The sequence below is a fragment of the Terrimicrobium sacchariphilum genome, assembly GCF_001613545.1.
GTDB classification, from domain to species: Bacteria; Verrucomicrobiota; Verrucomicrobiia; order Chthoniobacterales; family Terrimicrobiaceae; genus Terrimicrobium; species Terrimicrobium sacchariphilum.
This window is the reverse complement of sequence record NZ_BDCO01000003.1, coordinates 1-57,671: the sequence shown is the minus strand read 5'-3', so window position 1 is coordinate 57,671 and position 57,671 is coordinate 1. Positions and strand designations below refer to the sequence as shown.

The 57,671-nt window shown below is 61.4% G+C and carries 45 protein-coding genes and 1 tRNA gene (1 of these 46 running past the window's edge); 24 read left to right on the top strand and 22 right to left on the bottom strand.

Features of this window, described 5'->3' with window-relative positions; translation table 11 throughout:
• The 4 genes in view from TSACC_RS17895 to TSACC_RS17880 are tightly spaced (each overlapping or abutting the next) and all read left to right on the top strand, a layout consistent with a single transcriptional unit that may run on beyond the window.
• Positions 1–77: the final stretch of a glycosyltransferase family 2 protein gene (locus TSACC_RS17895; protein ID WP_075080848.1), read on the top strand. It extends 700 nt beyond the left edge of the window; the window shows 77 of its 777 coding nt (coding positions 701–777); the start codon falls outside the window, past its left edge; it ends in the stop codon at positions 75–77.
• Complete coding sequence (locus tag TSACC_RS17890; RefSeq protein ID WP_075080847.1) at positions 53–811, top strand: polysaccharide deacetylase family protein; 759 nt, start codon at positions 53–55, stop codon at positions 809–811. Before TSACC_RS17895 ends, TSACC_RS17890 begins: the two co-directional genes overlap by 25 nt.
• Positions 811–1,716 carry a lysophospholipid acyltransferase family protein gene (locus TSACC_RS17885; protein ID WP_075080846.1) on the top strand — a complete coding sequence of 302 codons (906 nt, stop codon included), beginning with the start codon at positions 811–813 and terminating at the stop codon, positions 1,714–1,716. The genes TSACC_RS17890 and TSACC_RS17885 overlap by 1 nt, the downstream gene beginning before the upstream one ends.
• Positions 1,713–2,363, top strand: a complete 651-nt coding sequence (locus TSACC_RS17880; RefSeq protein WP_084400645.1) for a LolA family protein — start codon at positions 1,713–1,715, stop codon at positions 2,361–2,363. Before TSACC_RS17885 ends, TSACC_RS17880 begins: the two co-directional genes overlap by 4 nt.
• Before the next feature lie 2 nt (positions 2,364–2,365).
• Here the strand turns inward: TSACC_RS17880 and TSACC_RS17875 are convergent, their stop codons facing one another.
• A complete protein-coding gene (locus tag TSACC_RS17875; RefSeq protein ID WP_075080844.1) occupies positions 2,366–2,965 on the bottom strand; it encodes a thioredoxin family protein in 600 nt (199 codons plus the stop codon).
• A gap of 197 nt (positions 2,966–3,162) precedes the next feature.
• On the opposite strand from TSACC_RS17875, the gene TSACC_RS17870 reads away from it, so the two are divergent.
• Both TSACC_RS17870 and ppk2 read left to right on the top strand, forming a co-directional pair.
• Entirely contained in the window at positions 3,163–4,623 is a 1,461-nt protein-coding gene (locus TSACC_RS17870; RefSeq protein ID WP_075080843.1) for an MFS transporter, read from the top strand.
• 22 nt (positions 4,624–4,645) lie between these two features.
• A complete protein-coding gene (gene ppk2 / locus TSACC_RS17865) occupies positions 4,646–5,614 on the top strand; it encodes a polyphosphate kinase 2 (protein WP_075080842.1) in 969 nt (322 codons plus the stop codon).
• A gap of 15 nt (positions 5,615–5,629) precedes the next feature.
• Here ppk2 and TSACC_RS17860 read toward each other — a convergent pair whose 3' ends face one another.
• Positions 5,630–6,487 (bottom strand): TolB family protein, encoded by an 858-nt coding sequence (locus tag TSACC_RS17860; protein ID WP_075080841.1) that lies wholly within the window; start codon positions 6,485–6,487, stop codon positions 5,630–5,632.
• Between the two features lie 118 nt (positions 6,488–6,605).
• Between TSACC_RS17860 and TSACC_RS17855 the strand changes: the two genes are divergently transcribed.
• The 5 genes from TSACC_RS17855 to ndk all read left to right on the top strand — a co-directional run bounded on the left by TSACC_RS17855 (position 6,606) and on the right by ndk (position 11,074).
• Positions 6,606–7,967 carry a glycine--tRNA ligase gene (locus TSACC_RS17855; RefSeq protein ID WP_202816001.1) on the top strand — a complete coding sequence of 454 codons (1,362 nt, stop codon included), beginning with the start codon at positions 6,606–6,608 and terminating at the stop codon, positions 7,965–7,967.
• A gap of 28 nt (positions 7,968–7,995) precedes the next feature.
• Positions 7,996–8,337, top strand: a complete 342-nt coding sequence (locus TSACC_RS17850) for a hypothetical protein (protein WP_075080840.1) — start codon at positions 7,996–7,998, stop codon at positions 8,335–8,337.
• Positions 8,338–8,350: 13 nt separating this feature from the next.
• Positions 8,351–9,019 carry a hypothetical protein gene (locus TSACC_RS17845; RefSeq protein WP_075080839.1) on the top strand — a complete coding sequence of 223 codons (669 nt, stop codon included), beginning with the start codon at positions 8,351–8,353 and terminating at the stop codon, positions 9,017–9,019.
• The gene (locus tag TSACC_RS17840) at positions 9,016–10,569 is read left to right on the top strand and encodes an ammonium transporter (protein ID WP_202816000.1); all 1,554 of its coding nucleotides are present in this window, start codon (positions 9,016–9,018) and stop codon (positions 10,567–10,569) included. The genes TSACC_RS17845 and TSACC_RS17840 overlap by 4 nt, the downstream gene beginning before the upstream one ends.
• A gap of 61 nt (positions 10,570–10,630) precedes the next feature.
• A complete protein-coding gene (gene ndk / locus TSACC_RS17835; RefSeq protein WP_075080838.1) occupies positions 10,631–11,074 on the top strand; it encodes a nucleoside-diphosphate kinase in 444 nt (147 codons plus the stop codon).
• 69 nt (positions 11,075–11,143) lie between these two features.
• Here the strand turns inward: ndk and TSACC_RS17830 are convergent, their stop codons facing one another.
• The 5 genes from TSACC_RS17830 to TSACC_RS17810 form a co-directional block, all read right to left on the bottom strand.
• Complete coding sequence (locus TSACC_RS17830; protein ID WP_075080837.1) at positions 11,144–11,560, bottom strand: ExbD/TolR family protein; 417 nt, start codon at positions 11,558–11,560, stop codon at positions 11,144–11,146.
• Positions 11,561–11,675: 115 nt separating this feature from the next.
• Positions 11,676–12,095, bottom strand: a complete 420-nt coding sequence (locus tag TSACC_RS17825; RefSeq protein ID WP_075080836.1) for an ExbD/TolR family protein — start codon at positions 12,093–12,095, stop codon at positions 11,676–11,678.
• Positions 12,096–12,113: 18 nt separating this feature from the next.
• Positions 12,114–12,593, bottom strand: a complete 480-nt coding sequence (locus tag TSACC_RS17820) for an ExbD/TolR family protein (protein ID WP_075080835.1) — start codon at positions 12,591–12,593, stop codon at positions 12,114–12,116.
• A gap of 9 nt (positions 12,594–12,602) precedes the next feature.
• Entirely contained in the window at positions 12,603–13,505 is a 903-nt protein-coding gene (locus TSACC_RS17815) for a MotA/TolQ/ExbB proton channel family protein (protein ID WP_084400643.1), read from the bottom strand.
• A 30-nt stretch (positions 13,506–13,535) separates the two neighbouring features.
• On the bottom strand, positions 13,536–14,249 hold the full coding sequence (locus TSACC_RS17810; RefSeq protein ID WP_075080833.1) for a tetratricopeptide repeat protein: 714 nt from the start codon (positions 14,247–14,249) through the stop codon (positions 13,536–13,538).
• 91 nt (positions 14,250–14,340) lie between these two features.
• Between TSACC_RS17810 and TSACC_RS17805 the strand changes: the two genes are divergently transcribed.
• A complete protein-coding gene (locus TSACC_RS17805) occupies positions 14,341–15,837 on the top strand; it encodes a peptidylprolyl isomerase (protein WP_075080832.1) in 1,497 nt (498 codons plus the stop codon).
• Between the two features lie 5 nt (positions 15,838–15,842).
• Positions 15,843–16,220, top strand: coding sequence for a tetratricopeptide repeat protein (locus TSACC_RS17800; RefSeq protein WP_075080831.1), 378 nt, complete (start codon positions 15,843–15,845; stop codon positions 16,218–16,220).
• A 2-nt stretch (positions 16,221–16,222) separates the two neighbouring features.
• Here the strand turns inward: TSACC_RS17800 and hemW are convergent, their stop codons facing one another.
• Positions 16,223–17,311 (bottom strand): radical SAM family heme chaperone HemW, encoded by a 1,089-nt coding sequence (hemW, locus tag TSACC_RS17795; protein WP_075080830.1) that lies wholly within the window; start codon positions 17,309–17,311, stop codon positions 16,223–16,225.
• A 74-nt stretch (positions 17,312–17,385) separates the two neighbouring features.
• On the opposite strand from hemW, the gene TSACC_RS17790 reads away from it, so the two are divergent.
• Together TSACC_RS17790 and TSACC_RS17785 are read left to right on the top strand one after the other, a co-directional pair.
• Entirely contained in the window at positions 17,386–18,405 is a 1,020-nt protein-coding gene (locus TSACC_RS17790) for a DUF362 domain-containing protein (RefSeq protein ID WP_237764017.1), read from the top strand.
• Positions 18,405–19,145 (top strand): phytoene/squalene synthase family protein, encoded by a 741-nt coding sequence (locus TSACC_RS17785; RefSeq protein WP_075080828.1) that lies wholly within the window; start codon positions 18,405–18,407, stop codon positions 19,143–19,145. Before TSACC_RS17790 ends, TSACC_RS17785 begins: the two co-directional genes overlap by 1 nt.
• Positions 19,146–19,153: 8 nt before the next feature.
• On the opposite strand, the gene TSACC_RS17780 is transcribed toward TSACC_RS17785, so the two are convergent.
• The 3 genes from TSACC_RS17780 to TSACC_RS17770 form a co-directional block, all read right to left on the bottom strand.
• Positions 19,154–22,585, bottom strand: coding sequence for a thioesterase domain-containing protein (locus TSACC_RS17780; RefSeq protein ID WP_075080827.1), 3,432 nt, complete (start codon positions 22,583–22,585; stop codon positions 19,154–19,156).
• A gap of 25 nt (positions 22,586–22,610) precedes the next feature.
• Complete coding sequence (ilvD, locus tag TSACC_RS17775; protein ID WP_075080826.1) at positions 22,611–24,314, bottom strand: dihydroxy-acid dehydratase; 1,704 nt, start codon at positions 24,312–24,314, stop codon at positions 22,611–22,613.
• A 64-nt stretch (positions 24,315–24,378) separates the two neighbouring features.
• Positions 24,379–25,761, bottom strand: coding sequence for a tetratricopeptide repeat protein (locus TSACC_RS17770; protein ID WP_075080825.1), 1,383 nt, complete (start codon positions 25,759–25,761; stop codon positions 24,379–24,381).
• Between the two features lie 32 nt (positions 25,762–25,793).
• On the opposite strand from TSACC_RS17770, the gene TSACC_RS17765 reads away from it, so the two are divergent.
• The 3 genes from TSACC_RS17765 to TSACC_RS17755 all read left to right on the top strand — a co-directional run bounded on the left by TSACC_RS17765 (position 25,794) and on the right by TSACC_RS17755 (position 27,412).
• Positions 25,794–26,306: a peroxiredoxin gene (locus TSACC_RS17765; protein ID WP_075080824.1), complete on the top strand. Its 513-nt coding sequence runs from the start codon at positions 25,794–25,796 to the stop codon at positions 26,304–26,306.
• A 109-nt stretch (positions 26,307–26,415) separates the two neighbouring features.
• Positions 26,416–26,487 (top strand) — tRNA-Lys (locus TSACC_RS17760).
• 172 nt (positions 26,488–26,659) lie between these two features.
• Positions 26,660–27,412 (top strand): class I SAM-dependent methyltransferase, encoded by a 753-nt coding sequence (locus TSACC_RS17755; RefSeq protein WP_084400639.1) that lies wholly within the window; start codon positions 26,660–26,662, stop codon positions 27,410–27,412.
• Between the two features lie 546 nt (positions 27,413–27,958).
• On the opposite strand, the gene TSACC_RS17750 is transcribed toward TSACC_RS17755, so the two are convergent.
• A complete protein-coding gene (locus tag TSACC_RS17750; protein ID WP_075080822.1) occupies positions 27,959–30,508 on the bottom strand; it encodes an ATP-binding protein in 2,550 nt (849 codons plus the stop codon).
• A 77-nt stretch (positions 30,509–30,585) separates the two neighbouring features.
• Positions 30,586–31,050 carry a hypothetical protein gene (locus tag TSACC_RS17745; RefSeq protein WP_075080821.1) on the bottom strand — a complete coding sequence of 155 codons (465 nt, stop codon included), beginning with the start codon at positions 31,048–31,050 and terminating at the stop codon, positions 30,586–30,588.
• A gap of 86 nt (positions 31,051–31,136) precedes the next feature.
• Here TSACC_RS17745 and TSACC_RS17740 point away from each other — a divergent pair, with 86 nt between their 5' ends.
• The 6 genes from TSACC_RS17740 (at position 31,137) to TSACC_RS21950 (ending at position 37,028) form a co-directional block, all read left to right on the top strand.
• On the top strand, positions 31,137–31,691 hold the full coding sequence (locus TSACC_RS17740; protein WP_075080820.1) for a hypothetical protein: 555 nt from the start codon (positions 31,137–31,139) through the stop codon (positions 31,689–31,691).
• Between the two features lie 96 nt (positions 31,692–31,787).
• Positions 31,788–32,600, top strand: coding sequence for an SDR family oxidoreductase (locus TSACC_RS17735; RefSeq protein WP_075080819.1), 813 nt, complete (start codon positions 31,788–31,790; stop codon positions 32,598–32,600).
• Positions 32,597–33,853: a lactate racemase domain-containing protein gene (locus TSACC_RS17730; RefSeq protein ID WP_075080818.1), complete on the top strand. Its 1,257-nt coding sequence runs from the start codon at positions 32,597–32,599 to the stop codon at positions 33,851–33,853. Before TSACC_RS17735 ends, TSACC_RS17730 begins: the two co-directional genes overlap by 4 nt.
• Positions 33,854–34,254: 401 nt before the next feature.
• Positions 34,255–35,094, top strand: coding sequence for a PEP-CTERM sorting domain-containing protein (locus TSACC_RS22305; protein ID WP_075080817.1), 840 nt, complete (start codon positions 34,255–34,257; stop codon positions 35,092–35,094).
• A gap of 30 nt (positions 35,095–35,124) precedes the next feature.
• Positions 35,125–36,390, top strand: a complete 1,266-nt coding sequence (locus TSACC_RS17720; RefSeq protein WP_075080816.1) for a hypothetical protein — start codon at positions 35,125–35,127, stop codon at positions 36,388–36,390.
• 83 nt (positions 36,391–36,473) lie between these two features.
• Positions 36,474–37,028, top strand: a complete 555-nt coding sequence (locus TSACC_RS21950) for a hypothetical protein (protein ID WP_153811516.1) — start codon at positions 36,474–36,476, stop codon at positions 37,026–37,028.
• A gap of 90 nt (positions 37,029–37,118) precedes the next feature.
• Here the strand turns inward: TSACC_RS21950 and TSACC_RS17705 are convergent, their stop codons facing one another.
• From TSACC_RS17705 to TSACC_RS22165, 9 genes are all read right to left on the bottom strand, one after another.
• Positions 37,119–38,072, bottom strand: coding sequence for a tetratricopeptide repeat protein (locus TSACC_RS17705; RefSeq protein ID WP_075080813.1), 954 nt, complete (start codon positions 38,070–38,072; stop codon positions 37,119–37,121).
• Entirely contained in the window at positions 38,029–49,452 is an 11,424-nt protein-coding gene (locus TSACC_RS17700; protein ID WP_075080812.1) for a filamentous hemagglutinin family protein, read from the bottom strand. The genes TSACC_RS17705 and TSACC_RS17700 overlap by 44 nt, the downstream gene beginning before the upstream one ends.
• 15 nt (positions 49,453–49,467) lie before the next feature.
• Positions 49,468–50,343: a peptidylprolyl isomerase gene (locus TSACC_RS17695; RefSeq protein WP_075080811.1), complete on the bottom strand. Its 876-nt coding sequence runs from the start codon at positions 50,341–50,343 to the stop codon at positions 49,468–49,470.
• On the bottom strand, positions 50,324–50,998 hold the full coding sequence (locus TSACC_RS17690) for a phage major capsid protein (RefSeq protein ID WP_153811431.1): 675 nt from the start codon (positions 50,996–50,998) through the stop codon (positions 50,324–50,326). Before TSACC_RS17690 ends, TSACC_RS17695 begins: the two co-directional genes overlap by 20 nt.
• Positions 50,998–53,709, bottom strand: coding sequence for a putative porin (locus tag TSACC_RS17685; protein ID WP_237763980.1), 2,712 nt, complete (start codon positions 53,707–53,709; stop codon positions 50,998–51,000). Before TSACC_RS17685 ends, TSACC_RS17690 begins: the two co-directional genes overlap by 1 nt.
• Positions 53,710–53,714: 5 nt before the next feature.
• On the bottom strand, positions 53,715–54,413 hold the full coding sequence (locus tag TSACC_RS17675; protein ID WP_075079889.1) for a TonB family protein: 699 nt from the start codon (positions 54,411–54,413) through the stop codon (positions 53,715–53,717).
• Positions 54,414–54,419: 6 nt separating this feature from the next.
• Positions 54,420–54,821: an ExbD/TolR family protein gene (locus tag TSACC_RS17670; protein WP_075079890.1), complete on the bottom strand. Its 402-nt coding sequence runs from the start codon at positions 54,819–54,821 to the stop codon at positions 54,420–54,422.
• A gap of 4 nt (positions 54,822–54,825) precedes the next feature.
• Positions 54,826–56,649 carry a DUF2341 domain-containing protein gene (locus TSACC_RS17665; RefSeq protein ID WP_084400472.1) on the bottom strand — a complete coding sequence of 608 codons (1,824 nt, stop codon included), beginning with the start codon at positions 56,647–56,649 and terminating at the stop codon, positions 54,826–54,828.
• A gap of 8 nt (positions 56,650–56,657) precedes the next feature.
• A partial coding sequence (locus TSACC_RS22165) for a ShlB/FhaC/HecB family hemolysin secretion/activation protein (protein ID WP_169809696.1) occupies positions 56,658–57,671 on the bottom strand: 1,014 nt, incomplete at its 5' end.

Here is a 57,671-nt window from a genome sequence, read left to right as displayed (position 1 = left end):
TTTGCATTTTGCTGTTTCCGCGACTGTGGCGAGTCTGGCAGCTTCGGAGGAAATGGCTCTCTCCACGCGACATCTAATCCTGGCCGCACGTGCCGCCGCGCTCGCACTCTGGCCGCTGACCCCGTGGCGCGCCCGATGGTCGGTGGAAATGACGCACAATTTCTTCTGGCTCTATCCCACGCTCCGCCAGAACTGCGCGTGGCAGGGCCCGGTGGCAACACGCTTCGAAACCGAGAAGCGTGAGGTGTGGCTGACGATCGACGATGGTCCTGATCCGCGAGACACACCGGGAATGCTCGACGCGCTGGCCAGATACGAGGCAAAGGCGACGTTTTTCGTGATTGGTCGGCAAGTGGACAGCCAGCGGGCACTCGTGCGTCGAATCCTCCGGGAAGGACACAGCTTGGGCAATCACACGTACAGTCATTCGTCGGGTTGGTGGTGGGCGGCACCCAAGCCGGTCGTCCGGCATGAAATCGCCTGGGGAAACAAGGCCATCGAAACCGCGACGGGATCCAAGCCGAAGTGGTTCCGATCCCCCGTGGGAATGAACAACATGTCGGTCCACCCGGCCGCTGCAGCCGAAAGCCAGCGCGTGATCGGCTGGTCGGCCAGCGGAAAGGATGGGTGCCCTGCTGCACCCACGGTCGTGATCCAGCGCATCATGGCATCGGTCCGACCGGGCGCAATCATCCTGCTTCATGAAGGAGGCGCCAGCCGCTACCGCGTCTCCACGCTCGAGCGGCTGCTGGAACGACTGAAGAATGCAGGGTATACCTGCGTGCTGCCGGAACCGGAGTCGCTGCGTTGATGTCGGGACGTTCGCACACCGAGAGATGGGCCTACCAGAGGCTGTACCAGGACTCGATCTTCTCCCTTTGCACCCGGCTGTACCCGTACACCCGCAGGCCGGTCTTTCAAGCGGTCAGCCGCACCGTGGCTTGGACCTATGCCATGACCCAGCCCGCTGTGCGCGAAGTGGTGCGCCGCAACCTCCAGCTCCTGCGCAAGGAGCCGGTATCCGAAGCCGAAGCGGTGCGGGTATTCGTCAACTTCGGCGCGACCATCGCCGACTACGTCGCCGTCGGGGCGATGCCGGTGAAGAAAGCCCAGTCGCTACAGGAGAACGACGGCGGGCTGGAGCACCTGCGCGCCGCGATGTCCGGCGGACGGGGAGTGATCCTCGCGACGGCCCATTTCAGTTTCTTCGAGTACGGCGCAGTGGCTCTCGGCAAGGCCGGCATCCCACTCACGATCGGCACACTGCCGGAACCGACTGCCTCACTGACAGAGTGGCGGGCGAAGTGGCGGCAGCGCTGGAACACAGAAACCGTACCGGTGGGAGCAGACCCGTTCTCTTCGATCCAGATCGTGCGCAGCCTGGATGCGGGGCGTTGCGTGGCGCTGCTGGCCGATCGCCCCATCGCCGAGCACGGCCTGCCGATCTCCCTGCCCAATGGCCGCACCCTTTTCTCCACTGCGCCCGCGATCCTCGCGGCCATGACGCGATGCCCGGTCGTGCCGGTGATCGTCCTGCGTCTGCGGGGCGGGAAATATCGACTGATCGCGAAGCCGCCGATCCACGTGGAAGCCGCGTCGAGGGAACTTCGAAAACAAGCGATCGAGGATTGCACCCGGCAAATTGCCGCGGAATTGTTCGAGGAGATCATCCAGCACCCCACGCAGTGGTATCAATTTGTCCCCGTCTCCGCATGAAACGACTCCTCCTCCTCGCTTTGACACTTCCCGTAGCGTGGGCTGCCGCCCAGCCAATGAGTGATGACGAGACGGCGCATCTGCTCGACCAGATCGCCGCCAAGCGGGCCGATGGAGCGATCCAGAGTGATTTCCGCGAGGAGAAGAAACTGGCGATGATGGAAAAGCCGGTGGTCGAAACGGGCACGATCGCCTTTCTCGCTCCAAACAAGTTTCGCCGGGAAGTGCCGGGAAAATCACTGACGGCATGTGACGGAGAAACACTGTGGATGTACTACCCCGCCTACAAGGAGGCCGAGAAATACACACTGTCCTCCAACAAAGCCCTGAGAGAATCCCTTTCAGCCATGACGTCCGGCCTCGGGCTGCGCGACATCGCAAAGAACTACTCGGTAAAAGCCGAGCGCAATGCTGATGGCTACACGATGGACCTGACACCTCGAAGCCGGGCGATGCGCGGCACGATCCAGTCGATCACGCTGGTGATCGGGGCGGATCTGAAAGCTCGCCGCATGGTGCTGGTTTCAGGTCCGGGCGAGTCGAGCACGATCACATTTTCCAACGAGCGAAAGGCGGCGCTTACGCCGGACGACTTCTCCTTCAAGCCGCCGTCCGGCGTGACAGTAAGCGAACCGCTGGGGCGCTAGGCCTAGTACTTGACCGAGCAGCCGTAGGACTTGGTCGAGGGATTCGACACGGGCTTGCCCGCGGAAGCCTCTTCAAAGGCAGCCTTTACGTAATTTGTGGCGTCCTTGATCGTGGCAGGATCGGGACTTGCAGCGCTGTCGATGGCGCCTTTGTAGACCAGCTCGCCCTCTGGATTGATAAGGAACATTTCCGGCGTAGTGACGGCTCCGTAGAGCTTGCCGACCTCACCCGAGGCGTCGATCAGATAGTCCGTGGCATTGGAGCCATTCTCCTTTACCGCAGCGGCTACCTCGCCCTTGGGAAAGAAGCCCTGCTTGCCCTCGGCAGAGGAACAAATCGAAAGCCAGACAGCTCCTTTGCCGGTGAGATCCTTCTGAAGGGCCTGCATATTCCCTGAGCCGTAGTGCTTCTTCACGAAGGGACAGCCAAAGTTCACCCACTCGAGGACAACGTACTTGCCCTTGTAATCGGAGAGCTTCACCTCCTTGCCGGAAGCGTCCTTAAGAGAGAAATCAGGAGCGGGTTTGCCAATTTCCGGCGCGGCGAACGCGGCGGCAGTGGAGAGAGCCAGAATCGCGAGGATGCGGGGTACGTGTTTCATAGCGGCCTGAAACGTATGCAGGGATGGCCGGGATGCAACCGAACGACATGCAATTTTGCGTAAAAACCCCGTTTGATTGCCAGAAAACGCAAGTGCGAAAAGGTGTCGAAACTGTCATATTTGCCCCCTTGACGATGCCGCAAGACACCAGCCAGCCTGCCCCTCAAGGCGGTCGGAATCCGGCCCCTCCACCGCGTATGAGCAAACGACCCAAGACCATCCAGGAGTACATCGACGAGACCCCCCGCTGGGAGGATGGCACGGAGGTCTCCGAAGCGCCCATGACGCGAATGCAATGGCGGATCTGGGGGCTGGCCACTGCGGGCAAGTTTTTCGAGGGTCTCGTGGTCTTCATGACAGGCGTGGCGCTGCCGCTGATGGTTCGCGAGTTTCAGCTCACGGCGGCTGACAAGGGAATGATCAGCGCGGCCTCTCTGGCGGGCATCCTCATCGGCGCGACCGCGCTGGGCGGGCTGGCGGATCACTTTGGCCGGAAGATGCTCTTCATCTCGGAAATGGTGCTTTTCACCATCTTTCTCGTCCTGGTGGCTGTAAGCCCTAGTTTCCCGTTCCTCGTGCTGAGCCTGTTCGGAATGGGACTGGCGCTGGGGTGCGATTATCCCACCGCGCATCTGGTGATCTCGGAAAGCATCCCGAGCCATTGCCGGGGAAAGCTGGTGCTGGGAGCCTTTGGATTCCAGGCGGTCGGCGCGCTGGCAGGCACGGTACTCGGTTTTTTCATTCTCTCGATCTCAAAGTCCATGGCCGACTGGCGACTGATGTACGCCTGCGCGATCATCCCGGCCATCACCGTGATCATCGGGCGGTTTTTCATCACCCAGAGCCCGCACTGGCTGATGAGCAAAGGACGGCACAAAGAGGCAGAGCGGGAAATGCGCCGCCTGCTCGAGCGCAAACCGCAGTACCCAAAAGACATCGTGCTGGAACCCGATGCCGCGCTGACCATCGAGGCCGCAAACACGCCGGAGTTTACGAAGCTCTTTACCAAGCCCAAGTACCGCCGCGCCACGATCCTGGCCTCCGTGCCGTGGTTCCTGCAGGATCTTTCCACCTACGGCATCGGCATCTTCACGCCGACGATCCTGGCGTACACCTTTGGGCATGACTCCGGCGTCCCGCGCAACCTTGCCGACGTCATTCACGATGACATCCAGGCGGCAAAGGGAGCAGCCATCATCGATGTGCTGCTCATCCTGGGCATCGTGGCGGCAATCTTCCTCGCAGACCGGGTGGGCCGGATCAAGCTCCAGATTGGCGGCTTTATCGGGTGTGCAATCGGACTCCTGCTGGCAGCTATCTCGACGTACTTCGACGGAACGACACACGTGCTGCTGATCTTTGCGGGATTCATGCTGTTCAACTTCATGACCAACATGGGACCGAACGCGATGACGTACCTGCTGGCAGGGGAAGTATTTCCCACGAAGGTACGCGGAGTTGGCGCTGGGTTTGCGGCATCGTTTGCCAAGGTCGGTGCGGTGGCGACGGCATTTCTCTTCCCCATCCTGCTCAAGGACATCGGTACGGCCACGCTGCTCTACATCCTGATCGGCACCTGTCTACTCGGGGCATGGGTGACGCATCGCTTCGCCATCGAGACCAAGGGGGTCAATCTCGAACACATCAAGCTCGACTAGGAAATCCCATCCCTTCCACGCCATGAACTCCGACGAAAAGCACAACCAGCAATCCACGCAAGACCTCATCGCCCGAGCACATCGCGAGATGATAGACAGCTTCGACGAGGAGCTGGAACTCGAGATGGAGGATCGGCGCACGGAATACCATCCGCCGCAGACGCTGGAGGAGATGGAGGATGAGAAGATCCAGCGGCACTTTTATTTTCGCGAACTCTTCCGGCTGCAATCCGAGCTGGTAAAGATGCAGGAGTGGGTGGTGGCGTCGGGCGAAAAGATCGTGGTGATCTTCGAGGGGCGCGACGCGGCAGGCAAGGGCGGCGTGATCAAGCGCATCACGCAGCGCCTGAATCCCCGGGTGTGCCGGGTCGCCGCGCTGCCAGCACCGAACAGCCGCGAACGCACCCAATGGTATTTTCAGCGGTACGTCGCGCACCTGCCGGCGGCGGGCGAAATGGTGCTCTTTGACCGCAGCTGGTACAACCGCGCGGGAGTCGAGCGGGTGATGGGCTTTTGCTCCGATGAGGATTACGAGGAGTTTTTCCGCACGGTGCCAGAGTTTGAAAAGATGCTGATCCGATCGGGCATCCGCCTGATCAAGTATTGGTTCTCCATCACGGATACAGAGCAGGAGTTTCGCTTTCAGTGCCGCGTGAGTGATCCGCTCAAGCACTGGAAGCTCAGCCCGATGGATCTCGAATCGCGCCGCCGCTGGGAGGACTACACCAAAGCCAAGGAAGTGATGCTGGAACGCACGCACATCCCGGAGGCTCGCTGGTGGGTGGTACCCGCGACGGACAAGAAGCTGGCTCGCCTGAACTGCATCAGCCACATGCTGAGCCTGATCCCGTACCAGCAGGTCGAATACACCCCGATCGAGTTGCCGCCACGTGTACACCACTCCGATTATCACCGGCTGCCGGTACCGGAGGACATGATCATCCCCCAGCCCTACCTGCCCAAGGACGATCCCGGCACGAACCTTTCCTGATCCTGAGCCGTCCCGCTACCGCGCAGGCACGACGGAGGGCTGCCCGCCAATGGGAAGGACCAGGGAAAACGCGCCGTCGGGCAGGGTGATGCGATAAATCGCAGGCTGAGGTTTTTTCTCAGTCGCGCCGTTGCAGATGATGCTGTTGGCGGATTCCCAGCAGCCGGACCAGGCGAGAAGGCTGCGCGAGCCGATGCGCTGGCGCGCACCGGTCTGGAGGTCCATCGTCCAGAGGGCGGACGGCGGGCCGTCCCAGTCCTTGATCTTTACATCCTCATCGCCATCGACCTCGACGAGCAGAGATTTTCCGTCCGGCGAAACCGCGAGCGAGCTGCCGCTGCTCATGCTGGCACCGGGACCGAAGAGGCTGACCGGCCAGGTCTTGAGCGCCTTACCTGCGAGAGAGATCTGATAGATCGTATCCATGTCGTGGGCGTAAAGGGACTGGCCGTCGGGCGCCCAGGAGGGAGACCACACTTCTTTCCCGACCGGCAGCCGGAAGAACCCGGAGCCATCCGCGCCGATGATGCCGATATCCCAGCGGTCGTTGTTGAAAATATGAAAGGCGAGTTTTTTGCCATCCGGGGACCACGAAGGGCCGTAGGAGTTGTCGCCCGGGATATTGGGCACGGGGGATTTGCCCGAGGCCAGATCGTAAATGGCAATGTGGCGGGCGCCGTCTTCATCCTGAGTATTGTAGGCGATTGCTTGGCCATCCGGGGAGAAGGCGGGGTAGACGCCCTGGACGAGCTTTTTCGGATTGCCGCCCTCGGCGTGGAGGTAAATCCATCCCAGGGATTCGTAGGCGATCTGGGCGGGAGAAATCGTGACGACCGCTAGGAATGCGGCCAGGGAGAGAAGCACGGTGCGCATGGCAGAGCGGATGTTGGGCAGAATCCGGGCAACACGGCAACCGGGAAAGGCGGAGGAAAAGACGGAAAAAAGCTCCCCTTGGGATGGTGATCCGTGGTTAATTCGCCAGTTCCTACCTATGTCCAAAGATCCCGCATCCCAGCGAATGGAGAAAATCGTGAGCCTCTGCAAAAGGAGGGGCTTCATCTTCCAGTCCTCCGAGATTTACGGCGGCCTGAACGGCTTTTGGGACTTCGGACCCCTCGGCGTCGAGCTCAAGCGCAACCTGAAAGATTTCTGGTGGCGGCGCAATGTGCGCGAACGTGACGACATGGTCGGCATGGATGGCTCGATCATCATGAACCGCGCGGTGTGGAAGGCCAGCGGCCACGAGGAGACTTTTTCCGACCCGATGGTGGACTGCAAATCGTGCAAGGCCCGCCACCGCGCCGACCAACTGCCGGAGAAAGACGGCACGAAGTACTGCCCGAACTGCGGCAGCCGCGACCTGACGGAGCCCCGCGCCTTCAACCTCATGTTCAAGAGCTACGCGGGCCCGCTCGAGAGCGATGACAACCTCGTGTATCTCCGCCCCGAGACGGCGCAGGCGATGTTCGTGCAGTTTCGCAACGTGCTCGACACCTCGCGCCAGAAGCTGCCCTTTGGCATCGCGCAGATCGGCAAGGCGTTTCGCAATGAGATCAACCCGCGCAACTACATCTTCCGCTCGCGGGAGTTTGAGCAGATGGAGATCGAGTATTTCTGCCGCGCCGAGGACGGCCTTGCGCTGACGGATTACTGGCTCGAGCAGCGCTTGAAATTCTACGAAGACATCGGCATCCCGCGCGACAAGATCCACGTCGTCGACATCCCGGACGGCGAGCGCGCCTTCTACTCCAAGAAGACATACGACCTGGAATACGAATTCCCCTTCGGCGTGAGCGAGCTGGAAGGCATCGCGTACCGCACGGATTACGATCTCTCGCGTCACATCGAGGCGAGCGGCAAGCCGCTCGAGTACCACGACCAGGAGAAGAACGAGAAGTTCGTCCCGCACGTGGTCGAGCCGAGCGCAGGCGTGGACCGCACCACGCTGGCGCTGCTTTGCGAAGCCTTCGACGAGGAAACCGTCACCGATGAAAACGGCAAGAGCGAGGTGCGCACCGTGCTGCGCTTCCATCCGCGCATGGCCCCGATCAAGGTCGGCATCTTCCCGCTGCTCAAGAACAAGCCCGAGCTGGTGGCGAAAGCCAAGGAAGTCGTCGCGAAGCTGCGCCCGCACATGGCGGTCTCCTACGATGAGGCGGGAGCCATCGGTCGCCGCTATCGCCGTCAGGACGAGGCGGGCACGCCGTTCTGCGTGACTGTCGATTTTGATACCGTAGGCGAAAACGGACCGGAAAAAGCGGACACCGTGACGCTGCGTCATCGCGACTCCATGCAACAGGAACGCGTCTCTATTGATGAGCTTCTGCCGCGTCTCGCGGCTGCCATCCTCTAGATTCGGGAAGCTAACAAAACCGCGTGGCATGGAAGCTGCTTCCGGCCACGCGATGAGTCAGGGATTACTCTCGGTCAAGGAGACGATTCATATCCGCCTCGGGCCGAACAAGGAGATCGCATCGGCCTGTGCGCCTGTGTTCGAGCAAGAACACCAGGAAGAGGCGCGCATGGTCATATACGAAGCCGACTATCTGAAGGACTACCTCGACGAGTTTTCGTCGTTATTGATGACGGGCTCGCCGGAGTTTGTCTCGATCACCGAGGCGGGAAGGCAAAGCTCCTATCGATACGCCAAGAATGGGGAAACCGTGATTCTCCTCACCCGGGCGCACCAGGGCGTCGGCCAGATCCTGAATGACCTGAACTAGGCAGGAGAGTCGCATGGCTGTAACACCCGACACTCTCCGCAAGAATCTCGCAGATCTGTATTCCCAACCCGGAGTCTCCGGATCGTGCCTGCAAACAGGTGCGCTGGTGATGAATCACGATCTCCCCTACTCCGATGAGCGGGTGGCAAATTTCGCAGCGCGGGTAAATCACCTCGTCTCCGGCTACGAGAGCGTGGACCGGGCGCTATGGCAGATCTGCGCCGGATTTGAAAATTATCGGCTGCTCATTCTCTCGCGGGGGAACACGCGTCTCTCGGTGCTTCTGACGCCCGCTGCGGATATCGACCTCGTCAGCGCCCGGGCCACGCGACTGCTGATGGAGCTGGAAATGCTGCCAGCGCCGACCAACTCCGCAACTCCGCCTCCCGTACTCGCAACGAAGGCGGAGGCCCAGTCAATACCCCAGCAGGAGGAAGGGTCGCCCATGATAAAACGGGCGGAGTTTGAAAAGATCGTCACCGGGCTGCTCAGCCGGGTCACAGGGCAGGCCCAGGCGGCCAAGCTGATCCAGCGCGCCATGAGCAAGGAGACAACGCCGATCAATGGCGAGCTCAAGCGCGATGATGCGCGACGCATCGGACTGGCGATCCTTGATTACGTCCCCAATCGGGGAAAACGCGACGCGCTCAGCTCGGAATTTCTCAATACCTTCAACTCATGAAACACCCGCACGCCATCCTCGCCGCCCTCGCCCTCGGCGTCGCCGGGCTGACCGCCCAGGACGCGACGCCAGTTCCGCAGCCCGCCATGGAAAACTTCATGCAGCGGAGTGAGAAGAGCCAGGCCACGCTGATCGAGAACTCCAATGAGATCCTCCGTCGTATCGGCGGGATCGAGAAAACGCTGGGCAAGGCGGGGACAGTTGCGGCCACCCCGGACGTCAGCGCGCTGGAGGCGAGATTAAGGGAGCTGGAGACGAAGCTCGCAACGGCTCCCGCAGCGCCAGAAACCCAAGCATCAGCAGAGGATAAGTCCGCGCAGACAAGTGTGAACGCCGTGTGGATCGTGCTCACGGCGGCGCTGGTCTTTTTCATGCAGGCGGGATTTTGCATGCTGGAGCTGGGATTCACCCGGGCCAAGAACGCAATCAACATCTGCATGAAGAACTTCCTGGATTTCTGCGTGGGCACGCTGTGTTTCCTCTTCCTCGGGTTTGGGCTGATGTTTGGGCACTCGGTGGCAGGACTGTTTGGCACGGGTCCGTTCTGGATCTCGGACGTGCCCGCGAATAACATGCTGTGGTCGTTCTGGTTCTTTCAGCTCGTCTTCTGCGGCACGGCGGCGACGATCATCTCGGGTGCGATGGCGGAGCGGACAAAGTTCGTCGGCTATCTGATTTTTACAGCGCTCATCACAGGCGTACTCTACCCGGTAATAGGGCACTGGGCCTGGGGCAGCTTCGGCGGGGCGTTTGGCTATGGCGGAGGCAAGGGCTGGCTGGAGCAACTCGGCTACCTGGATTTTGCAGGATCGAGCGTCGTACACTCGATCGGAGGAGCGGCGGCGCTGGCGGGGGTACTGGTGGTCGGACCTCGAATCGGTCGCTTCAAGTCCGATGGCACGGCCAATCTCATCAGCGGTCACAACATGCCGCTCGCAACCCTGGGCGTCTTCATCCTCTGGCTGGGATGGTATGGGTTCAATCCGGGTTCAACGCTGGTCGGCGATGTAAATATCGGCCGCATCGCGGTCAACACCACGATCGCCCCGGCGGCGGGGGCGATCGCAGGTATGTTTGCCATGTGGCTGCACCAGGGCCGGCCCGATCTCGGCATGACGATCAATGGAGCGCTGGGTGGACTGGTCGGAATCACAGCAAACTGCAACCTGGTCGCCCCGGCCTCGGCTTTGGTAATCGGGCTGGTCGCCGGCGTAATAGCGACCTTTGGGTCGCTCCTGCTGGAACGACTCAAGATCGACGATGCCGTCGGTGCGGTACCGGTGCATCTCTTCTGCGGCTGGTGGGGTATCCTGTCGGTGGCGATTTTCAATGAAGCGGGATTTTCCCCGCATCAACTCGGCGTGCAGGCGCTGGGCGTGGCCAGCATCACGGCGGCAGCCTTCGGGGCGTCGTTCATCGGGTTTCTCCTCATCGACAAGATCGTGGGATTACGAGCCAGCGAGGATGAGCAGGATCTCGGACTCGACTTCACCGAGCACTCGGGAGCGGCCTATCCGGACTTCATCACGGGAGAGCAGGGTTTGCCGTGACGACCAGGCCTCAAAAGATTCTCCTTCCCGAGGGCGGGCGGACGGCTAGACTTCCGCGCCGATGCAAACATCTCTCATTCTTCTCAAACCCGATTGTGTGACTGGCCGCAAGGTCGGCGAAGTGATCAAGCGTTTCGAGGAGGCAGGTTTTCAGATCCGCGGATGCAAACTCTTCCGCCTGAGCAGCGAGATCCTCAACGAACATTACGCGCACCTGGCCTCGAAGCCCTTCTTCCCCGAGATCGTCGCCTTCATGCAGTCGTCTCCCGTGGTCGGCCTCGCCGTCGCCGGTGACAACGCAGTCGATCGCGTGCGTACGCTCCTCGGACCCACGGACTCCAAGAAGGCCGACAAGGGTACGATCCGCGGCGACTTTGGCGTCGACGTGATGGTCAACGTGGCCCATGCCTCCGACAGCGCGGAGAACGCGGAAATCGAGTTGAAGCGCTTCTTCAAGGACGAAGAACTCTTCGATTACGCGATGAGCTACACCACGAAGCCGTAAGGTTTTCGGAATTCCTTTTCGTGCGCTCCCGTCTCGGCGGGAGCGCCGATTCCACCTCCCCTCTCCGTTCTAGCTGAAGGAGAGTTTTTTTATACCCGCTGCGGTCGCGGCATTGAGGACATCCATGATGCGTTCGTGGCGACTCTGTGGGTCGGGACGCACGATGACGGGGTCCTTGTCGCCGAATTTTGCGACAGCCTCGGCGAGCTTGGCTTGCAGTTCCGGCAGGTCCCGGCTGGAAAACGCGTCGTAAACCTTGTTGTTCATCTGCACCTTGCCGTCGGGAAAGATGTCGATGATGAGCGGGACTTTCTCCTGCGGTCGGTCGGAGGTCGCACCGCTGGGCAGCGTGACAGTGAGTTCCTTGTTGATGACCTGAGATCCGGCAGCAGCCATGAAAAACAACAAGAGGACGAACACGACGTCCACCATGGGCGCGATCTGAAAGCCGACGTCTCCTTCTTCCGAGGAAATGTTTCCAGCCATATTTTGAGGGGTTGACCGGAGACTAGCGAAGAAGACCGGAGAAGTCGAGAAAGCAAAACGCCCCCGCCCGGTGAGGACGGAGGCGTTTGAAAAGCAATTCCCTGACGTTGCGCGCCTAGCTGAACGTGAGGTTTTTCACACCCGAGGCGGCCGCCGCATTAAGCACGTCGATGATCCGATCGTGACGGGTCTGCGGATCGGGACGAATGATGACGGGGTCCTTGTCACCGAACTTGTTGATTGTGTCGGCGAGCTTGGCCCGGAGCTCGGGAAGTTCGCGGCTGCCCGGAGTGTCGTAGACCTTGTTGTTCATCTGCACCTTGCCGTCCGGGAAGATGTCGATGATGAGAGGAGTCTTGGGAACATCGATACCCGGGGCAGACTTGCCACTCGGGAGGTTGATGGTCAACTCGCGGGGTTTGATCTGAGAACCGGCCGAAGCCATGAAGAAGAGAAGGAGCACGAACACCACGTCCACCATCGGTGCGATTTGGAATCCGACATCTCCGTCTTCTGATACACCACCACCTGCCATAGTTTTATTACCTCGTGATTATCCTTGGGGTTTTCCGGCGTCCTTGTCGACGACCGAGAAAGTGACATTGCCCACTCCTGCACGACCAACAGCTTCCAGGAGAGAGCGGATCGCCTCGTACTTGACCTGCTTGTCGGCACGGACGAGCACGCGGTACTGCGGGTTGCGATTCACTTCATTGGAGAGCATCGCCGCGATTTCATTCATCGAGGGGTTCTTTTCGTTTACCTCGAAGGTGGTCGCGTTGTTGATGGGGCTGAAGAGGATGTTGACGATCATCTGGCCGCCCTTGATCGGTTTGGGCTCCTTGGCCTCCTTGGCGACCGGGAGGTCGACGTCGGTGTTCGACTGCAGCACCTCGGTGGAGGTGATGGACATAAAGAACACCAGGAGAACGAGGAGAATATCGATCATCGGGGCGATCTGGAACTCCGGATCGGCCTCGGGATCGGCTTTGCGGACTTTCTTTTTGCCGCGCCTATGAGCCTCTTCTGACATCGGATGCTATCAGGCCCACTCGAGAGTGGCGCCGCAATGCGGGCAGGGATTCTGGCCGGGCTGGATGGCACCGTTGCAGACGGGGCAATTCGTGGTGAGGGCGACCGAAACCTTGCGGGAGCGGCCAGCGCCGGTGACGGGAGCGCCGGCACCTGCCTCGAAGTTCTCACCGATGCGGACTCCGCCGAGTTCGTCGAACGGGATATCCTCGATGAGCTGGTTCAGCTTGTCGTCGGCGGTAACGAGGACGATGGTCGCGCGGTTGCGGAAGTAGTAGTAGAAAATAAAGGCCGGGATAGCGATGAAGAGACCGCTGGCGGTAGCCATGAGCACTTCACCGATACGGGTGGCGAGGAGGCGCGGGTCCGACACACCCGAGGAACCGAGTACGGCGAACGCGCCCATCATTCCGATAACCGTACCGAGCAGTCCGATCATCGGTGCGATAACTCCGATAACGGAGAGATAGCTGTTTTTGGTCTTCAGGACTTGGGCCTCGCGGAGTCCGTGCTCGATGAGAGCCGTCTCAACAGCATCCTTGCCACGACCGAGGCGCTCGAGAGCACCGCCGAGAACGAGGGCAATGTAGGCCTTGTTGGCGCGGCAGATTTCCCAGGCTTCCTGGTAGTTGCCAGCGCTGATCGTAGCGCGGAGCGACTCGAGGAGAGCGGCGGGAGCGAGCTGCTCATCGCGAAGGACGAGGAATAGCTGGATGATGAACGTCACCATCGTGATCGAGGTGCCAAGGATGGCGAGCCAGATCATGACGATGAGCGGGCCACCCGAGAGAATGACCTGGATGATGTTGTGGGACTCGGCTGGTGCGCCCTCGGCCGCGTGGGCTCCGCTCACGGTGGCGAGAGCAATGAGCGCGGGCAGAATGATACGCAACAGGGAACGGGAACTTTTCATAGATGGAATCACGAACGGAAGAGACGGCGGTTAGGGAACTATCACTTGCTTTTCTTTGACGAGAATATCTGCGCGCTCGCGTGCCTTGGCAACAACGGCCTGGTCCTCATAGAACAAGGTCACCGTGCTCAGGTAATCGCGAAGAGCCTCGGGAAGGTCTCCCTCGGACTCACGGATCACTCCCATCAAAAAGAAAGCCTTCCCATACATGGCCCCTTTGCCCTCGGGGGCAAGCGCGACGCCCTGGGCCTCGGCGACAATCGGCTCAAGCTTGGCCTTGGCAGAGGCAAAATCCTTTTTCTCGACTGCGAGGTGCGCGAGGCCGATGTCGGACTGGGAGGTTGAGCCAGGATAGGCTTTTTGAAACTCGGCAAATGCGGTCTCAGCGGCTGGCACCTGGTTGAGAGACAGATAAATATCCCCAAGGAGGGCCGAGGCGCGTTCCGCCCAGGGAGTAGGCAATCCGCGGAAGGTATCGACTGTCGACTTGATCAGGGGCAGAGCCTGGGCGGCATTGCCTGAATCCCAGGCAGCGATGCCTTCGGTGAAGGACTTGGGAGCCTCCTTGGTGACGGAGGCAGCCTGATCGAGGGCAATGGAGGTTTCGACCGGGCCGACCTTGATTTTGATCTTACCGGCGGCGACGCCTAAAATCTGGCCTTCGCTGCGGACTCCATTCTTCTGTACAACGGCATCCTGAGCGAATGCGAAAGACCCGCAGGCCGCGAGGGCCAGTAAAGACACTATCCATGTACGGGGGGACGCACTTGCTTTCATCCGATAACTGCTTTAATCACAACTCTCCCGCAAATCAACAGTTTCGCAGCCCTTTTTCATGTTAACGACTCTCCGCACCCACCAGCGCAAGCTCTTCCTGATCATCACCGTCGTCGTAATCGTGGCCTTCGCATGGCTTTACGACCCGGGCAATATGAAGCAGTTCCAGTCCAGCGGGCTGGTGCAGATTTACGGAAAGACCTACACGCAGACCGATATTGATCGAGAAGTGAAAAATTTCACCCTCGCGCGAGCACTCGGCCAGTTTGAGCTGCTGTCGGAGCTGGGGGGACTTTCCCAGAACGAACAGCGCGCAGTGGAGGATTTCATTTTCAACCTGCTCGTGCTGCAGCATCAGGCAGGCCTCCTGGGCGTGGAACCCACGCCGGAGCAGATCGCAGAGCGCATACAGTCTCTGCCGGTCTTCCAGACGGACGGAAAGTTTGATTACCAGAAATACGCCAGATTTGTGCAGGAGCAGCTCGGGCCGCGCGGTTTCACCGAGATCCAGCTCGAGACGGTGGTGCGCGACAGCCTGCGCCTGGAGAAGATCAAGAGCTTCATCTCCGCCCCCGCCACAGTGGGTGCCGCAGAGGTCGACGAAGCCCTGCGGATCTTCCAGAAGGTGGATGTGCAGGTGATACGCTTCCCGGCCATTGCCAATGAGGCGAGCGCGGCAATCGCGCAGGAGGAAATCACCGAGTTCTTCAATCGCAACAAGATGACCAGCCCGGAGACGCGGGTGGTGAAGTTCGTAGAATTCTCCCTCCCTGCCGACGCGGCGAACCAGACCGACAGCGGGAAGAAGGTCGAGGCCATGCAACACCTCGCCGACACCGCCGCCGCCTTTGCAGAAAAGGCCATAGGCGGTTTTGACACGGCAGCGCAACAGGCGGGACTGACGGTGCAAACCTCGGCGGCATTTGACAAAATGGGACGCGCGAAGGAAGGGGTGGCGATTACGGAGTTGCCCGAGATCGCACCCCAGGCGTTCCTTTTGAGCGAGAAAACACCGGTGAGCGACGTGGTGCAGGCCGGTGACAAATTCTTCGTGCTGAAGCTGGAGACGATCACGCCGGAGCGTGCATTGACGGTTGACGAAGTGCGCCCGATCGCGGAGGCACGGTTGAAACTGATCAAGGCCGAGCGTCTCGCGGCGGAAAACGGCCAGAAAGCCGTGGCTCAGTTGCGCGAGGCCATTGCCGCAGGCAAACCCCTCCCGGAAGCTGCCCTGGCTCTCGGCCTCAAGGTCGACACGCTGACCGGCCTCGAGCCGCAAAAGCTTCTCGAGCAGAACATCCCATACGAGGCGGTGAAGCTGACACTCCTGCTCCAGCCGGCGCAGCTGACGAACTACATCCCGACGGCGGATGGCGGAGTGGCCCTGTATCTCCAATCCCGCGCACCGACCGATGCCGCTGCCGCAGATCAAGCCAGTCAGCGAGTCTCTGTGGAAAACGATCTGCTCGAGGGCAAGCGCAAGCTGCTCTTCCTGAGCTGGCTGGATGACGCCCGCGAGGCAGCCAAGATCACACCTCTCGGCCGCACCCGCTAACACTCATGACCCCAGACCCTGCGGCGGTCGAGTTGTTTGAGGATGCGACGGGCGATATCGCCCTGGGGGACCTCGACGCCGCAATCGAGAAATACCGGAACTGCGTCGAGATGGATGCCACGTACTTCGACGCGTGGCACGCTCTCGGCATGGCTCTGATGAAGTCCGGCCGGTATCCCGAGGCGATCGAGGCCGGACTGAAGGCGGTCGATTTGAATCCCAACGATCAGCTCGCCTGGTCGAGCCTGTCGCTCTTTTACGTCCGCAACCACCAGATCAAGGAAGCGGAGTCGGCGGGCGTGAAGGCGCGCATTCTCTCGTGGGGCGGGAAGATTCGCAAAGACGATGTCCCACTACCGCAGCAGCAGCAGCAGGAACAGTAAACCTACTCGATCAGCTGGCCAGCGAGTTCATCGGCCACCATGCGTCCCTTGCGTGTGAGCAGCCAGCGATCGCCGCAACGTGTGAGATAGCCGAGCGCAGCGAGTTCGCTGGTTTTTTCCTCGGGGACGAGGCTCACATCGACACCTCGACTTGTGCGGAGCGAAAAGGCGACCACCTCGGCCTGCCGGGTGGCGGCATCGACCGGCTCGACAAAATCGGCCCGGGTGACCCCGGCATTCACGCGAGCGACATAATCCGAAGTATCACTGACATTTTTCCAGCGCTCCCCTCCGAAGGTGGAAAAGGCGCTGGGGCCGAGGCCGATGTAGTCCGCGCCAAGCCAGTAGGCAAGATTGTGCCGGCACTCACGCCCTGCTCGGGCGTAGTTGGAAATCTCGTACTGTGCATAACCCGCACCCTCCAGCGTCTCCATCGTAAGCTCGAAAAGGGCGGCATCGACCTCAGGGTCCTGGGAGAACTCCCCACGGCCCAGACGGAGAAAATATTCCGTATCCTCCTCATAGGTAAGGCAATAAGATGAAATATGCTGTGGCTGAAGTGCAATGGTCTGGCGCAAGGTATCAACCCACTGGTCCACGGTCTGGCCGGGGATGCCAAAGATAAAGTCGAGGTTGATATTTCGGAAGCCTGCCTCACGCAGAATGGCGTAGCTACGGAGAGCCTGATCTTTTGAGTGCACGCGGCCGAGGGTTTCCAGCAGGCCGGGATCCCAGCTCTGTACTCCCATGCTGACGCGGTTGACGCCCAGTTCCCGGAGGCGTGAGGCTTTCTCCAGCGAGACGGTGGCGGGATTCATCTCGATGGTGAACTCCTCCAGTCGAGAGAAATCCATGCGCTCACGCAGGCCGGAAATGAGGTAGTCGAGTTGCGAGGTGGAAAGGGCGGTCGGAGTGCCGCCGCCGAAGAAAATCGTGCGTGGCTGGAGCCGGTCGCCCCAGAGTTCCGCCTCGCGGAGCATGGCATCGAGGTACGCGCGAGTTTTATTCCGATCGCTTGCCTCCTTGTAAAAACTGCAATACGGGCACACCTTCGGACAGAATGGAATGTGCGCGTAGAGATGTTCGACCATGGCTGAGGGGCCACGGTAGCAGAAAATGGGCAGTCGCGTGGATGTTTTGTGCAGGGATTGTCGGCGGAATGGCGATGGCCCAGTCGGATCTGCCTCCCCCGCCCCCGAAATCGAAGGTTTACTACGCGATCGACGGCTCCGCACTTTCAGAAGGAAACCGGGCCAATCCACGCACGGTCCAGCGCATGGTGGACTCTCTCATCTGCAATCTCGCCCAGAAGCCGACGGTAGCGCAGGCCTGGGCAAAGTACGTCACGCCATCCGATGTGGTGGGTATCAAGGTTTCCGCCAGCGGACAGGCGACAAGCGGCACACATCCGGAGGTGGTCGACGCCATCGCTCGTGGACTCATCGAATCCGGCGTACCGGCCCGCAACATCATCGTGTGGGATCGCAATATCGATGACCTGCTGGCGGCGGGATTTCGCAAGGACAATCCACTCTACATCCTCCAGGGCATCGATCCGCAGAACGGCTACGACCAGGACGCACAGGTGAGCGCGCCGGTACTGGGCAAGCTGATCTGGGGAGACAGCCAGTTTGGCAAACGAGACGGCTCGCGCATCTCCGACCGTCTCTCCAACGGCGACCAGCTCAGCAGCCGGAGCTTCTTTGCCAAGGTACTGAGCAAGTCGGTAACGAAAGTGATCAATGTGCCGGCGATGACTGACAGTTTCATGACGGGAATCAATGGCGGGATCGTCAATATGACAGTCTTCAACCTCGATAACTGGCGACGGTTTGGTCAGGCCTCGATGGACGGCGGATCGTATCTCGCGGAGGTTTACGCCGATGAACTGGTAAAGGACAAGGTGGCGCTCACAATGATGGATGCGCTCGTGATCCAGTATGCGGGCGGACCGATGCCGAATCCGAACTTTGCCGTGAACAACTTCACCATCTTTGCCAGCACGGATGTCATCGCAATCGACGCCACGGCAGTGCGACTGATTGACGAACTGCGCAAGGGCAGCAAGCTGCCTTCCATCAAGCCGGCATGCGCCTGGATCGAATCGGGAGCGCAACTGGGGCTGGGTCAGTTCTCCGAGACTCGCACGGAGTTGCTCCGGGTGGGAGTGGAAGCCCTGCGGTGATGCCTGAGATCGACTGGCGCCTGCTCCGCGAGGTCTCGCGATCGTTTTATCTTACCCTGCGCCTGCTGCCTCCCCGCGTACGCCCCACGATCGCACTGGCCTATCTGCTCGCCCGGCTCTCGGACACCAAGGCAGATGGAGCGACCTCCGATTCCGAGAGAGAACTGCTCGCGAGAGAGGACGAGCTTCGCGCGGCATTGAAGGCCAGCGAGGACCGTGAGGAAATCGCCTCGGTCTGGGCGACCATCCAGGAAGGGCAGGACTTTGACGGCTCCCGCTTCCCCCCCGGCGCGCCCCCGCTCAGCGCCGCGGAACTCGATCGCTACACCTATCTCGTGGCGGGCTGCGTGGGAGAATTCTGGACCCGCGTTTGCACGAAACATCTGCCGCACTTTGCCAGTCTGCCGCACGAGGAAATGCTGGAGGCGGGGGTGCAATTTGGCAAAGGGCTGCAATACGTGAACGTGCTGCGCGACCGCGCGGCGGATTCGTCTCTCGGGCGGGTTTATCTCCGCCCAGAATCCATCAGTCATGCGCTGGCGGTGGCACGGGGGCACTTGCTCGGCGCGGAGAAATACGTGAAGGCGCTACGGATTCGCCGCCTGCGCATGGCATGCGCGCTGCCGCTGCTGCTCGGGCGCGAGACGCTCGAATTGATCGAGAAGAATCCCGGCGCCCCGCGCGTGAAAGTCGCCCGCAGCCGGGTCTGGCTCCTGCTGGCGAGGAGCGTGATTTACTAAAAGCCGGCCTATTCCTCAGCGGAAGGCACGGCCCACTCACGCAGAATGACAGCGAGGCGCTTTACGCCAGGTTCATCGAGGAGCGAGGCGACCGGATTGGTCACACGCTCGACAAATCCCTCGGGAATGGCATTAAGCCAGGCATTCTCCACATCGCGACCCTGGTCGGAGCCGAGAATGACGCCTGCGGGGCCGTCAAGGGGTGCCGGGCGATAGGCTCGGGTAGCGCGGAGATGGGCCTCGCCTGCGGGCGTGGCGGGAATTTCGCGCTGCGCAGCCTGACCGGAGAACAGGCGGGTGAACGAACGCAGCCAGACCTTGCCGCCCTGCAATTCCGGCGGCGTGCCGGCTAGGGCAAGGTAATGCACGGGACGGTTCGTCTCGCGAAGCTGGCGAGCCATTTCGTAGGCGAGCAGAGCGCCGTAACCATAGCCGAAGAGGTGATAGGGACCGACAGGGTCGAGATCAATGAGAGCGCGTACAAGCGCGGCGGCTTCGTCCTCGACAGCCTCATGGCAGGACTCAGGCTGGTGAAAGCCGCGGGCTGCTGTGGCATAAATAGTCCAGTCTCCGCGCAGAGTCGCAGCCAGCGAATCATACACAGCGGGATCGCCGCCTGCGTCGTGGACGAGGATGAGGTTCGGCGTGGAAGGTTCACGGCTGAGCAGGACGAGAGGCTCCCAATCGCGGCGCACGGGCTGCGGGGCCGGCTGCGGCGCGGACTCGGCGGCAACGGAAGACTCAGCCGGACGCGCCTCGGGAACCCGGGGGGCTGCGGAGGCTTTCGGAGCGGGCGCAGGCTCGGGTTTGGCCTGTTGCTTCGGCTTGGCGATTCTCGCGGGGGTCGGAAGGGCGGCAACCTTCAATTCGCCCACGGGAGTGACGGGAAACAGGTCGACCTCCTGAACAAAGTCGATTTTGCGAGCGGAGGACAGGACGCCATTGATCTGCTCCAGCGCATTCGCGGGAAGTGCATCGGACTTGCGCAAAACCCATGCGCCACGACGCGAGTCGACTTCGGCAACAACGGTATCGAGCACGCCGAGAGTCTGGCGGATTTTCGCCTCGGCACAGCTCTCCGTGAGGAAATAAAACGCGCCGTGCTCGTCGCGCCAGGCAGGCATTTTCCACTCCTGGTCACCATCAATGAGCTTGATCAGAGCCTCCCCCTCGATATGCGGCGGAAGGTCGCGGCCGAGAGCGTCGACAAACGTGACAGACAGGCCAGGGGTCGGAAAACCCGTGGCGGGCAGGGTCGCTGCGGAGCCGCCTTTCACGAACGAGCGGATGCCGAGACCGGCATTCGACACCGGGCTCCAGAAGATGTGGGTGGCGATTTCCTCCCCGGCAAAGGTCAGCCATTCCGCGAAGAGATCAGCAGGCACGGCATCGGCCTCAATGGCGACGGCACGAAGCGATTCTGGAAGTGTAACGGAGCCACGGCGAAGCTCGGCGAGGAGATTGCGCCACTGGAAGAGACTGAGGCGGAGGTGGGTGGGATTCCACGCAAAGCTGGAAGCGACCGAGGCCGTCGGCGGCAGGAGGATCGTCGCCCCAGACGCAAGAGCGGAAAGCAGCACCTCGAGGAATGCGCCTGTGCCCGCGGAAAAATTCAGCGGAATGCTTGAACCGGGGCGCAGCCGCCAGCGGGCGATGGATTCCTTGAGGACGGAGCCGACGAAATCGGGCTGGATCGAGGCGACCCTTGGGGCGGGATCGCTCTCGGTGCCGAGCAGGAGGTACGCTGTCTTGGGCTCGTGGCTGATCTTTTCGAAAACCGGGGCGGCGGCAATCGTCTCCCAGTGCTGGTCGATGACCAGAACGCGGCGGGAGCCTCCCTCAAAAAATGATGCGGTCCGGGAATCGCAAATGACGAGTTCGGCATCGCAGGAGGCGGCCTTGTCGGCGAGCCATTCGCGGGCGGCCTCGGGATCAAGCGCGACGCAGGTGTCGCCCGCGAGGGCGATGCCCAGCAGGGCCACGGGCAGCCAGGGAGTGGGCACGAGACACACGGCGATCACCCAGCCCTCAGCGAGATTTTCCTGCTTGAGATAGGACGCAAGCGACCGGGCATGAGAAAGGAGGTCGCCGTAGGAAAGAGCGGCCTCGCCCTCGCCCTGCACGGCAAGCTCGGTGGAGAGCTTCGCCGCGGTGTCGCAGATACGCTCCTCGAAGCTCTTGCCCGCAGAGGGCAGCGGCACACAGGTCACGGCAGGAAGGGTATCGGTATCGAGCGCGCCAGTCAGGGCGCCAAGCTCGATCTCGGGATCTGCCAATACCCCCGCAATGGCCGACAGGAGCCGCGCGAGCACGCGGTCGGCCTGCTCGGAAGTCCAGCGATCGGCGGTGTAGAAAACCTCGAGCGAAATGCGGGAGCCATCGTGCAGGTCGATGGAGACCGGCGTCAGCGGACGGCCCATGATCTTGGCATCGAAATTCATCCAGCGCGGCTGAGCGGCTTGAATGCGGTCGCTGACGGACGCGGGCAGCGAGCGGAAGGCGATCGGGTATTCCGCAAGGCGGCGACCGAGGACAGGGAGGATGCCCGGAAGCGAAACCCCGGCGTGCGCGGCGCGGTCCTGTTCGTCAAGTTCGAAGGCGGTGATCCAGTCCGAAAAGGTCTGGCTTCCTTTCAGCGAAACCGGGGTGGGCAGAAGATGCGAGACGCCGGGAGGATTCGAGAGCCAGGTGAAGTCGGGAGCGGAGCCGAGGCGGCCGATGACGATGGCGGCGACGCCCTGAATAAGCGTGCCGAGGCTGACGCCGAGTTTCGATGCGGCGTTGTGGAGTCCGCGGGAGTCGTCGCGCTGGTAAAGGTGGGAAACGGAGGCCGGGGTGCGCAGGGCGTCCGAAGCAGGATGGAGAGCCAGCGTGAACGGTGCCGCCTTGGCGTGTTCCTTCCACCAATCCGTCGAGGCATCGCCGGAGGACGTGGCGGGAATCTCGGTTTCATGCGCCGGAGCATGTCCATCAATGGCGGCGAGATATTCCGAGAGGAGCCGGTAGATTTCCTCCTCGCTCAGGAGGCACTGCGGGAAGGTCAGGAGCAGGTGCGTCCCGCCGCCCGGGAGCTCGATAGTGACACCGCGGAAAAGCGGCGCACCCTCGAGGGCAAAAGACATTTCGGCTTCCGAGGCCAGCAACGCGCCCCACTGGACCGGGATGCCCTCACGGTCATCCTTTGTCCAATCGAGATGCTGCCAGCGCATTTCTCTCGCTGCGGCCTCGCGAAGCACGCAGCCCTCGGGCGTCTGGTAGATGCCCGCGCGCAGGAGCGCCTTGGCCGCCAGCAGGCTGTTCCAGGTGTCCCGGATTTTCCCAGCTTCGATTTTTTCACCGAAGCTGACGGAAAGCTGGGCATTTTGCACAGCGGGGTCCGCCGCTTCCTTGTGGAGGAAAACGGCGGTGGAAAGACCGGCGGAGGCAGAGGAGTCGCGCATGGAGAGAGATCGGGAGTGGGTACTACTAGAGACCGGCGTCGGTGACAGCGCCGAGCGAGGCGGTGGTCACGCTGGCAGCGTACTTGGCGAGCACGCCACGGCGGTACCGGGGCTTCGGACGCTTCCACTTGGCGAGGCGGTCGGAGATTTCCTTCTTGGAGAGGCCGAGCGTGAGAGTGCGGGTGACGGCGTCGATGGTGATCGCGTCGCCGTTTTTGACGATGGCCAGCGGGCCGCCATCGAACGCCTCGGGCGTGATGTGGCCGACGACAAAGCCATGCGTACCGCCGGAGAAGCGTCCGTCCGTGATGAGGGCGACATCCTTTCCGAGGCCGCGGCCCATGACGGCACTGGTAGGCGAGAGCATCTCGCGCATGCCGGGACCGCCGCGCGGCCCTTCGTAGCGGATGACGATGACGTCGCCCTTCTTGATCTTGCCGTCGAGGATGGCCGACATCGCGGTCTCCTCGCTATCAAAAACGCGGGCTTTGCCGCTGAAGCGCTCGCCCTCCTTGCCGCTGATCTTGGCCACGGAACCGTCGGGCGCGAGGTTACCACGCAGGATGACGAGATGGCTCTCGGGCTTGAGGGGCTTCTTGAGCGGGGCGATGATCTGCTGGCCCTTCGGGTAGGGTTTGAAGGCGGCGAGGTTTTGTTTGAGCGTCTTGCCGGTGACGGTGAGGCAGTCGCCGTGGAGGAGGCCCGCGTGGAGCAGGTCCTTCATCATCGGGACGATGCCGCCGATCTCGACGAGCTGGCTCATGAGGAAACGGCCGCTCGGCTTGAGATCAGCCAATACCGGCACGCGCTTGCCGATGCGGGTGAAGTCGTCGATCGTGAGCTTCACGTTGGCCGCGTGGGCGATGGCGAGGAGATGCAGCACGGCATTGGTCGAACCACCAAGGGCGATGACCACGGTGATGGCGTTCTCCAGGGATTCCTTCGAGAAGATATCCGATGGGCGGATGCCGCGCTTCAGGAGATTCAAAACCGCAGCGCCTGCCTCGCGGCAGTCCTTCACCTTGTGGGCGGAAACGGCAGCCTGGGCCGAGCTGTTGGGTAGGCTGAGGCCCATGGCCTCGATGGCGGATGCCATCGTATTGGCTGTGTACATGCCGCCGCAGGAGCCGGGGCCGGGAATCGCGCAGGACTCGACCTCGTGCATTTCCTTCGGAGTGATCTTGCCCGCAGCCTCCGCGCCGACCGCCTCAAAGACGGAGACGACGTCGAGGTTTTTGCCATTCAGGCAGCCCGGCAGAATGGTTCCTCCGTACACAAACACGGCGGGGCGGTCCAGGCGGGCGATGGCAATACAGCAGCCCGGCATGTTCTTGTCACAGCCGCCGATGGCGACGAAGCCGTCGAAACCCTGGCAGCCCACGACCGTCTCAATGGAGTCGGCGATGACCTCGCGCGACACGAGCGAGTATTTCATCCCCTCGGTGCCCATGGAGATGCCATCGGAGATGGTGATGGTGTTGAAAATGGTGGCCTTCCCGCCCGCGCCGTCGACGCCGATGGCTGCCTCGCGGGCAAGCTGGTCGATGTGCATGTTGCACGGAGTGACCATGCTCCAGGTCGACGCGACGCCGATCTGGGATTTGCTGAAATCGCTGTCCTTGTACCCGACGGGGTAGAGCATGGCGCGACTGGGCGCGCGGCTCTCGCCATCGAGCACGAGTGAGGAGTGGGGGCGAAGGTTGGGCTTCGTGCGGGTCTTGGAGCTCATTTGTGGAAGGTTGGGAGTCTAGTGGGTCGCGTCTCTCTAGGCAAGGGCGGCAGGGCGGGCGGAATCAGCGGCGGATTTTGGATTCCACCGTTTTCAGGGCATCGCGCACGGACTCGGTCAACTCCGGGCCGAGACCGGGAATCTCGAGGGCCTTGTGGTAGGCTGCGGCGGCCTGTGGGGCGTCGCCGATGAGGACGTAGGCCTGGCCGAGATAGACGTAGTAATTCGGCGGTATGGCGAGGCCCTGCCGTTGCGAGACAGCAATGAGTTTCTGCAAAGTCTCGGCCTCGGTATGGGAGTCGCGGAGTTCGCGGCAAACGCGGGCGTAGAGGAAGAGCGTATAGGTGTCATTGGGTGCGCGCTCCATCAACTGGCGAGCCAGCGGCTCGGCCTTGTCGGGGCGGCCGGTCTCGAGAAGGGCGAGGGTCTTGAGCAGCAGCGCGTAGGAGGAACGCGGATCGGCGGAAAGAGCACGGTCGGCGAACCCCAGGGAATCCGCCCAGCGCTTGTGCCCGGCCTCGATGGCGGCGGCGTAGGAGAGGACCGTGGCGTCGTTGCCGGCGAGTTTGAGGGCGCGGGTGATGCAATCGCGTGCGCTGCGGGTGTCGCGGAGAGCCTCGTAGCGATCGGCCAGCGCAGCGAGATAGACAGCGGTTTCGCGGTCGCTGCCGAGCTGGAATTTCATGGGGTCGAACTCATGCGGAGTCGCCCCGGCGCCACGGAGAAAGACGTAGCCTTGGTTCGTCACGGCGGCGAGATGCCAGTCGGGCGAGTCGAGGAGGTGATTGAGGAGCGGGCGAAATTCGATGTTCGGCCCGGTGAGAATGACGGTCTGCCAGTCAGATTTCCGCAATTGTTCGCGCCAGGCGGCAGTATCGTTGGCCAGTTTGAAGGCGGCGGCCTCGGTAAGGTCTTTCGCGGCCGCCGGATCGCGCAGGACAACAAACGGAAGGCCGGAACGGGAAACGAAGAGCGGGCCACCCTTCCATTCGTCGAGAAGGTTGAACGGGCCGTTCAGCTCCCGGGATTGCACGAAGCTCCGATCGAGGGTCGCCATCTGAACGATCGCGAGGGCGCAGGCCCCGAGATACGCGAGGGCGGCCAGACCGCCAGCCAGCCATTGCCACAGACGCGGGCGGAGTTGCCAGGCGAGGAGCAGGAGGGCGGTCAGGATGCCACCGATGGCGAAGCCCTTGAAAAAACCCATCACCGCCACGAGAAAGCCCAGGCCGCTCGCACCGCCGAGCCTCCAAAGGAGGCCGGAGACACCATCCAAGGACGTATGAAGCTCCGGGATAAAGAGTTGCGGATACATCCCACGGGCGGCGGAAGCCCAGCTTTCCAAGGCCGGTCCCACCAGCAACGCCGGGACGAGCCAGAGAAGCCCGCAAATGGCCGCACCCAAAACAACAATCGCAGCGTAACGGAGGAGTCGACTTCTGAGCATTTCGATGGATGGTACCCTACAACGAAATTTCCATGAAACGAGCAATACTCACCCTTCTTGCCATGACATTCTTCGGACTCTTCGGTAACGCCGCCCCTCTCGAGGTCGGTTCACCCGCCCCCACCCCTGCCGCCATCGACCAGGACGGCAAACCGCTCGACCTCGCGGCGATCTACGCCAAGGGGGTCACCCTGGTGTATTTCTACCCAAAAGCCGACACACCGGGCTGCACAAAGCAGGCCTGCTCGCTACGCGACTCCTACGCCAGCCTCGGCGGCGCGAGCATCCAGGTCGTGGGCGTGAGCAAGGACACGGTCGAGGCGCAGAAAAAATTCCAAGAGAAATACAACCTCCCCTTCCCTCTCATCGCCGACCATGACGGCAAGGTGGCCGAGGCGTTCCATGTCGATCTGATCCCTGTCGTGGGCATCACGCAGCGCCAGTCTTTCCTCGTGAAAGACGGAAAAATCGCCTGGGTGAACCCGAAGGCGAAGACCGAGGGAGCAGCCGATGAAGTGCGCCAGGCGGCCGCGGCGTTGAAGTAATTCGCACAGAGAGCGCTTGCCATTCCTCGAAAAACGAGGAATATACGCCGTTCGCTTTCCCGATACCCGCTTGAGCTTCGCTCCCGGCGCGGTATAAAGAAAGAGACCCGGGTTGGTAGCTCAATGGTAGAGCAGCGCCCTTTTAAGGCGTTGGTTGTGGGTTCGAGTCCCACCCAACCCATGTTTTTCTTGGTTCCCTACTACCCTTGCTCGTTCCCAACCAACTGGGCCGACATTCTTCGGTTGCAACGAAAATCAAAACCGGAATACATATCTCAAAGGACTTTGCGGAGGCGCGACAATGTTACGATTTTCGGACAGACACTCAGGGTCCAAATCATTTTTCCATTGCAATGACTATTCTCCGAAAGCTGCCAAAGAAACAGGAAGAACGTATCCTTCAGTTCCTCGCAGGCCTAAGCATAAAATTCGCAAACTCTACCCATAAGTGGCTTATGCGATGCCAATGGGAACGATCACCGCAGCCCGAGCACTTCGACCATCACATTGATCTCTTTCATCAATGGCTTACCCATCGAAATAACCTATGGATAGAACGAGGTTGCTTCGGCTCCTTGTCGCTAAAGGGAGGAAAAGTCCTTGAGCTTGCGTGCGGAGATGGATTTAACGCTCGAAACTTCTACAGCCTTCGTTCTCAGTCCGTGATTGCGTGCGATTTCGACCCAGCCGCCATAGAGACGGCAAAAAACAAAAACTCTGCTCCGAACGTGACATTTGTCCTCGCCGACATCCGAACACAAATGCCAACGGGATCCTTTGAGAATATTGTCTGGGACGCAGCCATCGAGCACTTCACTCCGGATGAAATCAATGCGTTGATGAAGGCCATCAAAGCGCGATTGGCTCCAGGCGGGATACTTTCCGGGTATACCATCGTGGAAAAGAGCGACGGGAAGCAACTTAGTCACCATGAATATGAGTTCAAGGACAAGGAAGATCTCCTCTCATTTTTAAAACCGCACTTCGAGCATGTAACCGTGTTCGAAACAATCTTTCCATCGCGGCATAATCTCTATTTTTGGGCATCGGATTCACAGGAAGCCATTCCTTTTGACGACAGTTGGGCCGCCATGACTCGCAAATAAGCCAGCTATTCCAGGGAGTGTCTTCAGGCACCACCGGCCGCCCCCTTTGCCTGGATTGGCGAACCGTTTTTATCAGAAGCACATTGCTCTCTGCTTCCTCGACCTTCGCGTCGTCAGGCCAAAAGGCAAGAGCGCGCAGCTAGTCTCAACTTTCCATTTCGGAACAGCTACGCCCTTTATTCAGAATATCTTTGTCGACCAGCGCACTTCCAGAGCTACCAAAACAGCTTGGTCGGGACGTTGCAATGTGAGGAAAACGCAACAGAACAGTACTAAAATAGGGGGACTCCCGATCAAGGTGCGGGTTGGAAATAAGCTACCTTTTCAAATCCCCCAAGGGCAACCAGGGCTTGGTCCTGTCTGGGCTTTCCGGAAAACCAATATCGAAACCAAGGTCTGCAACAGCCGGTATCTCTCTCTCGGATTGGCTCCTCACTTCCGATAGTTTGTGATTCAGTTGTTCGTTCGTGTGAACAGGTGTTAAGTCTGCCATCCCCCGTCAATGCCGGGAAATGAAGCGAACTCGCTCCTTGAACAAGACTGCTTCTACACCCGACCCACCAAACTCGCGACGACAGCCAGGAGTTCGCCGGTTTCCACCGGTTTGGCAACGTGCATCTGAAAGCCCGCGAGAACGGCGCTGGTGCGATCCTCGCTGCGAGCGTAAGCGGTGAGAGCGATGGCCGGGACAGCCCCTCCCTGCTCGGCCGGGAGTTGGCGGATGCGCTTGATCAGCGAAATGCCATCCTCGCGTGGCATGCCGATATCACTGAGCAGCACGGAAGGCGGGTTTTTCCGGAGCATTTCAAAGGCCTCGGCAGCACAGTCCGCCATCTGGACCTCGGCTCCCTGGGCCGTGAGGAGATGGCAGGACAGCGCGCGGGCGTCGGGCTCGTCGTCGACCACGAGCACGCGCACGCCATCGAGGCGCGGAAGGGACTCAAGGGGCCGTGGTTTTTCCGGCAGGCTCTTCGGGTGGCGGCGCTCCGCCGGGGGGTGAGCATGAATCGGGAGAAGCGGCAGGGAAACTGTGAAGGTGGCGCCCTGATGAGGTCCGGGACTCTCGGCATGCACGCTCCCTCCATGCAACTCGACGAGTTGACGGACGATGGCCAGCCCAAGGCCCAGGCCGCCATGGCCCCGGGTCGAGGAGGAGTCGGCCTGCACGAAGCGGTCAAAGACATAGGGCAGGAACTCCGGGGCAAGGCCCTCGCCATTATCGGCCACGCTCACCTCGATGTGCGAGTCGACCCGCTGCAGGATGATCTGCACGCGGCCGCCGCGTGGGGTGAACTTGATGGCGTTGGAGAGGAGATTCCAGAAAACCTGCTGGAGACGATTCGGGTCGCCGCTGACCGGGCCGGCCGAACCATCAAGGATGGGCTGAAGGCGCACGCCTTTTGCCGTAGCGGCGGGACGAACGGTCTCGACGGAGGACTCGATGATCTTGCTCAACTCGACATGCTGAACGTCGAGGCGAACCTTGCCGGAGATGATGCGATTCATATCCAGCAGGTCGTCGATGATCTGAGCCTGCATGCGGGCGTTGCGCTCGATGATTTTCGCTGCTTCCTGAAGCTGGGGCGGCAGCCCGGCATCGTCGCGCAGGATCTGCGCCCATCCGAGGATGGCGCTCAGGGGTGTGCGCAACTCGTGGGAGAGCGTAGCGAGGAACTCATCCTTCATCCGGCTGGCTCGCTCGGCTTCCGTGCGCGCCGTCCGTTCGGCATGGATGATGCGCTCGCGCTGATCCTCGAGGGTCAGCTTGTCCTCGATATCGGTGCAGGTGCCGACCCACTCGCGGATCAAGCCGGCGACATCCAGCACCGGCACGCCAATAATGAGCATGCGGCGAAATACGCCATCGCGGCGGCGAATACGCACGGTGGCCTGAAATTTCAGCCCGGGCGGATCGGATTGTTTCCAGGAGTCGCCCATATGGCCGCGATCATCCGGATGCACCGCATCCATCCAGCCCCGGCCGGAGTATTGGGCACGCGTTTGCCCGGTGAAGGTCTCCCATCCCGCGACCTCGCTGAGGATGTTGCCATGCTTGTCCGCCTGCCAGACGATGAGAGCCGTGGCACCGACGAGGGAGCGGAAGCGGAGTTCGCTCTCGGTGAGGGCGAGATTGGAGTAGACCCGTTCGATATAGTTCCATGACCGCTCGACCACCTCCTCCAGCAGGGTGATCTCGTTGGTCTTCCAAACACGGGGCTGCATGTGATGCACAGCCATGAGGGCTGCCAGTTTACCCTTCTTGATGAGAGGGCAGCAGATCAACGCCCGGACATCGACCACCTTCAGCGCCTCGGCTCCATCGTTCGGCGCGAGATGGGTGTCGACATCATTGATCACGATGGTCTTGCCCGCACGGAGATCCGAATAAATCTCGCGGCCAAAGCCCGAGAGCCGGAAATCCCCGACGATGGAGCCGCAACCGTCGGTGAAATTATCCATGATGGTGAAGCCATCCTCATCGAGATGCACCACCGCGTAGGCGCAGCGGTTCACTCCCAAAAAGAGACCGAGTCGCTCCGAGATGATGCTCATGACCTCTGCCGGGCTGGTCAGCTCGCGTGTTTCCTCGGAGATACCGTTGAGAAACTCCAGCCGGCGGGCGATCTCCTCGTAAAGCTGCTGCTGATGCCGGAGTTCCTGCTCAATCTCCTTGGACGATGTAATATCGACCGTGATGCCGTCGAACCGGGTCGGCCTGCCTGTCTCATCGTAGAACCCTCGCCCGATGGCGCGAATCCAGCGAATCTTTCCCTCCGGAGAGACCGTACGATAGGCGATGTCGTAGCGTTGGCGTTCGTTCAGCGTACTCTCAATGGCTAGGCGGGTATGCTCGCGATCGTCAGGATGGATGATGTCGAAGAACTGATCGATGGAAACCTCGGCATCTGGCGGCAGCCAGAAATGCTCCTTGCACTTGGCATTCCACTCCAGAGCCCCAAAGGGGAGCGGGCAATAGAACGTCCCCAGCTCCGAAGCCTCCAAGGCCAGATCCAGGCGTTCTCGGGTTGTCTGTAGTTCGACATCGGGAGACGGTATGGTGGTCATATCGTTCGAGGCGTAACGCCAGCGCTTCATGGAAACCCCGAGAGCCGCAGAGCGCCATCAGGTCGGTTCCTGAGGGAGCATTCAGGCTGAGTATGGGTATTGCCGCCCTACCCGAAAAACAGTTCCGTCTGGACGGGACGATCGGAGGGAACAGGAACGGGGGCGGTAATGAAGGTGGGCTGGATTTCTCCAGTGGGGAGGATTTCGCCAAGGTGCGGGAAGCGGGGGTGGCGGAAGTAGGCGAGCTCCTCGGGCGTGGCGAGGCGGGTGATGACGCGAGCGGGACGGTAGGGTTTACCCTTGCCGGGAATCTCAGGTGAAACGACGAAAAGGAGGTTTGCACCTGCGGGGGCGCGGCTCCAGCGGAGTTCGCGGGTGTCGTCGGAGCGCTCGGCGATCTCATCGACAGGATATTGGGCCAGAGTGTTGCCTTCGCGACGTATCCACCAATCGATCTTTTCCTCCTGGGCGAAGCTGGTCCAGACTCCGGTCACCTCGCCTTCCGGGGTCTCGAGGATGATCTCGTCGCCCGGCTTAGTGATGATGCCTTTGGACTTGAAGCGCGCGCACATAAGGTCAGGCTGGGTGAAGAAAGGACGTCGTGCCCCACTCATCCCCCATCCCAACGGTCCACCCAAGCAAAAAACACGGGCGAATCGTGTTAATTGCAGGGAGTCTGGCGCTCCTGTGTCTCGCGGGGCTTTCCGGGCAGGCGGCAGATCGCACGCTCGGGCCGACGAGCGTTTCGCTGAACGAGTTTCAGCTTATGCTGGGGGATTTTGCACGGCAGTATCTCCAGGACATTGACGAACAGCCGATCGAGGCCGGGACGGTGCTGGCGGCGGCGATGAAGAGTGAGACGCTGGAAAATTACCCATACATACGCCAGCAGACGCTCGCCATCCTGCGAGAACTGACCAGCCTGCCGGGGGCAAAAACCAAGGCAGCTGCCGAGGTAGGAGCGGTGCGAGCGGCGGACAAACCAATCAGCAGCCTGCTCCCGGACAATGAATGGGTGGCGGAGGAGAAAGATCGGCGGAAGGAGAATTTTGCCGCCCGCCGTCGGTCGGCCGAAAAAACCATCTCCAACTGCCTCAATATCCTTCAGCAAATCTCACAAACCCAGCGGGGGCAACAGTTTGCCCTCCTCGGCAGCGACCCGCTCCTGGAGGCGATGCGCAAGGCAGCCGAGAAGAACAAAAAGGAAGAATAGCCCCACACACAATGTTGCCGCCCCGCAAACTCACACACGTGTAGGAAATTCGCATTGCGAGCGCCTGCCACCGGAGGTAAGTAGGAACCTCCTCTCATGTCGAAAGAGCTCTTTGATCTCACTGGAAGCGTCGCCGTTGTCATTGGCGGCACGGGTGTGCTCGGCGGTTCGCTGGCCGATGCACTGGGCGCAGCAGGCGCAAAAATCGCGGTGGCAGGCCGCAGCCGGGAGCGCGGTGAAGCGCGAGCGGAGGCAATTCGCGCCGTCGGCGGAACGGCGGGCTTTTTTGAAGCTGACGCCTCCTCGCGCGCCAGCATCGCGGCCATGCGCGAGGCGGTGACAAAGGAATGGGGCGTGCCGGACATCCTGATCAATGCCGCGGGCGGCAACGACCCGAAGGTGACGGTGACGGGGGATCACAAGTTTGAAGACATCGCGCTGGAGGCGTGGAATGCCAGCTTTGACCTGAACCTCGTAGGCGGCCTGCTCGTGCCGTGCCAGGAGTTTGGCCCGGCCTTTTGCGCGGCGGGTCGGGGCAGCATCATCAACATCGCGAGCGTGTCGGCGCATTTGCCGCTCTCGCGGGTGGTGGCCTACTCGGCCGCGAAGGCGGCGGTGCTGAACATGACGCAATTCCTCGCCCGCGAGTGGGCGCCGTACGGAGTGCGCGTCAATACGATCACGCCGGGATTTTTCCCCGCCGAGCAGAACCGCAAGCTGCTCTTCAACGAAGACGGCACACCGACGGCTCGCGCAGCCTCGATCCTCGGGCACACGGCGATGGGCCGATTTGGCCAGTCGCAGGAACTCGCAGGCGCGGCGGTCTTCCTCGCCAGCCAGGCAGCCAGCAGCTTCGTCACCGGCACAGACATCCGCGTGGATGGCGGATTCCTCTCTCAAACCATATGAGCCTCGTCTCCCAGATCGCACCGCGCGGCGGCACTCTCACCGAAGAGCAAATCCTCTCCGTCATCGACGGTGCCTGCATGGGCAGGGAGTGGGCGGGAAAGAAGGTGCTCCTCATCATACCCGACTCGACCCGCACCGCGCCGGTCGGGCCGGTCTTCAAGGCGCTCTATCGCCGTATCGCGGGCGAGACCGCTGCGGTCGACGTAATGGTGGCCCTCGGAACGCATCCGCCAATGACGCAGGAGGCAATCTGCCACCGGCTGGAGCTTTCGCCGGAGGAGCGGACGGGCGAGTTTTCGCGGCCGCAATTCCTCAACCACGAATGGGACAACCCCGAGGCGCTGCGTTCGCTCGGCGTGATCCCGGCCTCGGCGATCAGCGAGCTGTCGGACGGGCTCTTCTCGATGGACGTCGAGGTGACGATCAACAAGCGGCTCTTTGAGTACGACCGCATCATCATCATCGGGCCGGTCTTTCCGCATGAGGTTGTCGGGTTCTCCGGCGGCAACAAGTACCTGTTCCCCGGCGTGGCGGGGCCGGAGATCCTGAATTTCTTTCACTGGCTGGGCGCAGTCATTACAAACCCCTTCATCATCGGGCACAAATGGACGCCAGTGCGCAAGGTGGTGGACCGCGCGGCGGCGCTGCTGCCAATCGAGAAGCTGTGCTTCTGCCTCGTGGTGGACGGAAAGAACTTTGCCGGGATGTTCGCCGGGACGCCCGAGGAGGCGTGGGACGCCGCGAGCGACCACTCGGAGGGGCTGCACATTATTTACAAGCCCAAGCCCTTCCACACTGTCCTCTCCAGCGCGCCCGCGATGTACGACGAGATGTGGGTCGGCGGCAAGTGCATGTACAAGCTCGAGCCCGTGGTGGCCGATGGCGGCGAACTCATCATCTACGCCCCGCACATTCACGAGGTGAGCGTGGTGCATGGACGGCTCATCGAAGAGCTCGGGTATCACTGCCGGGATTACTTCCTCAAGCAGTGGGATAAATTCAAGGACAAGCCCTGGGGCATCCTCGCCCACTCCACGCACGTGCGCGGCATGGGCACCTACGAGGACGGGGTGGAGAAATGCCGCATCCAGGTCACCCTAGCCACCGGCATCCCGGAAGAAACCTGCCACAAGATCAACCTCGGCTACCGCGACCCGGCAACGATCAATCCCGCCGACTACGCGAACCGCGAGAACGAGGGCATCCTCTACGTTCCGAAGGCAGGCGAGATGCTTTACCGAGTGGCGAGGTAGCTCCCCGCCCCTCCGTCCATCCATAGCATTAGGCATCCGGCGCGGGATCATCTCGAACCGGATGCCTTATGTTACAAATTTGTAACAATTTTTCTTTGCAGCGGAGATCAACCCGACCGCCTCGCCAAAAGAGCTGAGAGGCATATCCCGCCTTATCTCGCCGCAGAATCCATTAGGATCAGAAGCCAGTTCATCCTAACGATCTGTTCCGCACCCTCTTGCGCAGCAAGAGGCGCACGTGTGTCGAAATTGTGACACTTCATAACTGGCCCGCTTCCAGTTGAACTCCTACTACTCGGCGCATTCTCGGACCAGTGTCCGGGGATAGCTCTTTCCAAGGCGCATCCCCGCCCTGGGCCGAGCGGGAATCCAACCAAACACCAATACCCAAAAACACACTAATGAAACTCATCAAAAAAACGATGATTCTCGCCGCTGCTCTCTTCGCGATCGTTTCCGCGAACGCTGCGACCGTGAATTACTCGCCTGGTGACCTGATCATTGGCTTCACGACCAATTCTGGTCAGGGAGCCGGACAGGTTCTGATGGTCAGTCTCGGCTCGGCCACGGCATTCCGCGACGCCACCACGAACAACTTCTCGATCACCACGATCGGCGTTGACCTCGAAGGCACCTTCGGAGCCAACTGGTACGATCGCACCGACCTCTACTGGGGCGCCATCGGCGTCTACAACTCGGTGCCGGAAGGCGACACGACCAATGGCGATCTCGACGGAACGGTCTACGTTTCCAAAGCCCGCGGTATCGGCGGAACGGCTGGAACGAAGAACTCCACTACGTGGAACACGACCAATGGCGACGACGACACGGCTCTCACCCGTCTAGGTGTAATGCAGTCCAACTTCGATACCCAGACTGCCTCCGACAACAATGCGAATGTCGCGGTGTTCGACAAGAACAGCGCCTCTTGGGATAAATGGAATCCGCCAGTCAGTGACGCCAGCAAGTCCTTTGGTGCATATAGCAGCACGGGAGTGGGCATCCAGCAGAAGTTCACCACAGGTTCCTATGACACCATTCTCGGCAACGGCATCGAAGGCGCCCTCGATCTGTACCGTAACGTCTATCATGGCGCTGCGGGATACGAAGGCACCCTGACGATCAACCAGAATGGCGATATCGGATACGTTGTCACCGTTCCGGAACCTTCCACCTACGCCCTCATCGGTCTCGGACTCGGCGCGGTCCTCTTCTTCCGCCGCCGCCTCCAGCAGGCCTAATCGCAGCAACACATCCCTCTCAACTCATACATGAAACTTCATAATCTTCTCCTCGCAGCGAGCGCGACGATGCTCTTCACCGTCGCAGCCCACGCTGACACCACCATCAACATCACGGGTTCGTCCGCGTTCCGATCGGCCGTCGTCACAGCCATCAAGAGCACGATGACATCCGTTACCAAGATCGCCTATACCGGCACTTCTGAAACGTCAGCAAATCAGCAGCTGTATGTTGGCAGCTTCCCTGGTATTAGCGGAGTCACAACGATCCGCACATCCTGGAACGGCTCTGTGGAAGGTGTCCGCGCCTTCGCGGGCATTGATACGGTGAGCTTCATTCCGGCGAGCGCTCCGGCTGGCGGTTCATACTCGACTTCGAGCCTCGAAGTTGGCACCCCAAACTTCGCGTTCTCGGACGTGTTTCAGGATTCGACGGGCGTCAGCAACCCGGTCTTTGACGATACCTATGTCGGCATCGTATCCTTCACCTGGGTGGCCAACGAAGGCGCTACCTTCACCAACATCACGACCCAAGTCGCCAACCAGATTCTCGCTTCCGGCGTGATCCAGAAGAATTTCTTCACTGGTAATGCAGCCGACGCGACCTCGAAGGTTTACCTGACGGGTCGTTACAATGGCTCGGGCACCCGTGCGACCGCTCTTGCGGAAGCCGGTTATCCGCTCTTCGCCAACGTCCGTCAGTACATTGTCGAGACTACTGGTGCAAACGGTACGATCACAGGTCTCCGCCTGTGGCCGAACACTACGCAAGGTTCCATCTCCACCGGCACGAATGACGCCACCACCGGCAACGGCGGCTACACGAGCGGCTCGGGAATCCGCGACGTTATCGGCTGCACGATGGCCGAAACCGTGAACCTGAAGAAAGCTGATGGCACTGCGGCCTCGCCTGCAAGCATAAGCGGCAATTCCGTCTCGGTTGTCTCCTATCTCGGTATCGGTGACCAGACGCACGTGAATGCTGGCGGCAGCGTTGCGCTCCGCTACAACGGCGTGCCTTACTCGATCGCCAACGTACAAAACGGCTTCTACACCTTCTGGGGTGTGCAGCATCTCTTCGCGACCTTCAGTGAGCTCTCCAGCGATCAGGTCACGTTCTATAATGCGATGACTGGCTACAAAGATACCAACGGGCGCGGTGCGATCGCGAAGGCTCTCGATAGCCTCGGCGACAGTGCTCCCGGTGTAAGGCTCGAGACCATGAACGTCGCCCGCGGCAACAGCGACGGTTCGCTGGTCGGTCCTGGCACCTACGAAGAACCTGCGGCTCTGTAATCGCCAGCATAACAATAAACAACTGCTAAACTTTGCAGGCGCTGGTGAAAGCCAGCGCCTGCTCTGCTTTTCGGATATCACCAATGAAACTCCCATTGCTCTCACCCTGGTGGCTCTGTCTCCTGGCACTACCGCTCGCCGCCTTTCTGATCCTGGGTACATCGCAAGAGGACTCCAGGCCGGCACTCTCGCCGAAGAGTGGGATATCCGCCCCGAAGCCAGCCATCTCGGCTCTGCCTATGCCACGGATTGAGAGTGAAGTCGCACCTTCAGTCAGCCCAACACAACAGCAGGTCAACAAAAGCCCCGAGGCGGAGACCAAGCCCGAAGATTCTTCATCGGCGTCTCTCTCCATGGAGATCGGACCCGACCAGGCGGTGCCCGCAGCGGTTGCGTCATTCGCCAAAGACTTTACTCCCCAGGATATTTCTGTCGCCCAGCAGTTGCGGCAGGCCTTTTTTGACGCCGTCGCCAATTTGTCACCCAAAGACCCTGACTTTACCGCCAAATGGAACGCGGCCCAAAAGGAAAACGATGAGCTTTATCGCCTCTACTATGGCAAGGATCGCTACCTCGCCCAGCATCGCAAGGCGTACACGGAGAGCTTCGCCAACGGAAACCAGCAGCCTGAGCATTGACTAAACCACGGAGGCTTCCCCACATGGGAGCCATCGAAAAATAACCAGTCCAAAGGCGGAAATCTTCCCGTCGATTGCCGCTCGAAATCTTCAGAGGGCGATTTCCTTGACGGAAGGAGCGGTCACCCCAGCGCTCTCCCGATAAGAACCCATCACCTTCACCGCCTCCTGGCGCTGCTCGGGAGTAAGATTGTGCTCCATCTCGGTAAGCTCGATTCCAATCGAGCCGGTGCGAATTTCATTACCGAGCTTGAACAAGGCGTAGGCAGTAACGAGATTTTTTTCTACACCTGATCCCGAAGCGTAGCACCGGCCAAGATTTACGAGCGCCTTTGCCTCACCCTGCCGGGCGGCTTTCTCAAACCACTGAGCTGCCTGGGCCTTATCCATCGTCACGCCGCTCCCGGTGTTATACATAACACCGAGGTAGTTTGCGGCGGAAGCATTACCCCGGGCCGCGGCGAGTTGCATGAAATGGAATGCCTTGTCGGGATCGGGCTTAATGGTCCACTTGCCATCAAAATAGGTTTCGCCGAGCTCGATCTGCGAAGGGAGAAATCCCCGGTCCGCGGCGTCCGAAAGAAGGACGATGGCCTCGGCCTCGTTGGCAGCGGCGTCCTTGCGCAGAAGCATGATGGCCAGGTTGTGCTGGGCGGAAGCCAGCTTTTGCGCGGAAGCCATGCGCAGATACTTGATGGCCAGATCCTCATCCTTGGGCATGCCCTGCCCCACGGAATAGAGATAGCCCAGTGCCGCCTGGGCCTCGGGACTGCCCGCCTGCGCGGCCTCCTGGAAGAGTTTGCCCGCGGCGGCGGCGTCCTTGGTCCCGCCGGTTCCCCTCAGCAGGGCGAGGCCCTTGGCGTAAAGCGCCTTGGCTCCGTGGGCATCGAGAGCAGGAGAGGCCGCAGGCGAGGGAACCGGGCTCGCGTCAACGGCAAAGGCGAGGGTCATCGGGCCAAGAGATGCCACCGCCATCATGGCGCTGAGGATGATGCCGCGGCTAGGCAGAACCTGTGGGTCGAGGTTTGTTTGGGTCGTCTTCATCGGGAGATTTTTCAGCCGGGGCGGCATCCTGCGGAGTTGCCGAACGCGCATCCGGCACGGCGCCATCGTCGCCGCCGCCATACCCCAGAACGTCGACTGTGATGATGGATGGCGTCTCGTCCTGAGCGGGCTGCTGCTTGTTCTGGCTCGCCATTTCGCTGGAGGCGCTGGCGGTGGCGGCGGTGGCAGACGATGCGGAGGAAAGGCCCGCGATATTCGGCGCGGCTGGAGGCGCAGTGGTGGGCACGCCAGTGGTGGATCCCGCCACGGAGATGTTGTCGGCGTTCAGAACCTTGACCGCGGCGATGCTCAGGTTGCCCGTGGCGCGGATGCCCGCATCACCCGCATCGACCGCTCCATTCGGAGCAATAAGGTCGACGTCTCCCGGAGGAACGCCGACGACCGAGGCAAGCACGCCGATACCGCCGCCGGTAGCGAGACCAGCAAGGTCGGTCTCAACGGTGGCCGACTGCGGATCGATGACGACGCGAGTCGGCGGGGCGGATCGGACGGTCTTGGGCGAGGAGCCCGCCGCGATGTCTCCTGCGGAAGACCAGATGATGATATTGCCGCCGCGCAGGGTAAAGATACGCCCGATGCCAAGATCCACGTCGCCCTGAGTAAGGATCGATATCGCACCGCCCCGCTCGGTGACGATACCCGGAGGAGCGAGCGGATTCCCAATGGTGGAAGAGGCCAACGAAAGGCTGCCGCCTGGGGCCAGGAGAGTGATGTCGCCGTCGTTGCGAGTACGCACATCGCGACCGCGGAGATTGAGATTTCCTTCTCCCGAGGTTTCGATGAGGGCGGAAAGGGCGGAGAACCCAGCCTCGTAGTTGCCGGCGGTGGCATACGCCCGACCGGTATCGCGCAGAATCTGGAAGAGAATCTTGAAGGCAAGCGTGCGCTTTTCGTCGTCGGACAGCGAGCCGAGGTCCTTTTTCGCGCCATCGGTCGCCATGGAAGCCAGCGCCTCCGAGAGATAGGATGAATCAGGGCCGTCCGCTGCGAACTTGGCCAGGAAACCATCAACGTCGAGACTCTGAGTGGCGCCCTCAACATTCAAGCCGGCCGCCACCGTCACATCCGCACCAGAGAACGGGAGGTAGGGGTTGCGGGAGTTGCCAATACTTGTGATACCGACGCCCGTGCCGTCGCTCCGGGTAGAGCCGACGCCGAGGTCAATATTACGAGCGGCGAAAACTCCAAGTGCGCCCGGTCCGCTGATCTGGATATCTCCCGCCGGGATGAGCGAGGTGGGCAAGAGGGCGCTGCCACTGGCGGCGGCCTGAGTGAGTCCCGGGGTGTTGGCGTCGTAAAGGACGATATCGCGACCCGCCTGCACGAGAGAGTAGTCATTCTCGGAAACATTCTGGATGTAGAAGGCGATATCTCGAATGTCGTTGGAAGCCATGATGCGCGTCTGTTTCGGCGCGAAGAGCGTGACATCCAGGATATCCCCGCCCGAGGCATAGAGCCTGACCGGCTCGGAGTCCGCCGCGTGCAGGAGGCCTGACGCATGGAGCGCCTGCTTGGTCTGAATGACGCTGGTGGTCGTGGCAGTCTCCTTGAAGCTGCGATCAAAGGTGGTGAACAGCGCGGACGAGCTTGTGATGAGATTGCTCAACAGGAGGTTTGATGTGTTGGAGAACCGCGCGAGGTTGGAGGTCGACGAGGCGACGCCTGGCAGCAAGGACGGCGAGGCATCGGAAATGGTGATGGTGGAGGGCATCCAGCCCGACAACGTCGTGCGAGCGCCGTTGAGGTTGTTGGAAACGCCGACCTTCTGGAGGCCGTTGATCGATCCGGCAGCTTTCAACGATAGGTTGCCCGTGGCAGACGGATAAAGGGTTAGGTTGCCCGCCACGTTAATATCGCCGGAGAAGGCCGTGACATCGAGCGTGGGCGGAAGCACGGTTACCGCCGTACTGAATGGATCGACGGAAGTCTCACCCAGGCGAATCCACGGGTAGTAGGCCGCCGCGATCGTGTTGCCCGCACTGGAACGATAGAGATTTTCCTGCTGGAGCCAGTACTGGAAGATCGGCAGCGAGGTGTTGGAGGTCGGTGGGATCGCGTTATAGCGGAGATTCACCGATCCGCCGAGCGACGACACGTTGACGGAGGAATCTGCGCCATAGGTGGAGAAGGCGGATCGATACCAATAGCGATTGGTCAATCCCTGCGGAACGAGGAAGGCATTGAGCGTCGGTCCCAAGAGAACATTGCCGCGAGCGGAGACATTGAAGGTCGCCTTGCCAGCGAAGAGAGTGGTCGGGAGCCAGGTATTCTCGTCGAGCACCTCGGGCGAGGTAAGGCTCTTGATGAGGCCGAGGGAGGGCGAGCGGGTGGAGTTGGTCTTGATCTGTCCCCCCGCAGTGAGCGTGCCGACGCCATTCTCAACGTAATAGATGCCACCGTCGATATTGCGCCCGGCCGAGACAGTGACATCACCGCCACCGAGCTCGAGCAGAAGGGTGGCATCGGCCAGCCCCTTGGGAGCGCGGGCGTTGGTCGGAGCCACGGCATCGACGTTCACGACATCCTGAAGAGCCTTGAGCGTCACATTGCCACCGCCGAGAGCACCGACACCTTCGAAGAAGTTGCTGAAGTCCACCCACCAGGAAGTCGAGGCAGAGGGATCGGTGATGGAGGTACCGTTGCCCGAGGCCGTGAAGGAGCCGTAACTTCCGGAACCGTCAATGTAGCTTCGGCGCATGAGCCAGTTCGTCGGGATCTGGCGGCTGGAGTCGGCGATAAGCGTCGTGCTTGAGCCATTGCGGGTGTAGTGCCCGATGTTTCGCTGGGCGAAGACAGAGACGTTGCCGCCCGCCATGGAGTACTGCGCCGGATAAACCTGCTGGTAGTTGCCGAGAGCGCCCTGCGTCGTTCCAGCCAGGAACCCGTCCTGGTCAATGAGCACCGGGACGGAGAAGTCCCCGGCTGTGTAGATCGAGTCTGAGGAAGCGACCCGGACGCCTGCAGTGTAGATGGTGGCGAACTGGTTGAGCAACTGCACGTCACGGCCGGCGGCGATATTGATGTCGCCGGTTCCGGTGCGGATGACGTTGAAGTTATTCGCAGCGGTCGACGAACTGCCGATAATGCGGGCCGTCGTCGCATTGGCTCCGGTGGTTCCGATTGCCTGACCGAGGTTTTTGCCGATCTGGACAGAACCGAGCTCGCTACCGAGGCTGGTCATGGGCAGCACGCCGAGGATATTGGCCGAAGTCAGGTCCGCACCTGCGGCCAGATTATAGGAGTATGACTGCACGTTGCCGGGCAGCAGATTGTTTCGCGCCATGAGCGGAGCCAGCCACATGGTCGACCAGCCGTTATCGGCGGCAGCGGTCACGGCCTGGAAGCCGTCGCTCATGGTATTGTAAAAGACCAGATTGCCCGCCGTACGCATCGTGATGATGCCAGGAGCGCTCTTCGAGCCGAAGCGGTAGGTCGAGAGATTCCAATCCTGCGAAGTGGTCGAGGTCGTGGTTCCCAGGGTGATGTTGCCGTTGGCGTTGCGGTTGACGATCTCCGCTCCCGGCGAGATGACGGCGATGCTGGCGAGACCGGCGTTGGCTCCGGTGAAGAGGCGGGAGGAAATCGCCACATCGTTTCCGCCGAAAAGGACGCCGTTCTGGCGGATGCTTTCCCGCACATTGACATTGGCCGAGGTTATCGCACCTCCCTGGGCTTGTACGGTCGAGCCCGTGGCCGAGATCAATCCCGAAACGGAAGTCAGATCAAAGACACGGTAGCCCTCGACGATGATGGCTGAGGCTCCGAAAATGGCTCCCCTCACAGGACTCAAGGCAAGGTCCGTGCTCCCCGTAATCTGCGGGGCGCGCAAATGGAGGACCCCACTGTAATCTCCGTAGAAGGAACTCGGGCGCGAACCCACATCGAGAGCGGCCACCGAAAGATCGATCTTTGATCCGCCCAAAATATCGAGTGTGCCAGTGCCAGCCACGCCATTGTAGGTCGCTCCGGCACTCAGATCGACGGAACCGCCTTTGCCCGCGCTGCTGAAGTAGCGACCAGAGGCATCGAGGAGCGAGCCATTGGACAAGGTAAGACTTCCATGCGCGTAAAGGGCAATCGCACCCCCGGTCTCCCCATTGGCCATGATCGAACCAGTCACGGTGACATCGCCTTGATCGGCAGCGAGTGTGAACTTACGAGCCTTCGAGGTGCCGTCCACTGTGACAATGCCGGTGCGAACCCGGAAGGAACGCTCATAATTAAAGTCATCCGCGCTGAAACTCTGATTTACCGAGGAAAGGGTCGGCAAGGCGGAGATATCGAGAATGAAGGTGCCGGACCTCCACCCCGCCCCGGCTGACCCAACAAGAGATCCTGCCGAGGTGAAGACGCCCTGGGGTGCACTGATGCTGAGTGTTCCCGCATTACCACCTCCGGCAGCGGAGGAAACGTTGATCTGACCGGAAGATCCGATGACGACATCCCCGCCCACAGCGGCAAGGGAGATAGAGCCCGCGTCCGTGTACTCCGTCACGTCGTAGAAATCCCGCGAGATTCCGCTAACGTCGATCAGCCCATTGACCTCAATGCCGCCCGCCGTGGATGCGAGAGTAACGGCTCCGCTGGGGAGCACGATATCCGTGTCGGCTGCGACACTGGAACCAGTGAACGACATGCTGGCGCCAAGACCTGAGGTGACAGTCGCAGAGCCCCCGGCGAGACTGGTCAGCACCAGCTGACCTCCAGCAGTGATGCTCTGGGTCGCGCCCTTGGCACCGGCAATCAGAGGTGCGGCGATGGTGAGACGGCCCGCTGTACTGAGGCCGCCCGAGCCCGAGCCAATGACCCCGCCGCTCGCATTGATCGTCGTATTGCCAAATCCACTAATCGAAACCGTGTTCGTTCCCAGCGTGACGACACCCGTATCAAAGACGAGATTGCCGCCGGTCGATCCCGCTCCCGCGAGGACGGTTCCATTCTGGGAGTTATCCAGAGACAGAGTATCTGCAACGACATGGACGGAGCCGCCGACTCCCTGGTTGTACCCGCGAATCTGAGCCGCGCGGATGGAGAGGCTTCCGTTGCCACCAATCGTCCCAGTGCCATAGATGTCGAGAGACGAGTAGCTCAGGAGAGACTTGCGGGAAGAGGACTCGAAGTTGGAAAGCAGGGACCCGGAAAGAATGAGTCCGTTGGTCGCTGCCACGGTGCCGGGGGCATTAAGAAGAATGGTCACCTGCCCGCTGTTGAGAGAGATCGCCTCAGCAGTGATAATGGCATTGGGATCGAGCTTCATGGCGTTGGACGAGTCAAGAATGACGCCACTGCCGGAGACTGCTGATCCCGCCTCCAAGACGAGCGAGGGAGCGAGCGCGCCGGTGAATCCCGTACGCAGCATGTCGGCGGAGGCATCGCTGGATACCCGCAACAGCGCACCGTCGCCGGAGAGCAGGAGCTTCTCCGCCGGTCGTGTGAGGCTGCCGGTGGAATAAACCTGCGATCCGGAAACGAGTCGCAGTTCGCCGGTGGTCGTGAGAATAACCTCGGGCGCGTAGAGGGGCGATCCGGCATTATCAACCCGGATGCTGGTGGCTGTGGTGGTCACCGAGGTGCCGGTCGAACCGGCAGTACGGAAGCCGCCGATGAGGAGGCTTTCCGCACCCAGCGAGGAAAGCCGGGCCGCATCGAGGAAGATCGACCCGGCGCTAACCGTAGTATTGGCTCCCCCGATCACGATCGGAGCTTGAGCACTGATATCGACCAGCGAGCCCCGGCCGCCCAGATCCGGCGCCGCCTGGAGGCGGCCAGCGATATTCAGGCTCGAGATGGCGCGGAAGACGAGCTGGCCGGCATCCGCCGGGATGGGAGACACGACCTGCTCGCGCTCCGCGGCGACATTTGAAAAGAACGCATTCGCGCTGTAGACCTCGTACTCCGCCCGCGACGCGACCACCGAGGAGGGAAGCACTTCAAACTGGGAGAAGATCTTTCCGCGGCTGGCTTCCTTTTGCGCCGAATTGAAGGTATAACCCGGCACAGTGCTGGAACCGTCCTCAAACTGATAGGAGCCGATCACGCTGGCAGACTTGCGGCTGACCAGGAATGCTCCCGGAAGCAGGGCATATCGCGCGGGCAGCAAGGTGTATTCCCCGGCGGGCAGACCGGCGCTGGCCTGGAGGTAGATCGAGTCTCCAACCGAAAGCTTGCTGTTGACGTAGCCGGGATCGCCATCCAGCGCGGTGGCTGCCGCGGAGGTATTGAAGGGCGCGTAAGGGGCAAAATTGCTGGTGTAGCCCGGAACGATGGCAAAGCTGTCCTCGGAGGCGAGAATGTCCTTCGATCCGCCGTTGCCCTGCACCCAGCGGTACGAGAAGAGATCGCCGCCGCCGCGCATGTCGATGGTGGCTCCGCTTGAGAAGTTTACCGACGAGCCAGCGAGAGAAACCGATTTGCCCGACAATCCGGTCGAGGTGATGTCAAACCCTGACGGATCGAGCCAGGCAAGGCCGTCGGGGTTGAGACCGTAGGGGACGAGCAACGGCTGGCCGGTGACGTAATCGAGACCGGCGACCGATGTCACGCTGCCCGCGCCGAGGTTGACTTGCGAAGCGGTCGGAATGGTCGCAGCCGTCCGGGCGATCGGGTCGACCGGGGCGGTGCCGACTCCATCCCAGCCAAGAGCGATCTGTCCGAAGGGAGCAAGCAGAACGCCGGACTGGTTAATGGTCGCCGCATAGATGGCGAGTCTACCCTGCGCGGAAAGCGGCGACTGGGTGAAGCCCGCCCGCTCGATCGAGACCACACTGCCCTTCGAGGCGCCTCCCTGGGTGTAATTGTATCCGTAAATGGCGAAGTCGAGGCCACTCACCGGATAGATGGCCGCGGCGCGCATCACGAGATTGCCTGAAAAATCCACGGGACCGCCTCCCCGGATCTGCCCACCTGCGGCGTCAAGAGTGATGTCCCCAACACCCTGGAACGAGAGCGCGCCGAGATCGATCAGGTCGGCTTTGACGACGAGGGAGCCAGAGCCAAAGGTGGGGGAAAAGTTATACTCCCCCGTGGTCGTTCCCACGGTCTTGGTAAAGTAGCTGAACGTCTCCGTCGGCAGCGACGGGGCGCGGTAGGCCTGCCCGAGAGCCACGTAGGGAGCAGTCAGATCGACATGCGCGTCTGCGGCGAGCACACCGCCTCGGGCGACGCGAATTTCCTTGGCTGCGGAGATCGTAACCGGGCCGGAGAACTGCACGTTGCCGCCGAGAGTCAGAGAAGCAAACCCGCCGTTGTCAAAAGTATCGACGGAGAAAAAACCGCCTCCGAGGAGAGCAGCGCCCGACGTCGAACGCAACGAGTCCCCCACCTTCTTAATCGCCTGAATGTTGTGGGTGTCGTTCTGGGTGACCAGGAGATTCAGATCCGCTGAGGTCTTGTCATCTGTCGGATAGAACCGCCCGGATGAAACCGAGAGGGAACCGCCAAGCGCGGAATCTCCGCCGGGCTGGCCGATGAGTCTGGCGTGCGCGTAGAGCATCTCGCCACCGGTCAGCGTGATAGAGCCTGCGTTGGTTTCAAGCCGCTTGGCGTATCCCAGGAACCCATACGGGGTCGCGGTCACGCCGCTGCGTGTCATTTGCTCCGCTGTGGCGGATAAACCGAGTTCCGCCAGAGTGAGGTCGAAGACTCCGCTCGCACCGGACACATCAAGGGTGGCTTGCTCGTCCGCGTAGATATTGCCGGAAATCGCGATAGCGCCACCGCCAAAGACAGTACCAACCCGGCGGCCGAAAGGATCAGGCGCATAAACGGCCGCGCCAGCAGTGCTCAGATAGGCAGAGGGAGCCAGATAGACAGTGGCTCTGGCCGTGGTGGGAAGGACCGAACTGCCAAAATAGGAATATGGGAAGGAGTTTCTGCCAACGATCGTGATCGACCCTCCAGGCGCATAGACGCTGCCAAAGATCGAGACGGTATTGCCTCGAAAGGTGATGTCGGAGCCGGGATCAGCCAGGATTTTCGCGCCGGGCGAAAAGACAATATCGCCGCGAACGTCCATGACATTGGAATCGAAGGCGTTGGTGACGCCCGGGGCCGAAAACTCCAGATCAACCGGCTGTCGCACGCCATCGGGAAGCACCTCCCTGGTGTAAGCCACATTCATCTGGCCCGGTTGCAAAGGCTGGACCACGGTCGCCTGCGCTCTCGGTGCGATGATCGTTCCCGGTGCGATGAATACCGCGGGCACAAAATCCTCCGGCTGGCTGCCCGCGAGCTTCATCCCGATGCCGGTGAGCTTGAAGGAGTTGAAACCGCCCTGGCTAAAGAACTCCGGCTGCACCACAAAAGCCTCCTTGTATGGACTGGCACCCCCGACCTGAATCAGCGGGGCCGTGATGCTGAGCGTGCCGCCCTTCACGGCGGAGTATCCGAGCAGGGTTCCGTTAAGCTTCAGTTCCCCGCCCAGGACGGATGCGAGCGAAAGATCCTGTCCGGCCGCGATCGTCAATTGTCCGCCGTTGCCAAAGGAGAACTTGCCGGTCGGGCTCACTGTCATACCACCCGAGACATCCAGAGTGCTGCCACGGGCGATGGAAACATCATAGCCGGAAAGCGAAATCGTGCCGCCATTCTGGGCGATGGGAGACAATGCCTGCTCCACTGCGGCCGCACGCTCGTCGATCACCGTACCCGCCGCGGAAATGACGGACCCGGCGGCGACGTCGATGCGCCCATGATCGGCCCGTGCAGGGAGATCGGTGGCGGACACCACGGTCTTGCGCAGCAGCGCTGCGGCAAAGGGCGAATAATTGTAGGCGGATACAGTGATGGAGCCACCCGGGGAAATGATGCTGCCCTGCACGGAGACATTCGCCGCCGAGAGCTTAAGGCTGCCGCCTTCCCGGGTTTGAACAACAACTCCCTTGGGAACGTTAATATCGCCCTCCATGTTTTCAATCTCCACGGAACCGAATCCTGACTCCCCAAAGAGCGAGGGAGAGATGTTGACTGTTTCCTGGCGATCATGAGGAATCGCGGCAGGCTCGCCCGAGGCATTCACGGAAAACGCGGACAAGGTCGAGGAGGAAGAACCTGCCTGGAGCAGCACGGTGGGCGGCGTTGGCGATGCGTCGAGAATATCCGCGCCGTAAAGGTATTGAGAGCGGAAACGCAGAGCGACCGAGGACTGGGCAGGCAGGCTGCTGGAAAACGAGGAGGTGCGAATCTGGCGCGGGCCGATGACGCTGCGGCCCAGCATGTCGCCATCGAGAATCATCGAGGGAGCCTCGATGACGATCGTTCCCGCATCCGCTCCTTGGATATACGCCTGGCCGGAATCCGCTCCGAGCGGCGCAAGCGGTGTGGCGTAGGTCCGGGAGACGCCCCATTTCTGATGCGTCTTCATCGAAAGGCCAGTGTAAACGCCGTCGTAGAGGCGATCCGGGGTGGCGTCCTCGATGTTGATGAGCTGCCCGCTGGACATGAGGCGTGTCGTTCGGAACGAGGTGCCCGCCTGGTAATCAGTCCATCCGCCAGAAACATCAATAATACTTCCTTTTTGCGCGACGAAGGAACCTCCCGATTTGATCTGGACAGTGCCGCCAGCAACGGTGAGTTGATCAACATTGCGCTCGATCAGGTCGGCAAAGCCGGTGACATCGGCCAACGGAGTGCCAATCCAGTCGCGGCCATTGTAGGTGCCGGTGCGCCGCACATCGACCGTGATGGAAAGGCCGCGCACAAATCCATCGCGCTGGAGGGGTGAATCCGCCAGTTCCCCGCTTCGTAGCGAGAGGTTAAGGATATTCTGGTTGACCTGGCTGGCAGCCCCGGCGGTGCCGGAGGCGTCGATCAATGACCCGGAGGCGAGAAAGACCTGGCCACCGGAATACATGAAGGTTCCGTCGGTGCTGCGAAACGACCCGGCTGACAGCTGGATGCCTGCGGCGAGCGGATCGAGATAACTCAGCGGTTTGACGACATCCTCCCCGGTCGGAAGTTTCGCGCCCGGAGCAAGGATGGTTGCATTCCGACCAAGGTTGATCGCGTATCCCTGGACATTAACTAGACTGGGGAGAGCCAGTTCGAGCCCCACCGTCTTCTCCGAGCTTGCGGATTCTGGAAGGATTCGCGTCACACTATCCGAACCAAAAGTAACCACACCGGACTGGGTGAAACGAAACGGCGCCTTGATATCGGAACCGGTCGAGATAACTCGTACGGCTCCGTAAGCGGCAATGAGGTCGATGCGACCGTTAAGAGCCACCGAGGTCGAACTGTCAATGACCCCCATTTGCTCAACCTGCTTGCCTGTCAGGAACGCATGCCCGCGGGGAACGGAAATGATGCCCGAATTGGTCGCTGCAGCCGCATAATCTCCCACCTCGCCGACATAAACATCCAGTCCGCGCAGGCTGGGGTCGTCCGTGGAGTGCGCTCCCACGCCGACCTGCAAGCCGGCGGCCATGATGACCTGGCCTGCCGGTGCGTAGAGGGTGCCAGCATTCGAGACATTAGCACCCACGAGCATGATACGACCACCGTTCCCCTCCGCATTGAGCGGGGAGCTGATGGTGGCGCCAGCCTCTACCACCACACCACCAACCCGCTTATCCGGCGTCAGGGGAACATCGGGGGTAAATGTCGGAACATCGCCCTGCCCCGCATCTTCGATGTTGGTGAAGAGGAACTGCGAGGCGGCATTGTTCAAGAGTCCGCGCTGGACGAGATTGTTGTTGATCGGCAGCGAAGAGGCCACAAGTGCACGGGTATTCACCTGGGAACCTGCGCCAAAAACGATGCCATTTTGGTTGATGATATAGACTTGTCCCTCAGCCTGAATCTGGCCCCGGATTTGCGATGGCTTGCCCGTTAGGTCAAAAACCTTGTTGAAGACTATCCACTTGCTCGCGTCGTCCTTGCCCGCGCTCTGGTCGAACTTGACGGTCGTATTCTGCCCGACGTTGAAGGTCTTCCAGTGCAAAAGGGCCTGGGTATCTCGCTGCTTGATCGTAACGAGGCTCCCGCTCTGGGTGGGGGAATCGGCACCATCCCACCGGGCATTGGCACCGGTCAAAACTTCCAACCCGCCGGGCTGCAGTCCTTCGGGAACGACGGTTCCGGCAGCACTCGCCCGAGCCTTGGCCTGCATCGCTTGAACAGATGCGAGCGCCTGGGTGGTACGGGCCAGACGATCTTTGGCATTGGCCTTGGTCACCGTGGCTGCTTCTGCTCCGGCTCCCGCGCGGGCGTCCGCGTTTTTCCGTCCGGTCGAAGATACTCCACCGCGCAGGATGTCGCCAGCGTAGCCGAGGTGGGCCAGGGCGAGCAGGCCGAGCGCCGCAATGAGCAGTCCGGTGGGACGGCTCAGGCGGCGGACGATCATGGAGCGGAGGAGTTTCAAGCGCGGGCGAGAGAGTTAGTTTTTGACGGGGCCGGCGAGGATGGAGCCGAGGGCGAGTTCGTTGAGGGAGACGGGGTTCTTTTGCTGGAGTTGGGCGAGGTAGGCTTCGCGGTTGGATTTGGCGCGTTCGGTGCGGAGGACTTCGATGAGGCGGGGTTTGACTTCGTCCAGGGTGGCAGTGCGGGGTTCGCGGACGTCGAGGACTTTTATGATGTGCCAGCCGTCGGGGAGGCGGATGGCCTCGGTGACGGCGCCCTTGCTGGCATTGGCGAGGCGGTCGCGGAGCTCGGGCTGGACGGCGGCGGCGGTGAGCCAGCCGATTTCCCCTCCGCGCGCGGCGCTTTGGGCTTCCTGGCTCTTGTCCTTGGCGATGGCGGCGAAGTCGGCATTGGCGGCCTTGAGCGCCTTGGTTACGGCGTCAAGGTTGGCTTGACCGTTGGCGTCATCGGCTCCGATGAAGATCTGGGCGAGCTGGTATTGTTTGGGGAGCTGGAGCTGATCCTTGCGGGCGTCGTAGGCGGCCTTGATCTCGGTTTCGCCGGGGTAGTTGTCGGGCACCTTGGCGACGGTGACGAGGTAGTCCTCGGCGATGGCGTTTTTGCGCAAACGCTCAAGCTGCTCGACGACCTCGGGGCGCTTGTCCCAGTTGGCCGAGAGGGCTTCCTTGAGCAGCACCTGCTGAAGGATCAACGAACGCACGACCTGGTTGAGGAGGGCGGGGTTCCTGGTCAGGGCGGCGCGGTCATCGGCGGAAAGGGACGCGAGGTAGGGTGCGAGGTCTTTGGCCTTGAGCTCGGTGTCGCCGACCTTGGCGATGATGGTGGTGGCGTCCTGCGCGCGCGCGGTCAACGCGGCGGCGAGGAGGAGGATGCTAATGGTTACTGCTTTCATGGCTGCTGGAAGTTGGGCTGGTGGTACTGCTGCTGGTACTGGAAATACGCTGGTCGACGAGCTTGTCCTGATAATCCTGCATGAGGGTCTGGAACTTCGCCCGCGTCATGCCGACAAACGGCTCGCGGGCGAGGATGGCCTCGCCAAGCCCGAACTTCTCGTAACGGTCGAGGATCTCGGTACCGACCTTGTACATCTGGACGTTCTTGATCTGCTGGTCGGCCACGATGCGGTCGAGCTTGATGATCTGCGCGGCGGCCTTGGCCCGCTCGGCCTCCTTCTTCTGGGCCAGCGCGGTGGCTTCGTTGTAACCGCGCTTCCACTGGTCGACGGTGGCGTTGAGCTTCTGGATGACGACGCCCTGCTCCTCCAGCCGGGTGTTGAGCTCGGCGATCGAATTGGTCGAGGCGTTCTTGTCCTCGATCATCTGCCTGGTCAGCTTGTCGTTTTGGGCGGTGAGTTCCTTCACCTTGGCGTCGCTGGCGATCTGGGCGGCCTGGGCGTTGGCGAGCTGACCTTGCACGTCGCGCATCTGGAGCATGGTGTTGCGCAGGGCTTCGCGGAGCTTGGCGACCACGGGGTCTCCCTCCTCCGCGCCCGCCGCATGGAGCAGCGCCGGGCTAAGCAACAACAGGACGGCTAATATCTTTTTCATTAGAACTTGGCGTTGAGGTCGAACTGGAACACGTCGACCTTGTAGGTCGGACCGGCGATGTTTTCCGCGCCGTACCAGCGCACGGCCAGCCAGACATTGGGGTTTAGCGCGACGGCTGCACCGACGGTGTAGCCCTGCATATTGGTGCCTCCGAGGCCGAAGTCGGAATCGTTGAACCCGTCGACCACGGAGTCGGAGCCGATGTAGCGGTAGCCGCCGGAAATGTACCAGTCCCACGCCTTGGCCAGCGCAGGCGTGCCGACGCGCAGCTCGACGTTCCAGCCGTACGGGCTGCCCTCGAAGTCGCCGATGTTGTCCAGCTCGGTCGTATCAACCGCGCCACGGTTATTGACCGCGATCTCGTTGATCGCGCTGCTGTTGAAAGCGAGGTTCTGGACGTACTCGCCGATGAGCGAAACCTGGACGGGTTCCCAGCCATTGTAGTCAATACGCGCGGTCACGGTGAAGTCCTGGAACTTCGTCGCGAGTCCGTAGTACTGCCACTGGTTGATTGTGCCATAATCGTTGCTTGCATCCGGCACGATGTTGCGCAGGGCCATGTAGGTATTGCCCTTCTGGGCAAAGGACGGACGGCTGTTGTCCGTGTTGCCCGCGTCGTTAATGTTCTGCGGTGTGTAGGGATCGGAGAGCTTGCCCTCGATGTTGTAGAAGTAGTAGTAGGCCGCGCCAAACTTCACCTTCCAGTCCTTGGCCGGAGACCAGTCAAAGCCGAGCTGGCCGCCGAAGAGGAACTTGTCGTAGCTGGCGAACTTCTGCGGCTGGTTGGACGAGAAGTTCAGGTCGGTGTTGTAGACCGGGAAGGCTCCGCCCACGAGCCATGGGGTAAACCCGTCGAAGACCTGGTAGCGCGCCACCATGGCCGCGCCGTCAAAGCCGAGGTCGTCATCCCAGATGAGCGAGGTGTTGAAGAAGGGATTATCGAAACGACCGCCGATGACGGAGAGACTGCGGTCGTCATCCTTCGCGCTGACTTCGTATTTCAGATAGGCACGGTCGAGCCAGATGGCGTATTTGCTGAACTGGCCGCCCTGTCCGTTGTTGTTCAGGCCGATGGTCTGGTTGGTCGTCACCGGGGAATTCGTCTCGCCGGTGGCGATGCGAAATCCGGTGGTGAAGTTATCCGTCAGATCCATCTCGGCTCCGCCACGTACGCGGATGCGGAAGCGGTTGCGGTTCTGATCGGCGTTGTACTGCGGCGAAAACTGGTCGCCTGCGGTGTTGAAGGGCTGGCCGGTGTTGATGGCGTTGAAGTTCGGAAACGCGCCGGTCACGTCGTTGCCATCGGGATAGAAGATGCCTTCGTAGCGCAGGCGCAGGTCAAAGAAGGGATGGACGCGGTTGACCCAGGCAGGGAGGAAGCTCGCGACATTCGGACCGCCGAGCAGCGGCTTGCCGGAGGCGCGGCTCTCGTTGACCAGCTCCATTTTGATGTCTTCTTTAATCTGCGTTTTGACCGGCTCGGGGATGTAGGTCACGCGCACATCGCTGTCGGATGGCGTGGGTCCGGCCTGCGCTTGCGCGACTGCGCCCTGATCGCTCACGGCCTGGGCGGCGGCGACCTGCGCGATGGCAAACATGTCGGCCTGGGCTTGCGCGCGGGTGGCTTCGGCTTCCGCCTCGGCCTGTGCGATCATGTCCTTGGCATCCTCCTTGGTGAGGAGGCCGCGCTGAACGAGCTTGTTGATGAGGTTGATCGTCACGCTCTCAGAGGCGGGACGCTTGTCCTGCGCGCTGGGCAAAGCGAGGTTGGCGGACTCGGCGGCTGCGGCGACGTCGGGCACCGGCTCGTTTTGCGGTGCGGCGGCGGTGTGTGCGGGCTGAGGCGCTGGCGCGGCGGGAGCCTGCGGAGCAGGTTCTTCAACCGGCTGCGGTTTAATCGCGGCGACAGGTTGCGGCGGTGCGGTGGGAGCAGGAAATGCGGAATCCAGTGTAGCCGGGGCGGGTGCAACCGACGGGGTCGGCGATGTGACAACGGCCTGCTGTCTGGCGGGATTCGGGAACACTTCCGCCGGGCGCTGATCCACCGGGGTTTCCTCCGGCGTCGGCGCGGGGGTGGCTTCGGCCACTGCCGGAGCACTCGGTGCAGGTGTGTGAGTGGCTTCGCTAACGACAGGGGCAACGCTCGGGGCCGCGATGGCCTCGGCGACAGCCGGGGTCGGCGCAACTGGAGCGGGCGTCGCTTCCGCCACGGCAGGTGCTGGCGTCGTTTCAACCGGCGAAGGCACAGGTGTTGCCTCGGCCACAGGACTGGCCGGGGTCGGCGTAAAGTCGATCAGCGGTTTCGGTGTCGGGGTGTTAAGATAAACCGGAGTCGTGGCGGCAAGAGGCGCCGGGGTCGGCGTAGCCACGGGCTCGGGGGTTGCGGCGGGTTCCGGCGTGGAAATCGCGTCTGGAGCCGGAGTCGCTTCCGGGGTGGCCGTGGGCACCGGGGTGCCGAGCGGCCACGGCTCGGGGGTGGACAATGAGGTCGAGGCGGTCGGGGTCGCGACCGGGGTGGCCGTCGGGGCGGCGGCCGGAGTGGGCTCGGCGTAATCGAAAATGATGCGGGTGCGTCCGCCGCTCTGATTGATGATGGGCGACGGAGCCGGACGGGCAGAATCCTGAGCATGCGCGCCGATGAGCGGAGCTACTCCACCCGCAAGCAGGAGGAGGCAATTCATCATTCGGCGTGGGTTGGTCTGTCTCTTCATGAAAACTAATTGGGTCGGCGCGCGGTGATGCGCATCACGATGGGCATGGGCATCCCGTCAGGCGGCGGCTGGCTGAGTTGCAGACCCGTGAGCACTTCGCGCTCGAGGGCCTGGTCGATGGCGGCGTCTCCGCTCGTCCCGCTCACCTTGGCGCGCGTCACGCGCCCGTTGCTGTCGGCCCAGATCCGCACCTGCACGGTCAAGGCCGAGCTGCGCAGCTTGCGATGCCGTTGCATCGCCTCGAGCACGCGGGCCTGGACCTGCCCGGCGTACCAGCCGTATTTGGTTCCGCCTCCCCCGCCCTTGCCATTGCCACGGCCTCCGATGAGACCGTTGCCGGTGCCGGACAGGCCAAAGCTGTTGGGGCCATCGCCCTGCAACGCCGTGCCCATTGCGGGCGGCGGATTGTCGGGCGGCTGCGGCGGCTCGGGCGCGGGTTTTTCCTCGGGTTGAAACTCAGGCTGTTTGGTCTGCTCCGGCGGCGGTTCCTGCGGCGGGGGCGGCGTCGGCGGCGGAGGGGTTGGTGGTGGCGGCGGGGGCGGCAGCGGCGGCATGATGCTCATCACGCTGGCGGTCGATTTGCGCTTCTTGCCTTCCTTCGGTCCGAAGACGACCCATCCGCCGACGACAAGCGCCAGCACGCCCACCGCGATGATGATCACGCGGTAGCGCTGAAAGAATGTGGGTGTGTCTTCGTCCTGCATGAGGGTCTATTTGCTGGCTTCGGTGGCGAGGCCGACCTTGGTCAGCCCGAGGCGCCCAACGACGTTGAGAACGTCCATCACGCCCTGATAATGCGTGAGCCGGTCGCCGCGGATGACGACGGGAAAATCCGGGAACTTCGCCTTGTGCTGGCTGAGCTTTTGCTCCAACTCGGGCAGCGTCACGGGCACGGTATCGAGGAAAATCTTTCCTTCGTTGTTCACCGTGATGGCTTTGCTCTTGGGACCTTCCAGCGCCGGGCTCTTGCTTGCCTTCGGGAGATCGACCTTCACGCCCTGCACGCCCGCCGTCGTCATGATGATGAAGATCAGTAGCAGCACGAGGTAGAGATCCACCATCGGCGTGACGTTGATGTCGTCGTAACTCTTGTTGTCTCCTCCGGCGTCCATTTCCTTATTCCGGCGTGGGGTAGAACTCCGCCATCTTGGTCACGAACTCGTCGATGAAGGTCTGCATCGTGCTGACCGTTTCCTTGATGCGGGTGCTCAGGTAGCTGTAGGCAAAGAGCGCCGGAATGGCCACGAGCAGACCAGCGACGGTGGCGAGAAGCGCGCCCGCGATGCCGGGGGCGATGGAATTGACTTCCACCTCGCCCGTCTTGGCGATGGTCGCAAACGTAATCATAACGCCTATGACCGTGCCGAGCAGTCCGAGATAGGGACCGCCTGCGATGCTGATGGTCAGGAAAACGAGCTTGCCGTTGAGCTTCTGCACCTCGCGTACGAGGCCGCCCTCGAGGCTGGCCCGGATCGCCTGGATGGACCGCGCGGAGAGTCCCTTGTTTTTGTCTTCCTTGATGCGGTGGCTGATCTCCTGCGAGCCGATGTGATAGATGTGATAGAGCGGGCTTTGCAGCATGAGCTTCTGCTGCTTGACGCTGGCTCCGCCGAGAGCCTTCACACTGGCCTCGTCAGCGTGGTCGATCTTCGTCAGGTCGGAAGACACCTCCTCCCACTGCTGGATGAACTGGTCGGTGCCTTTCTTGACCTGGTTGAGATAGACAAACTTCTGCACCGCCACGGTCCACCCGAGGATGGCCATGATCGAGCACAGGGCGATGACCGCCCAGCCGTCGAAGGTGAGCGACTTGCTGATGTCGCCGAAGATCGACACGTGCTCCATGATGTTGTCGAGCGTGCTATGGCCTTCTCCGCCCTCGTCTTCGCCGGGAACGAGCAGCTTCGTGCTGGCGTCGCTTCCGCCTTGGTTGATCGCTGTGAATTTCACCCAGCCGACAGGACGTGCGATCTTGGAGATGACAAGTTCGTCGAGCTCGCCCACGAATCCGCCGGTGGCATCGGGGCCGGTCGCACCCAGATAGGACGGGCCGTTGATGGCGGGCACCTTGGCGTCGAGCGTGGCGTAGTCCGCGCCGTCGACGAGCAGCTTGATTTTCGCTCCATCGGAAACGACCGCGAGGTTCTTCCAGGTCGCGGCGGGCAGCGGCTGGCCTGCTGCCGTGCGCTTGACTCCGCTGGCGTCGGTCACTTCCACAAACGGCGCGCCGTTGTCGACTCCGATGCGGAAGCCATTGCCACCCGCCGTGCGGTTGAAGAGGGTCGCGTTCGCCGCGGGCGTGCTTTCCTTGATCCACGCCGACCACGTAAAGGCCTGGCCGTCGGACCATTCCAGCGAACTCGATCCCGGCAAAACCAGCGGATTCGCTCCCAGCAGGCGCAGGCCGCCACCGATGAGCGCTCCCTCGGACGCCGTCCCGGCGTTTTCCGCCGTATTGCCTGCTTCGCTCGCGTCCTGCGGCGCTCCGGCTCCGGCAAAGTGATACACCAGCACGGTGTCGGCGTCGTACGTGCCCTTGACGGCCTTGGCGTCGAGCGCCGTGGCCTCGGCATTCCCGCTGTAGAGCCAGAAGGTTGTTTTCGCCCCGGGCTTGATCTCGGGCGCCTTGACCCAGACGAAGGCTTCGTTCAGCAGCCCGTCCCATTTCTCGATCTGGTGCGGCAGCACGGTCTTGTCGTCCTCGGCCACGAACCGCAGGTCGCTTCCATCCTCCTTGACGGCTCCAAAGTTGAAATTCCCGCTGTGCAGCCTCACCAGCACCACGCCCGGACCCACCGGCTCCGAGATGTCTCCGCCCTGCGCCGTCGGGTCGATCGTGAACGATTTGCGCGCCGTCCAGTCCTTGTCCCACCACGCGCTTCCCGTTGCAAGGGTCACCCCCAGCATGGCCATGGTCATTATGAATGTTCTTACCTGCATAGAAATTTTTACAGTTCTCCCCAGACCCGGAACGACAGCAGCGGGTCGTACGCCGTGTTCGGGCTTTGCGTGATGAATGGCACTCCCAGCACCACTGAGCCGTTGAGGTGTTCAAAGAGCTTGATCGTGCTGCCGAACCCCGCGCTCGCCAGACTGAACTCGTCCTGCTGCTCGGGCAGCGGGTCGTTTACCCAGGCCACGCCTCCGTCGAGGAATCCAAACACCCGCCATTCGTTGCCCTCCGGCGCCCACCACAGCAGCGACGGACTCCGCAACTCCAGCGTTCCGGCAAAGGCGCTGTCGCCCAGCACCGCACTTTCCAGATACCCGCGCACGGTGTTCAAACCGCCGAGCGCAAACTCCTCGGTATCCACCAGCGGCTGCGCGCTGGCCTGTCCCTGAACCAGTCCATACGCCTGGAAGCCCCATGGAAGATCCAGCGTGTTGCCCAGGCTGCCTCGGAAGTAGAAGAAGCTCGCGTCCGACGCGTACCGGCGGTTGTCGAAATCCGTCTCGTCGCTGCCGATCCCCCGAAAACTCCACGTCACCCCTCCGCTAAACTCCGTCTGGTAGTTCTTCCCCACCCACGCCGCCGTGTAGCTGAGCGAGAACGGAAAATACTGGATCGGCGATCCCGTCGTTGCCCCGTTGATGCTCAGGTCCTGCGTGAAGTCCTTGTAATCCGCCCCGAAACTCGCCGAGTGAAAAAAGCCCTTTTTCCCCGGCAGGTCGAAGAGCAACCGCCCGCCGATGACCGAGCCATTTCCCGCCACGGCGGAACCACCCAGGGTCGACACGTTGCTGTTCTGCCGGATGGCCTGCGCCATCACGCTCAGCCAGTCCACCCCCGGCACCGGCGCGATGTAATACCCGGAATAAATCAGCGCGTCCTGAATCCGCTGCGGTGCGATCTGAAATCCAAACCCGATCGTGTGTCCCAGCTGCCACAGGTTGTCATACCGCAGGCTCAAATCCAGCCGCAGCGGCGTCGTGTTCGCGCTGTAGCGGTTGTTCAACTCCAC

What these genes read in the sequence shown, in the direction of transcription:
- TSACC_RS17890 (WP_075080847.1), top strand. Translation starts at nt 53, where the DNA reads ATGGCTCTCTCCACGCGACATCTAATCCTGGCCGCACGTGCCGCCGCG.
- TSACC_RS17885 (WP_075080846.1), top strand. Translation starts at nt 811, where the DNA reads ATGTCGGGACGTTCGCACACCGAGAGATGGGCCTACCAGAGGCTGTAC.
- TSACC_RS17880 (WP_084400645.1), top strand. Translation starts at nt 1,713, where the DNA reads ATGAAACGACTCCTCCTCCTCGCTTTGACACTTCCCGTAGCGTGGGCT.
- TSACC_RS17875 (WP_075080844.1), bottom strand. Translation starts at nt 2,965, where the DNA reads ATGAAACACGTACCCCGCATCCTCGCGATTCTGGCTCTCTCCACTGCC.
- TSACC_RS17870 (WP_075080843.1), top strand. Translation starts at nt 3,163, where the DNA reads ATGAGCAAACGACCCAAGACCATCCAGGAGTACATCGACGAGACCCCC.
- ppk2 (WP_075080842.1), top strand. Translation starts at nt 4,646, where the DNA reads ATGAACTCCGACGAAAAGCACAACCAGCAATCCACGCAAGACCTCATC.
- TSACC_RS17860 (WP_075080841.1), bottom strand. Translation starts at nt 6,487, where the DNA reads ATGCGCACCGTGCTTCTCTCCCTGGCCGCATTCCTAGCGGTCGTCACG.
- TSACC_RS17855 (WP_202816001.1), top strand. Translation starts at nt 6,606, where the DNA reads ATGTCCAAAGATCCCGCATCCCAGCGAATGGAGAAAATCGTGAGCCTC.
- TSACC_RS17850 (WP_075080840.1), top strand. Translation starts at nt 7,996, where the DNA reads ATGGAAGCTGCTTCCGGCCACGCGATGAGTCAGGGATTACTCTCGGTC.
- TSACC_RS17845 (WP_075080839.1), top strand. Translation starts at nt 8,351, where the DNA reads ATGGCTGTAACACCCGACACTCTCCGCAAGAATCTCGCAGATCTGTAT.
- TSACC_RS17840 (WP_202816000.1), top strand. Translation starts at nt 9,016, where the DNA reads ATGAAACACCCGCACGCCATCCTCGCCGCCCTCGCCCTCGGCGTCGCC.
- ndk (WP_075080838.1), top strand. Translation starts at nt 10,631, where the DNA reads ATGCAAACATCTCTCATTCTTCTCAAACCCGATTGTGTGACTGGCCGC.
- TSACC_RS17830 (WP_075080837.1), bottom strand. Translation starts at nt 11,560, where the DNA reads ATGGCTGGAAACATTTCCTCGGAAGAAGGAGACGTCGGCTTTCAGATC.
- TSACC_RS17825 (WP_075080836.1), bottom strand. Translation starts at nt 12,095, where the DNA reads ATGGCAGGTGGTGGTGTATCAGAAGACGGAGATGTCGGATTCCAAATC.
- TSACC_RS17820 (WP_075080835.1), bottom strand. Translation starts at nt 12,593, where the DNA reads ATGTCAGAAGAGGCTCATAGGCGCGGCAAAAAGAAAGTCCGCAAAGCC.
- TSACC_RS17815 (WP_084400643.1), bottom strand. Translation starts at nt 13,505, where the DNA reads ATGAAAAGTTCCCGTTCCCTGTTGCGTATCATTCTGCCCGCGCTCATT.
- TSACC_RS17805 (WP_075080832.1), top strand. Translation starts at nt 14,341, where the DNA reads ATGTTAACGACTCTCCGCACCCACCAGCGCAAGCTCTTCCTGATCATC.
- TSACC_RS17800 (WP_075080831.1), top strand. Translation starts at nt 15,843, where the DNA reads ATGACCCCAGACCCTGCGGCGGTCGAGTTGTTTGAGGATGCGACGGGC.
- hemW (WP_075080830.1), bottom strand. Translation starts at nt 17,311, where the DNA reads ATGGTCGAACATCTCTACGCGCACATTCCATTCTGTCCGAAGGTGTGC.
- TSACC_RS17790 (WP_237764017.1), top strand. Translation starts at nt 17,386, where the DNA reads ATGGCCCAGTCGGATCTGCCTCCCCCGCCCCCGAAATCGAAGGTTTAC.
- TSACC_RS17785 (WP_075080828.1), top strand. Translation starts at nt 18,405, where the DNA reads ATGCCTGAGATCGACTGGCGCCTGCTCCGCGAGGTCTCGCGATCGTTT.
- TSACC_RS17780 (WP_075080827.1), bottom strand. Translation starts at nt 22,585, where the DNA reads ATGCGCGACTCCTCTGCCTCCGCCGGTCTTTCCACCGCCGTTTTCCTC.
- ilvD (WP_075080826.1), bottom strand. Translation starts at nt 24,314, where the DNA reads ATGAGCTCCAAGACCCGCACGAAGCCCAACCTTCGCCCCCACTCCTCA.
- TSACC_RS17770 (WP_075080825.1), bottom strand. Translation starts at nt 25,761, where the DNA reads ATGCTCAGAAGTCGACTCCTCCGTTACGCTGCGATTGTTGTTTTGGGT.
- TSACC_RS17765 (WP_075080824.1), top strand. Translation starts at nt 25,794, where the DNA reads ATGAAACGAGCAATACTCACCCTTCTTGCCATGACATTCTTCGGACTC.
- TSACC_RS17755 (WP_084400639.1), top strand. Translation starts at nt 26,660, where the DNA reads ATGACTATTCTCCGAAAGCTGCCAAAGAAACAGGAAGAACGTATCCTT.
- TSACC_RS17750 (WP_075080822.1), bottom strand. Translation starts at nt 30,508, where the DNA reads ATGAAGCGCTGGCGTTACGCCTCGAACGATATGACCACCATACCGTCT.
- TSACC_RS17745 (WP_075080821.1), bottom strand. Translation starts at nt 31,050, where the DNA reads ATGTGCGCGCGCTTCAAGTCCAAAGGCATCATCACTAAGCCGGGCGAC.
- TSACC_RS17735 (WP_075080819.1), top strand. Translation starts at nt 31,788, where the DNA reads ATGTCGAAAGAGCTCTTTGATCTCACTGGAAGCGTCGCCGTTGTCATT.
- TSACC_RS17730 (WP_075080818.1), top strand. Translation starts at nt 32,597, where the DNA reads ATGAGCCTCGTCTCCCAGATCGCACCGCGCGGCGGCACTCTCACCGAA.
- TSACC_RS22305 (WP_075080817.1), top strand. Translation starts at nt 34,255, where the DNA reads ATGAAACTCATCAAAAAAACGATGATTCTCGCCGCTGCTCTCTTCGCG.
- TSACC_RS17720 (WP_075080816.1), top strand. Translation starts at nt 35,125, where the DNA reads ATGAAACTTCATAATCTTCTCCTCGCAGCGAGCGCGACGATGCTCTTC.
- TSACC_RS21950 (WP_153811516.1), top strand. Translation starts at nt 36,474, where the DNA reads ATGAAACTCCCATTGCTCTCACCCTGGTGGCTCTGTCTCCTGGCACTA.
- TSACC_RS17705 (WP_075080813.1), bottom strand. Translation starts at nt 38,072, where the DNA reads ATGAAGACGACCCAAACAAACCTCGACCCACAGGTTCTGCCTAGCCGC.
- TSACC_RS17695 (WP_075080811.1), bottom strand. Translation starts at nt 50,343, where the DNA reads ATGAAAGCAGTAACCATTAGCATCCTCCTCCTCGCCGCCGCGTTGACC.
- TSACC_RS17690 (WP_153811431.1), bottom strand. Translation starts at nt 50,998, where the DNA reads ATGAAAAAGATATTAGCCGTCCTGTTGTTGCTTAGCCCGGCGCTGCTC.
- TSACC_RS17685 (WP_237763980.1), bottom strand. Translation starts at nt 53,709, where the DNA reads ATGAAGAGACAGACCAACCCACGCCGAATGATGAATTGCCTCCTCCTG.
- TSACC_RS17675 (WP_075079889.1), bottom strand. Translation starts at nt 54,413, where the DNA reads ATGCAGGACGAAGACACACCCACATTCTTTCAGCGCTACCGCGTGATC.
- TSACC_RS17670 (WP_075079890.1), bottom strand. Translation starts at nt 54,821, where the DNA reads ATGGACGCCGGAGGAGACAACAAGAGTTACGACGACATCAACGTCACG.
- TSACC_RS17665 (WP_084400472.1), bottom strand. Translation starts at nt 56,649, where the DNA reads ATGCAGGTAAGAACATTCATAATGACCATGGCCATGCTGGGGGTGACC.